The following is a 56,168-nucleotide window of genomic DNA, read 5'->3' on the forward strand; positions in this document are numbered from 1 at the left end:
ACCTTATTTTTAGGCCCGCGAAATATGCGCGTAAGCGAGGACGGGGAATTTTCCTGGATAGATGTTACCCCGGAACCGGAAGCCTTTGATAATTTGTGGGCTTACCGGTTATTCCCTGCAGAAAAAAAATTAACCGGCAAAGGTGTAACCGTGGCCGTGGCGGACAGCGGCATTATGTCCCACCCCGAATTTAACGGTAAAAATATTCAAGGACAAGATTTTACCATGTCCGGTTTTATTACGGATATCAAAAATCACGGTACCGGTGTGGCGGGGGTTATCGGTGCGCGCGGACTTCGTTTTACCGGGATAGCCCCAAACGCGGCAATTCTTGTTTATAAAATCGACGACGGGAGCCGTTTGGTCGGCCCGCAGGCGTCCGCTTCGGCACTCAACGCTATTTTCGACTACAACCAACAAAACCCGAATCAAAAAATTGCCGTGGTTAATTTAAGTTATGGTGCTTCGGGCGGGGGGAGTGTTCCGCTTACAAATGCCATCAACCGTTTGCACGATTCGGGCGTTGTGATTGTCTGCCCGGCGGGAAACGACGGTTTCCCGGGAGTACATTATCCCGCTATCTGGATACCACTTTGGCAGTCGGTGCTTTGGCGAGCGATCAACGCAATGTATATTCCCACTCCTCCTTCGGCCCGCAACTTGACTTTATTGCTCCCGGGGATCGTGTGTACACCACTTCTAATGACGGCGGCTACACTTTGATGAGCGGTTCTTCTGTGGCGGCGGGTTTTGTCAGCGCGGCGGCGGCCTTGGCGGTGGAAGGTTTCAAAAATAAACACGGACGCTACCCCACGGTAAGCGAAGTGAAAGAAGTGTTAAAATCCGTTAGCGAAAAATTAGCCGGTGTGCCCGACCTTAAACAAGGAAACGGAATCATCAATGTAAGAAAGTTGGAAGAAAAGTTTAGGTAGTTAAAAAGTCCCAACGGTTGATAGGCCTTTAGACCCTGTTTTTTAAGAAAAAAGTTTTTTACAATACTCAATAGATTCTAATTTGGAGAAATTATGAACAAAAAAATTTTATGTGCTGTGTTGTTTTGCTTAACTGCCCCGTTGTGGGGGGCGCAAACCGAATCTCTTTCCTGCGCGGTAGAACGGGCTGCCTTCCAAGCCAAGCAGGAAAAAATTTCCCTCAAACAGGAAGCTCATGCCCATTTTGCGACGGCCGCGGATTTTTATTCCCAAACGCGTGTGGGGGAATATGTAGATTCTCTCGTTTCGGAACAGGTTTTCAAATCTGTCGGCCCGGAAAACAGCGATTTGGTTTGGCAGGTGGTATCCGTCCATGTCCCGCAAGAAGCTTATGAAGCATGTTGGACGGCTCTTGATAAAATGGGAAAATTAAATTTTTCTGCCAACCGTCGTGCCGTAAACGGCAAGATAAAAGAAAGCCATAACTTGGATACTCATACCTTCCGTTGGAAAGAAATTGTTTATCGGTTGGAAGGGACAGGTTCCCATCTTTTTTCCATAAAAGCCCCGTTGGACGGTAATGTGTTGCATGGGGCTCACTCCGCCGATAAATGGGCGAAGTCTTTTCAAATTACTTTTTGTGCCGATGTAAAAGGGAAGCCCCGCGGTGAAATGTTCCAAACCTTAAAAAAGGTTTCTCCGCCGTTGCTGACCTTGGAAGAAAAATCTGTTTCCGGCTCTTTTGAAAAGCACGAAACCATTGTGAAAGAAATTTCCTTGGCTTGGCCTTTTTAGTTTTTCTCGCAACGGGTTAGAAAAAGATTTCCCTTTTTGGTAAAATAATAATATGAACGAAAATTCTATGTATCACGATTATGATGTGCCGCAGGATTTACAATTTAAGACGGCCGATATTATCCGCATGGGCGGATTGGATTGTTCTGCCAAACTAAGCACAAAATATTTCGAAGATATCTTTGCCGCGCCGAATAAAATTACCCAAGTATCGGTGGAACTTTCGTTTTCTGTTGCCAGCAAAGAAATACTGGTTCGCGGCAAAATAAACGGCGAGCGCGAAGTGGAATGTGCCCGTTGTTTACAGAGGGAAACCCAGCCTTTTGGCGAAGAATTTTTGGAAACCTATAGCATCAAGGGCGAAATAATTGATATAATGTTACTTGTGCGGCAAACGCTTGCGTTGACCGAAGATATCCGTTTTCTGTGTAAGCCCGATTGCAAAGGTTTATGTTCTCTTTGCGGGCAAAATTTGAATATCGCTTCGTGCGATTGCAAGCCGGAAAACTTGTCGCCCTTTGCAGCATTAAAAGGAAAATTTAAGTAATTAATCTAGCACTTTACTAGAGTAGAATAGGAGTATTACCAATGCCGAATCCGAAGAAAAAACACACTCGCTCCCGCCGGGACATGAGAAGATCTCACAACTCTGGGGTAGAACTTCCCCAACTCGTGGCCTGCCCGAACTGCAAATCTCCCAGACTGCCTCACAACGTCTGCCCGACCTGCGGTTTTTATAAGGACAGAGTGGTAGTGGCCCCTAAAGCCAAAACCGAAACCCCCGAAGCCAAATAACACCTGTTATGAAAATAGCCTTGGACGCCTTAGGCGGAGATTACGGCGCAAAACCCAATGTTGAGGGAGCTTTGAAAGCTGCCAAGAACCTCGGTTTAGAGATTATCTTGGTAGGGGACGAAGCCGTCTTGCGTCGTGAACTTCGCGAACATGGGTATGCGGATATGCCGAAAAATATTTCCATTGTCCACGCCCCCGACACCATTGATATGGGTGCAGAACCCGCCAAAGAGTGTCGCAATAAAAAAGGCGCCAGCATTGTGGTATGCGCTAACCTGGTCCGCAAGGGCCAGGCGGACGCGTTTGTATCCGCCGGGCATTCCGGTGCGGCCATGGTGGCTGCTTTGTTTGGTATGGGGCGCATCAAAGGCGTACAACGCCCTGCTATTGCCTCTCCCATGCCCACATATAAAGGGGTAAGTTTGTTGTTAGACGCCGGCGCCAATGCCGATTGCAAACCTATTCACCTTTTGCAATTTGCCGTCATGGGTTCTGCTTATATGCAGAAAGTTTTTGATATCCCCGCTCCGTCGGTGGGCATTTTGTCTATCGGTGAAGAAGAAACCAAAGGGAACTTTTTAGTAAAAAACACGATTCCGCATATGCGCGAAATCGGGGTAAACTTTAGAGGTACTTTGGAAGGCCGCGATGTGAACACCGGTGATGCGGATGTAATCGTTTGTGACGGTTTCGTCGGCAACATCGTTCTAAAAATGGCGGAAGGGTTAGCCAAAACCATGATTAACATGATTAAGCGCGAAGTGAAAAAACGCCCGCTTGCCATTTTGGGCGCCCTTCTTTCCAAAGGTGCTTTTAAGGCTGTTAAAAATCACACCAACCCCGATTGCTACGGCGGGGCTCCCTTAGTGGGGGTCAACGGCGTGGCGATTATCGCTCACGGAAAATCTAACGATTTCGCTATTTATAACGCATTGAAAACGGCCGCTCGCTTGGTGGAAAAAGATTTCATCGGCGATGTATCCGCTAAAATGGAAGCCCTTAAACCTACTTTCGATGCGATTGAACAAGAAATTCACCAGGAGGAAAACTAATGGCGGATTTCAAAGGGAAAAATGTAATGATTACCGGCGCCACGCGCGGAATCGGCTATGCTTTGGCTGAAGAGTTTGCCAAAGCCGGGGCCAATTTGGCGGTGTGCGGCACAAGTGAAACTGCCCTTAAAGAAGCGGCCGAAAAACTTTCGGCTTTCGGCGGCAAAGTATATGTGCAAAAGGTAAATGTTGCCAGCAGTGAAGATTGCGATTCTTTTGTGGAAAACACTTTTAAGACTTTCGGTTCTTTAGATGTGCTCGTCAACAATGCTGGTATCACGAAAGACAATTTAACCGTCCGCATGAGCGAACAAGATTGGGACGATGTAATTGCCGTGAATTTGAAAGGAACGTTTTTAATGTCCAAAGCCGCGCTTAAAGTGATGTTCAAAAAAAGATGCGGCAATGTGGTTAACATTTCTTCCGTTGTGGGGGAAATGGGTAACCCCGGCCAGGCTAACTATGTGGCCAGTAAAGCGGGCATTATCGGGCTTACCAAAACGCTTGCCAAGGAATTCGGTTCCCGCGGCGTGCGTGTAAATGCGGTGGCCCCGGGTTTTGTGCAAACCGCTATGACGGACGCCTTACCCGAAGATGTAAAGGCAAAGGCTTTGGAAGCTGTGCCTCTTAAACGATTTGCAACAACGCAGGATATCGCCAAAGCAGTTATGTTTTTGGCCAGCGAAGACGCCTCGTATATTACGGGGCATGTTCTCGCCGTCAACGGCGGGCTTTATATTTAGATTTACATATTGTAAACAAGGGTAAGCCCCTTAAAAATTACGGAGGACTAAAATGTCTGTAGAAAACGTGCAAGAAAGAGTAAAAAATATTATCGTAGAACAGTTGGGTGTTGAAGCCGACCAAGTGAAACCGGAAGCCCAGTTCGTAAACGATTTGGGTGCCGACTCCTTGGACACGGTAGAACTCATCATGGCTTTGGAAGAAGAATTTGATGTTGAAATTCCCGATGAAAAAGCCGAAAAAATCAAAACGGTAGGCGAAGCCATCAGCTATATCGAAGAAAACGCCAAAAAATAAAGTGTATACCGGTATTGAAAAAATTATCGGTTACCGCTTTACAAATAAGGATATTTTAAAGGAAGCACTCACTCACAAATCCTACGCCGGGGAACGCCGCAGCGCCAAACATAACGAGCGCTTGGAGTTTTTGGGAGACAGTATTTTAGGTGCAATCGTTGCCGATTACATCTATAACCAATGCCCTCATGTAGAAGAGGGAGTGCTTTCTAAAATAAAATCTAACCTTGTTTCCAGGCGGAACCTGTATCTTTGGGGTAAGCAACTGGGCTTGGGGCAGTATATGCTCCTGGGCCACGGGGAATTGGCTACCGGCGGGAGAGAGCGCGACAGTATTATCTCTAACGCGGTGGAAGCCGTTTTGGGTGCTATTTATTTAGATGGCGGTTATCCGGCGGCGGAGTCCGTGGTGTTGCCGTGGGTTAAAACCCAAGCGCTTACGCAAGATACACGCGATTTTAAGAGTTTGTTGCAAGAGTATTTACAAAAAAGAGGGCAACAAACTCCTACTTATGAAGTAATTCAAACCGTTGGGCCGGAACACGACAAAGTGTTTACCGTTCGAGTGAGCCTGGCGGATAAAGAACTGGGGGTTGGCAAAGGGCATAACAAAAAAATGGCCGAACAAGCCGCCGCCCAAGATGCTTTTGAACGCATGAAAAAATAGAAGAGGACGATTTATGCTCCCTACCAAAAAACCTTCTTCCCGTGTTTCCTTGCAATCGGAAAAGAAAGTGCCGGTTAAGGGTTCCTCTTTGATGGCCAAACCGTGGCTCGTTTTGGCCTTTATTGCTGCTCTTCCTGTCTTTTTGTTACTCGCTTTTACCTTCAAAAGCGGTTATTCTCCCAGCAGTCGTAAGCCCGGCAAATACGATAAAATTGTTTCCGTCAAAACTTCCACCGAAATTGCCGACCAAGCCACCGCGGCCTTGCAACGCAAAGATACCCAAACTTTTCTGGATATTCTCCAACAACAAGTAGGGGCCAATATCAATATGGTAAATGGAAAAGGGGATACCTTGTTGTTGGCAGCAGTATCTATGGGAAATTTAGAAGCCGTACAACAGTTGATTCTCGCCGGGGCTGATGTAAATAAAAGAAATGCCTTTACAAAAGATACCCCTATCCTCCGCAGCTTATACGGGGATAATGCCGAAATTACGCGCCTCTTGGTTTATTCCGGTGCGGATATCAATGTGAAGAATAACTATAATCACTCTCCCATGTTTTTGGCTTTGGAAAAACAAAAAGGGGAGTTTATCGATTTGTTCCTTTCCAGCGGTGTAAAAGAAGGGTTGAATACGGACTATCTTTTCCGTGCCGTTGCCAAGAAAAATTATATGGGTGTACTCGCCATGCTTAAGGGGGGGGTGAAACCCAATGTTAAAAATACAAAAGGCAATACTCCTTTGATTATTGCCGCATCGCTTGGAGATGTGCCGACGGTTCAATCTTTAATGGCCTACGGAGCTGATGTAAATGCGGCCAATAACGATGGAAATACGCCCCTTATCTATGCTGCTCGTTACAATCACCCCGGTGTTATTCGCGAGTTATTAAAACCTCAAATGATGCAAGTTCCGTTAGATGTAAACATGCAAAATAAGTTAGGGCAAACCGCGCTTTATTGGGGGGCGGCTAAAGGGTATGAAGAGGTTGTTCGCCGTTTGCTCGCGGCCGATGCCGACCCGACCATTTCTGCTAACGACGGGCTAGTGCCTTACATGGTGGCACAAAAAAATAAGCGCGTGCAGGTTTTGCCGTGGTTTGAAAAGAATTTGGTAGAAGTAAAGAACAGCGTAATTGAGCAGGATAATGCCGCTTTGGCTGCCCAAGCCAAAGCCGAAGGGCGCGAACTGCCCACTCAAACCGAAACCGCTCCCGAAAAACCCGTTACGGACGACGATATCTTTAAGGCCGCCGCGGAAGGGGACGAAGAACTTGCCGAACGCGTGCTGGATCAAAATAAAGCCGTTGTGTTTAATAAGAACAAAGCAGGCGATACGCCCCTGTTGGTTGCCGTATTAAACGGAAAAACGAATATGGTAGATTTTTTGTTGGATAACGGTTCTCGCTTATTTGATGCTTCGGGCAGAGGAAATGTTTTCCATATTGCGGTTACCAATAACGATATGGTTATGTTGAAACATTTGGTGGCCCAAGCCCGTCGGGAAGGGCGCTTGGCCATGATGCTTGAATATAAGGCTCGCCGCCCCGGTCAAAAACAAACTTTTACTCCTCTCGGTTTTGCCGCTTTAGATTGCAACCGGGAAATGTATAAGTACTTGGTTTCCATGGGTGCCAAACCGGGAACTCTTACCAACGGACAAAACTTGCTGGGCTTTGAATCTCCCGCTGATTTAATGGCCAAATGTAAGGCAAAACCGACAGCGGCCAAGACGCTTAAAAAATAACCGATTTTAGATAAAAAAAGGACATAAGAAAATTTCTTATGTCCTTTTTTTTACAATCTTTTTTTATGCTTCCAGGCGGATAATGATGTAAATAATCAGCGTAAGGGCGGTTGTAATTCCCGTCAGCCACCAAGTCAGTTTCCAAGTAAATCCTGCACAAAGCAAAATAATAAAAGAGATAAACCCTACTAACAGGCCGCCTAATAAGGCTATCAAAATCAAAAAGGGAATTGTCAGCCCGGGGCCCATTTCTCCGCTGCCGATCGTCATGGTTACCAAGGAATAAATCATCGCCAGCAGGCAGGTGGTACATACGCCCAAAGCCGGGAAACACGCCCCACCGAGGGCTTGTAGTAGTCTCGTAATAAAAGTCATTTCCTTCTCCAAATAAAAATGCCCTATGCCGAAGCATAGGGCATTTTTATGAGATTACATTGTAATGCGTCTGGTTACATTATCCTTGCGGAAGCACTCAATGGTGTCGCCTTCGGCAACGCCTTTGAAGCCTTCAATCAGGATACCGCACTCATAGCCTTTTTCCACTTCTTTTACATCGTCTTTGAAGCGTTTAAGGCCCCCGATTTTACCATGGCCCACTTCGGTACCGTTGCGTTTAATGCGCACTTCGTACCCGCGAATCATGGTACCCGATTCTACAAACGAACCGGAAATCAAACCGGAACTGAGTTTCATTACTTTGCGAATTGTTGCCGTGCCCACGACTGTTTCCACCACATCGGGTTCCAACAACCCTTCCATGGCGGCTTTGATATCTTCCAATAATTCAAAGATAATCGTGTAGCGGCGGATTTCGATGCCTTCGCGTTCGGCTTCGGCTTGCGCTTTGTGTTCCACATCTACATGGAAACCGATAACAACCGCGTTAGAGGCTTTGGCGAGCAAAATGTCGGACTCGTTGACATTACCGGGAGCGGAAAGGATAATATCCACTTCCACTTCGTCGGACGGAATACGCAAGAGCGCATCTTTAATGGCTTCGATAGAACCTTGCACGTCGGCCTTCAAGATAAGGCTGAGTTTTTTGACAGTGTTTCCGTTTTCGTCGTTTTTAGCCAGGTTCATCAAAGACACTTGCTTGCGGTGGGCCTGCGAGTCTTCTTTTTGGGCCAATTTGCGTTTTTCGGCCGCGTAGCGGGCTTCTTTTTCACTCGGCATAATGTAGAGAGTATCCCCTACTTGCGGCGGTTCGCCGTTGATACCTAAAATTTCAGCCGGAACGCTGGGGCCGATTTTTTGATAGCGTTGGGAATTTTCATCAATAAGCGCGCGGATACGGCCGGAGTTTGTGCCTACGATAAAAGGATCGCCCACTTTCATGGTGCCTTTTTGTACCAGTACTGTAGCCACTACACCGCGTTTGTTATCGCGTTTACTTTCCAAAATAACACCCACGCCGGGTCTGTCCGGGTTGGCTTTCAGTTCCATCATTTCGGCTTGCAGCGCAATCATTTCCAAAAGTTTATCAATGTTGATATTCTTTTTGGCGGAAATTTCTACGAAAATGGTGGTACCTTGCCACTCTTCGGGCACAAGTCCGCGGGCGGCTAAATCTTGTTTAACGCGGTCTACATTGGCGCCGGGCAAGTCGATTTTATTAACGGCCACGATAATCGGGGCACCGGCAGCCTTAGCGTGTTCCATGGCTTCTACCGTTTGGGGCATGATGCCGTCCGTAGCGGAGACAACAAGCACTACAATATCGGTAGCTTGGGCACCGCGGGCACGCATAGCGGTAAAGGCTTCGTGACCGGGGGTATCCAAGAAGGTAAGGGTGCCGCGCGGAGTTTTTACGCGGTACGCACCAATGTGCTGGGTAATAGCGCCCGCTTCTCCGGCTACTACATTAGATTTGCGGATAGCGTCGAGCAAACTGGTTTTACCATGGTCCACGTGACCCATAATGGTGATGACAGGGCTTCTGGGTTGCAAGGAGGCCGGGTCGTCTTGGGTATCCATAAGGGCCAAGGTTTCTTGGTTCAAATCTTCTTCTACAAGTTCTGCCTTAAAACCGCAATCGTCCACGATTAGTTCAATCATGTCTTTTTCCAACCGTTGGTTAATGGTAGCGAAAATGCCCATCATCATCAATTTTTTAATAAAGTCATTGGTTTTGATGTTCATTTTTTCAGCCAATTCTTTTACGGTCGGTTGCCCCACAATGCGAATTACTTTTTCGTCTTTTTTGGGGGCCTGCGGTTGAACGGGCTTTTGCTGGCCGTGACGGTTGGTGTTAGCCGGGTGTTGCGGCCGATTTTCCTGCGGTTGAGCCGCGGGCTTGGGCGCAGGTTGCGGGGCCGGGGCCGGTTTCGGTTCGTTGACGGGAGCCGGTTGCGGCTTGGGTGCAGGTTGTTGGGCCGGGGCCGGTTTTACTTCCGGCTTCGGCGCTTCTTGCACCGCAGGGGCGGCTTGTTGCACCGGCTGAACGGATTGTTGTTCCGTTTTTTCTTCTACAACTGGACTCTCTGCTTTTTTAGTAGCCGCTTTTTTGGTAGCGGTTACTTTTTTGGCCGTGGTCTTTTTGGCGGCGGTTTTGGTAGCCGTCGTTTTTTTAGCGGTTGTTTTTTTAGTCGCGGCGGTTTTGGCCGTGGCTTTTTTGGCAGCCGGCTTTTTCTTGGCAGTAGATTCTTCTTCGGTATTAGTTGTTTTCTTGGTTGTCGTCATTCACTGCCTCCTGCGGCTGGGCAGATTTTTCTGCCAAATACTTTTTGGCGCCTTCAATAATTTTAGCGGCGGTTTTATCCCCAATGCCTTGCACGGTGGACAAATGTTCCGGTTCTAATTCGGCAATTTGTTCCACAGTAGTAAAGCCGGATTTTTGCAACACTTCCGCCATTTTGGGGCCGATGCCTTCTACATCAGCCAAAACGGCTTGCACGGCGGCAGTGGCTTCTTTTCCTTCTTGGGCTTTTTGAGATTCGCTCTTTACTTCCAAGTTCCAGCCGGTGAGTTTAGAGGCGAGTTTAATATTTTGCCAATCTTTACCGATAGCAATAGCCAATTGATCGTCCGGTACGATTACCGTGGCGCGTTTTTCGGCGAGGCTGTCGATTTTTACAAAGTCCGCTTTTGCCGGGGCTAAGGCGTTCATGATAACGGTGGACACATCATCGGAATAGTTGATAAGGTCGATGCGTTCGCCGGAGAGTTCGTTCATAACGGCACGAATACGAATCCCGCGCATACCTACACAAGTACCGATAGGGTCGATTTTGTTATCAATGCTTTTTACCATTACTTTGGCGCGGAAGCCGGGGTCGCGTTGGATATTTTTAATTTCCACGATACCTTCGTTGATTTCCGGCACTTCCACTTTGAAAAGTTCTTCCAAGAATTTGCCGTTGGCGCGGGACAAAATGACATACGGCCCGCGTTGGCCTTTATCCATTTTGAAAGCGGCCGATTTGTAGCGGGCGAGAACCGGGTCATCACCGATGTTGGCCAAGTCGTTTTGGTTGAGTACTTTGGTGATGATGGCTTTTACGCGGGAACCGTTAGCATAGCGTTCTTTTTTGATTTGTTCGCAGTAGGGCAAGATGGCTTCCACTTTCCCTAAGTCCACGATAATATCGCGGTCGGAAAAGCGACGCACGGAACCCGTGATTACTTCGCCTTCGCGGGGTTTAAATTCTTTGTAAAAGTTGTCACGTTCAATACCGCGTACTTTTTGGATAAGCACTTGTTTGGCAATTTGCGCGGCAATACGGGAGAAATCTTCCACTTCCAAGGTGTGGGTTACCACATCGCCGGCTTTGGGGTCTTTCAAATAGGCTTTGGCGCCTTCCACATCAATTTCGGTTTCCGGGTTGGTAACAAGTTCCACTACATTGAGGGTTTGAAAGGCTTTGATAGAGCCGTTTTCTACATCGATTTTCGCACTGATTTGGGCGGTTTTACCCAAGTTTTTGCGAAGTGCGGAAACGAGGGCGTCTTCAATCGTTTTCAAGATATCGGCGCGTTTAATATTTTTTTCTCTTTCCAAGCCTTCTAAGGCGAGGACTAAATCTTTTGCAGTTCCTTCCATTTTTGTTGTTCTCCTTTTGTGTCTGGTTAAAATTTAAGGACAGGGTCCAAATTTGCTTTTTTAATATTGTCGTAGGCGAAGCGGAATTGGTTTGTTCCGTCGTCTAATGTAAATTCGGTGTCGCCCGCTTCGGCGATGACACCCGTGAAAAACCCACGGCCTTCCAACGGTACTTTCAGCACCAATTTCACGCGGTGAGTTACAAATTGCTTAAAGTGAGCCGGTTTTTTAAGTACGCGGTGCACTCCGGGGGAAGACACTTCCAAAATATAAGCGCCGTCAATCAGGTTTTCCATTTCCAAAATGGAATCGATTTTATCGGTCAGTTCGCCGCAATCGTCCAGCGTTACGCCGCCTACTTTATCCACGAAAAATTGGAGCAGTTTTTTCTTGCCTTGATTTTGAATGACAAGATCCACCAATTCCACTTGTTCGTTTTCCAAGGCTTTCGCCACGGTTTGTTCAATGGTTTTCGGGTCTCTCATAATTACTCCTTGTTAAAACCTTATTAAGGAAAGAGCGACTTGTTACCAAGTCGCTCTTTCTAATACACTAATATACTACCATTTGGGGGGTACAATGTCAAATTTCTTTTACGCGTACGGAAGAAAAACTAATCAGTTTTTTGCGTTGACCAATAAAAACAGGCTGGCTAAAATGAAAATGTAGTAAGTAACTGTATTATCAGTTAGGGGGATAACATGAATAAAAAATGGATGTTTATTGCCGGGGCCGTTTTATTTTGTACGGCTCTTGCTTTTGCCCAAGAGGGCAGTATAACCTATGGCGAAGCAGCCGTAGTGAGCGGGCCTGACGGTGTTGCGGTAGTGGGGGAAGAAGTAACCTACCCGACGCAGGCTTCCCAAAATGTAAAAAAAGCCGCCGATGCTAAAAAAGCCGCGGCTAAAAAAACCATAGCCAATTCCAAGGCTTATCAAGAAAAACTGGGCGCCCAAGCCACCCAAAAGGCCAACGCCGCCGCCCTTAAAAAAGGCGAACCTGCTTTGAAAGTAAACAAAACGACGACCACCACCAATGTCTATGATGTAAGTGTAACCGATAAAAAAGGTACCACCGATTACGGTATTGTGGAAGAAACCGTTACCAACGCACAAGGCAGCAAAACCACCGGCGGGGTAATTTACAGCAACTATACGCCCAGTAAAGTGGCGCGCGCTAACGAAAAAGGCATGGAAGTTTCCTTCGCGGCCGGTATGGGGCTTAGCATGAATGAAGATCGCCTGGGCGACCGTTACAGTACCAACGGTTTAGCCGCCGGAGCCAGTGTGTTGAAGGAAGTTTCTCCGCACTTTTCGTGGGGGCTTGATTATATGATGCTTCACCCGCATGGCAGAACGTACCACGAATCTATGGCCGAACGCCATTATGAAGATATTTACGCCCATAATATTGCCTTAGCCGGTAAATATACTTTCAACGCTTGGGATAGTCTGCAAGTATATATGCCTATGGGCGTTGGTATGATGAATGCGCGCATGAAAACCCACCACTCCGGTACAGGTAGCAGTGATAAGGATAAATGGGGGGCTTCCGCCTATATCGGCTTAGGTTTGCAGTACGACTTAACTTCCAGCGTATTTATGGGGTTGGAATACCGTTATGCCTATGCTTTTATTAACGACAAAGACCTTACCTTCTTTGATCGCGATAAACGCTTGCAATTCCATTCCGCCGCCTTGCGGTTAGGTATGCGCTTTTAATAATCTGCACAGCCAAACAATTACTCATAGGGGGCTGGGGGGGAACGAAACCTTCGTTCCCCTTTTTATGTTGTTTTTCTAGATGTAAAAAACCCCTGCGTGAGTAGCAGGGGGTGATAGTATGTTTGCTATGCAAAACGCGTATATACGCGGGCGGCTTCTTTGCCGTCACTTTCCCGCACGAGTACATGCCAAAAAGAGGTTTCACTTTCCGGGTACACTTCCACGCGGAGCGTTTCTTTTTCTTTACATTCCGTCTTGAAGGAAAGCAAAATCTGTTCCAATCTTTTACCTTTTTTTATTTCGGCCGGTACGCTTTCCAGGGCCCACGCGGCATAGTGAGTGTTGTTAACATGCGTGTTAATATCTAAATCTTCCTCGCGTGTGATGATTTGCAAAGCAGCAGTAGGCGTTTTGCACGGAAGGGCCGCCTTAAAATTACCTTCGGGTTCCAGTTCTTCGCGCTCGGCAGGGTTCATATCCAGCAAGTGTTGCGGGGTGCGCACCGGGCGGCGGCGTGTGATGTCAATAATTACCCACCACGACGATCCTTCCATAATTTTATTTCCGTCTTGGCCGTAAATAATAAATTGGCGGCGGCTTAGTAATTTGTCCGAATAAGCGTGCCAAGTTTCCACCGTAACATCTTGTTGCGCAATATCGGCTTGTAAGGCGCGGGCTTGCATGTGGGTTAACACCCAAGCGGTGTTGGCTTGTTGCATATCGGCAAAACCGAAATTAAGTTGTTGGCTGTCTAATGCGGCACATTCCTGAAAGTATTTCAGCAAGGTTTGTGTGGGGATATTCCCTTGGGCGTTTAATTCATCAAAGCGTACTTGGAAAGTTTTTTTAATCATAAAATCTCCTTTTTTATATTTTATCTGTTTTTTGAAAAGCCTTGACCCGTTTTTTTTTTTTCTTACAATGTACCTAATCGGTAGGCAGGAAGAATTAAAATGTTGTTTGCTCGCCGAAAACTTATTTATAAGAGGTTTTGTATGAAAAAGGGTTTTACTTTGATAGAACTTTTGGTCGTAGTGTTAATTATTGGTATCTTATCTGCAACGGCTTTGCCGCAATATACAAAAGCGGTGGAAAAGTCTCGCGCTACGGAAGCCATTACCAACCTGCAGACTATTGTAAAAAATGTGGAAATGGCTATTCTTGCCGGAAATACCGATTCTTATGCAAACCCGGAAAATTGGGATATACAACTTGCAGGCGGAACTTGGAAAACCGGCGGTTGTTGTGGCCCGGAATTTACCACAAAAAATTTTACATATCTTCCTGCTGATGATAATACGGGAGTAAGTGCTTATCGTTGTCAAGGTAATTGTAGTACAAGCTCCTCTGGATACAGTAACACAGAATATGAATTATTCCAAACTTATCCTAGTATAGACGGAGAAAATATTAAATTTTGTGTTGGAACAACAGATTTAGGCAAAAGTGTTTGTAAGTCTTTAGTTTCACAAGGATTTCAAAATCGTAGTTAGTAAATATGAATTTTTTGTAACATAAAACCCCCGCTGAAAAGCGGGGGTTTTTATCGTCAGAAAAATGCATCAATTAATGGATTTTTTTGAGTGTCAAAATGCCGTCTTCAAAAAACCACTCTTCAATCAGTTCGCCGGTCTCGTTGAACTTTTTGGTTACGCCGTTGGGTTTCCCGTCCTTGTGGGGGGAGATAAGCGCAATCGTTCCGTTGGGGTGATAAATAATTTTATCGCCGATGATTTTATCGTTTTTATAGGTGCATTCGGAGCGCAAATCGCCGTCGGGCGTATAGACTTTACAAACACCGTTTAAGTACCCTTTGTGGTATTCGGCGGTTTCCAACACTTTTCCGTCGGGGTAGTATTTTACTTGTTTGCCGTCTTGGATATCATCTACATAAGAAAATTCTTTATACAAACGGCCGGTGGGGTGGTACACGCGGGCTTTTCCTTGCAACATACCTTTTTCGTAGTATTTTTCAATGCTTACTTTGCCGTTGTCAAAGTAGATTTTGCACGCGCCGTTGCGTTCGCCGTTTCTAAATTCACATTCAAAATAGGTTTTGCCGTTTTCAAAATATTCTTTTACGGTACCGTCGGGCATGGTGCCGGTGTGTTTTTCAATATCTAAGTTTTTGTCCAGCGTTTCGCTGTAAACTTCTTTTCCGTCAATATAATAAGTGCGGATAAACCCCACATGCAAGGGGTCGTTGTTACTGGTAGTTTTTCTGACGATTTCTGCCATAGTTATTTCTCCTTCATAAGTTCTGTGCCGCGATAAATCCGCTGGCCCAGGCAAAATGTAAATTAAATCCGCCGCTTTGGGCATCTACATCTAACAATTCGCCCGTAACAAACAACCCCGGGCATTTAAGGGACTCAAATGTATTATAGTTTATTTCCCGCAAATTTACACCCCCGGCCGCAACCATAGCCTCTTGCCAAGGGCGTAAAGATACGGCGGTAACGGGCCATGCGGTAAGGGTTTCAAAGATGCGTTTTAAGGTGTTGGGAAATTGCTCTTTCATGGGGATATTTTTTCTTATCCCCAAAAAATCTATCAGTAAATTGCTGATGCTTTCGTGTAGCATACCGGCAAAAAAATCTTTCGGTTTTCGGTGACCGAAACGGTTTAGACGGTCTTGAAAAAAAGCATTAAAATCTGTTTGCGGAAAAAGGTTTACGGTCAGTTTGGCGGGGCCTTTTGTAAGCAATCGGGAAATTTCCCCGCTTGCGTTAATAGCCGCCGGGCCGCTGATGCCGTAGTTGGTAAATAACAGTTCCCCTTCTGTTTCACAAACAGAGGAGTCGCCCTTCCACACTTGCAAACGCACCTGTTGACGAATACCCGAAAGACGCGCAAGGGCCGTTTCTTTTAAGCAAACGGCGCTCAACACCGGGCGGGGGGATAAAATGGTATGTCCCAAGTTTTTGGCTAAATTATATCCGCTTTGCGTTCCGCTTACTTGCGGATACGCGCACGAACCGCAGGCCAACACGACCCGTTTGGCTTGGTAGGTGGTTTGTGCGGTGGATACGGAAAAAGTTTTCCCTTTTTTTACGCGCACCACTTCCGCCCCGGTTATAATTTCCGCCCCGGCTTCCTGCACGGCTATTTTTAAGGCGTCCGTTACGGCGGTGGCTTTGCCGGTAAGGGGAAAAATGCGTCCTAGGGCTTCTTCGGTAAGAATAATGCCCAAATCTTCAAAATAGGCATGGCATTTCTCGTAGGAAAATTGTTCCAATGTTTTGGCGATAAGGGTTTTGTCGGCTTGATAAAAACCGGGCGAAACACGGGTGTTTGTCAGGTTACAACGCCCGTTTCCGGTAACCAGAATTTTCCGCCCGACGGTTTGTTCCTTTTCCAGTAAAAGGGTTTTCCGTCCGCGCAAAGCAATCTCCCGCGCGCATAGCAGCCCGCTGGCTCCGGCCCCGATAATAATTGCGTCGTAAACAGAAGATTTCATTGTTTACAGTTTAGCATAAAAAGAACCGAAAGAAAAAGGCACTTTTCCCCTTGACACTTATCCCTAGAAGTATATACTATTAAAGAAGTACTTTTCAGGAGGAACTATATGAAATTTTTAATGCTTTTAATGTCCTTTTTTCTGGTAGGGGGAGCGGTGGAATTGCAGGCTTATCAGGCGGGCACGCCTAACCGTCCCCAATTCGGTGCCCAACGGGCAGAAAGTGAAGATGACGGGGAAAATTCTTCCGTTCCGGGGGCCCGTTCCCGCGTAAAAACGCGCACTTTCAGTAATTACGGCTCTCGGCAACAATGGGGTAAAGGTGTAGAAACCAAAGCCGTTCAAACAAACCCTGCGGCCATTGTGCAAAAAGGCGAACAAACTCAAACGGGTGCCACGGATAAATTTTCCAAATCTAAACCCGATGCCAAGGCCGACAAAGCTAAAGATAAATTGAAATCCGGCAAAAAAGCCCCCAAACAAGAAGAAAAGAAAGACAATGCCAAAGGGGCGGCCGATGCTGCTAAAGCGGTCCAACCCGCCGAAGCGGCTATGCCTGCCGAAATGGCTAATGTAATGCAACAAATGCAAGGTATGCAAGAAATGATGAAAATGATGGGTGGCGGAGCCGGGGCTCCTGCCGGTGGTGCCAAGGGCGGTGCCGCTGCGGGTATGCCTGCAGGTATGAATATCCCGGGTATGCCGGATATGTCTGCGCTTATGAACGCGGCCGCTGCCGGGCAACAACCTGCTCAAAAATAACCCAAAGAGGGCTCTTTTATGTATATAAATAAGGGATTTCTGTTAGTGGGAAGTTTGGTATTGGTGGGGTTAACTGCACAGGCGCATCCCACCACGCAAACGGTTGTTTCCAGGCCGAAAACGGATACTTCGGTTTCGCGTCCTACCACTAATGTCTCATCTTCCCGTCCTGTTACTACGGTAAAGGTTTCCCGCCCGGAAACAAAAACGGCTGTTTCCCGTCCCACTACGACGGTAAAAAATTCCCGTCCCGAAACCGAGGTGGAAGTTTCCCGCCCCAAGACGGAAGTTTCCGTTTCGCGCCCGACGACCGAGGTTTCTGTTTCCCGCCCGGGGGCAGTAGAACTTGCCGACGGGAAAGGCGCGGATAAAAAGGGTAAATCTAAAAATAAAAAAACCGCAGTTTCTTCGGCCGAAACCAAAACCTCTATGAGCGGATACCAACCGCCCAAGGCCAAAGATTTTTCTGCCTCTCCTAACAACTTGGGTACTGCCAGTGCCGAGGAGCAAGCCGCCAAAGATGCCGCCGCAGCGGCCTTCAAAGTACCCAAAGCGCAAGATCCTTCTGCCGCTAATGCGGGATTGGGCGATCCTATTTCCAAGGATTCTATTATGCAAAAGGTTAAACAGAAAGCCGCTAACCGAAGGAAGAAATAGCATTCCCCTTTTAGGGAAAAAGGAGTTATTATGAAACAAGGTTTTACATTAATAGAGTTATTGGTTGTTGTATTGATTATCGGGATATTGGCTTCCGTGGCCTTACCGCAATATAATATGGCGGTGGCCAAGGCGGAATTTTCTGAATATGTGACTATCGGAAACACGCTATTTAGAGCAGAGCAACTCTATTATATGGCCAATGGTAAATACACAAAAGATCTGACGGAATTGGATATACAAATTCCTGCAAGTATTAATATTTCGTTTTTTGGTGATGTAAATAGTGCTACTAACTGGTTTGGTGGGGCCGATGTTGGAAAAACAAAAAGATGGAATGAATACAGATACAGAGTCTTTTTTACACTTGAGAGAAGTGGAACTCGGTGGTGCTTGTCCTACAAGGCAACCGATTTTACAAGAAAATTTTGTGATAGTGTAGCCGGCAAAAAAGGGACTCAGGCGTCGTATTATTATTCCGAATTTTCATCAAAACTTTAGAACTATCTGTAAGGAAGGGGGGAAACCAAAAAAAGGTTTCTCCCCCTTTTTTGTCCTTTCTAGCCAAAGAGGGGGGCTTGTCCCTTTTAAGATAGAGCGATTTTCCTTTTCTCTGCCTGTTTTGTAACTCCTATATAAAAGGTAATAGAATTTCCCCTCTAAAAAATTTTCCATACTTCATCAAAATCATCTTGATATCCCCTTTGTTTCTCCAATTCCCCCCGGATAAAATGCTCTCTCCGGAAAGACGCTATAGACCTCTTATTAAGTTTCCGCATGGCCGTGTAATCTCCAAGGGCGCAGGGTAAGGGAAGTGTCTGTTTTTACCTGTGCCCGCGCGCAACTGGCCCCAAGGTTCTTTGAAAAGGTCTTGGAAGATTACTAACAAGCCTAAAAATATAAAAAGTTAATAAAGTAAGGAGCAAATACCAAAAACCCCTAAAAGCCCATCCTCGCTATTTCGTTTTGCCCCATACCCCAGGTACCCCCAAATCGTTCTGGGGCGTTTTATAAAAATGCAAAAAAATGGGTTATTTTGATAATTTAAGAAAACAAGATCTGTTTTTTTGTTTGCAAAATAAAATGCAATTTTGCATAAATAAACAAGGGGGGAAGGGGGTAGAAAATATAAAAAAATGGAAAAAACGAAGTAAATTTTGCTTTTTTGAAAACGCAAAACAGGTGGTTTTTGTAAAGAGTACTTTTTGAAAATTAAGCGTTGAACCGCAAAAAAACAGAGTTTTTTGCGATTATTTTTTTGAACAAAGAGTGCTAATAAAATAAATCTATATTACTTGTTAGAATATAAAAAAAAATATATAAAAAATAATAGAAATTAAAATAAAAATAATAATGTTTATAGAGTTGTTTTTTTGTTTGTTTTTTGTATATTAGTTAACATAATAAAAATTATCATTAGTAAAATATTGCGGACATATAACCCCCCGTTTACCAAAAAGGAAACCTGATTTATGCCGGATTTCTGCCTGTCTTATCCACAAGGTTTTTAAGTAATGTAAAAATCTTTTTTATGCAATTTTGCAAAGAAAAACAAGATAAATAATCTTATTCTGTGTATTAGATTTTAGGGGGAGCAAAATTTGGAGTGATTTTGAATTAAGAGATGTTCTAAAAATGCGATTTAAGGAGTTTTAGGGTATCTATCCCCCACCGGTTTCTAATTTGCGCGGATATTGTATAAAAAATAAAGTTAGTAAAGTAAATGAAAAGTAAGCAGAAGTAAAAAAAGGGTCTTTGGGTAGAGACAGAACGCCTAAAACGGGCCGTTTTGAAATAAAAAAGACCAATTAACTTGGGTGGCCCCGCAAAGGCATAAGGAAAACCTTTACCAGTATCGCCCCACCATAAGCCAATCATTGGCCAGCATCCGAGCGGGAAAGTTTATGCGTGTCAAGTTAATTAGTCATTAATATTTTAGCGAACAAAGAGCCTTTTTTCAATTTTAGGCCCTTTCCCCGGCCAATCGTTCCGCCAGCACAAAAGCGCGGGCAAAGCCCTCATTAGTGGCTTGGTAACTTCGGCTGCGCTTACTGCCGCTGGATATAAGGTAACCGTTTTTTATTTCCCCGGCCAAAATTCTGTCCAGTCTCCCCTCTGCAAAGCCGGACTTGCGCATGGCTTGGGCTAATAATAATGCGCTAAATTGCGGTTTTTGTAACAAGGCGCGGGTCCCGGCAACAAGCAGTAAGGCCGCCTCTTGGGGAGAAAGGCGCATTTTTTTGCGCAAAATGACCAAATCCCCCTCCTCTTTTAAGAGAATTTCCCAAGCCCTTGCCGTATTGTGGGGTTTATCTGCCAGTACGGCCGGAATACGGGGGCTTGTGGCAATAAGGGGTTCCTGCGAATAAGCCGGGCGCGGAAGGGCTAATTCGGTCGCAAATGGTTCTTGCGGAGGTGTTAGTGTTTCGGATTGGGTGGCTTGCGGGGCTGTAAGCGGGTAGGTTGTCCGCTTTATAGGCTTGTTTGCGGGTATGGAAGAGGCCTTTTTACCTATCAAAGCCAGGAATTGTTGGCGTTGTTCTTCAATAAACTCTGCCGATCCTTCTGCTTCAAACTCTTCTCCCCCTGCAAAACGAAAGCGAATTTTAAGGTTTTGCTTATTTTCTTCCACCATATACATAAGCCTCGCATTAAAAGTTATCCACCGGGGTTATCCCCCGATATAGACATATAATAAATTAAATTTTGGCATATGTCAATATTAAACTTTTTAATGTCTTTATATGTCAAAACCTGTTGGCAACTCTGTTTCTACGACGAGAAATAGGCGAAAAATGAATAAAAATATAAGCAAAAAGCAGGCAAAAAATGCTATTTGAACATATAAAAAATCTAACATAAGTCTTATAATTAGATTTTCTTGGCCGGGGTTGAAGTAAAATGTGCCCAAAAACATACTTTTGAAAAAGCAAAAAGAAAGACAGTTTTGAAAAGAAAGATTTTTCCCCTTGTTGAAAACAAGGCAATAAAAAACCAAAATAAACCACAAATTTGCGAATAAAAAGTTTCCCAATCTCGTAAAAACATAAAAAGCAAAAACGAGGTTGAATTTGCAAGCCCTCTAATTTCCTATTATCCCTAAAAAGGGATAGTAGCGGTATCCCTTAAAATGTTTTAGCGCGTTTGGCTAAATTTTTTAGGTCTTTGGGAAAGTGCGTTTTCTATAAAAATAGTAAAATAGGGATATGAAAAATTTTTCCGCCACCTTGCTGAAATGGTATCAAACCCACAAGCGCGATTTGCCTTGGCGTCGCACCCGGGAGCCGTACCATATTTGGATTTGTGAAATCATCATGCAGCAAACCCGTATTTCACAGGGGTTGGAGTATTACTTGCGTTTTATAGACCGTTTCCCTTCCCCCCAAGTTTTGGCGGAGGCCACGGAAGACGAAGTGTTGAAATACTGGCAAGGGCTCGGCTACTATTCCCGCGCGCGAAACTTGCACGCGGCCGCCAAAAGCATGAACGGAGTTTTCCCCGAAACCTACGAGGAAGTCCGCTCGTTAAAAGGGGTGGGCGACTACACCGCCGCGGCCATTTGCTCTATTTCCTATAATATGCCTTATGCGGTGGTGGACGGAAATGTCTATCGGGTGCTTTCGCGTGTGTTTGGCATAAACACTCCCATAGATTCCCCCTCCGGGAAAAAGGAGTTTACCGCTTTGGCCCAAAAACTACTGGATAAAAAACATCCGGGCGATTTTAACGAAGCGCTTATGGATTTTGGGGCCACCTGTTGCACGCCGCAAGCCCCGCTTTGTGCGGAGTGCCCGTATAATAAGAAATGTGTGGCCTATTTAGAAGGGAAAGTGGATAGCCTGCCCGTAAAAACACAAAAGACAAAAGTGACGGAACGCTTTTTTCACTATATATATGTAGAGCAAGGGGGCAAGACTTGGTTACATAAGCGCGGGGCGGGTGATGTGTGGCAGAATTTGTACGAGCCACCCCTTGTAGAAACGCCGCGGGCTTTGCCGGAAAAAAAATGGATTGCTTCGACTTCTTATACAGAATTATTTTCCATACATACCCCCCAACTCCTTGCCGGGCCTCTAAAGCACGTTCTTTCGCACCGGGTTATCCATGCGGACTTATATAAGGTTGTTCTTCCCCCCTCCGCCAAAGTACCCGAAGGGTTTATCCGTATAGCGACAAAAGATTTACCCAAGTATGCCGTTTCCCGCCTGGTGCAGAAACTTTTGGAAAAGGGCGGTGTGTTGTAAGAAAAGTTTTAAGAATAAAAAAGAGCCCGCCGAAAGGCGGGCTTTTAATAACTATGAGATAGTAGTTTAATTAAGAAGTCCGGTTTCCATAAGTGCTTTTTCAACTTTTGCCTGGAAGGAGGGATAGAGGACGCCTAATTCAATGGGTTCTAATGGTGTTCCTTTTGCCTTTAGTTCGTTCAAAAAAAGTTCAAAATTTTTTACGTCATAAAAATTCAAAGGTTCCCCTATCGGAGATACCGGATCCCACTTCCATGAGAAGTTATTATCTAACGAAAAGAAAGTAATCGTGGTCCCTTCTCCATATTTAAAGCTGGCTCCGACTCTTATAAACTTAGTAAGTTCATTCCATTTTTCTAAAGAAATTGGTTCATTTAGGAAGGGTTTTCCATCAATTTGCAAAATCGGAGAGTTAGCATCGGGACGGAATGCTAATTCAATCGGAATAGAGGAGCCCGAGTTAATAGTTAAAATGCCTTCTTGCGGGTTGAAATTAAATCTTTGGAACCTATCTTTAAAACCCTGAACCAAGTACGGAAGGTATTCTTCGGGCATAATAACAGTGAAAGGTTCTTCTGCATTGGGGGTAGTTAATTCAGTAAAAAGGACTCCCCCACTTAATTCCATGCTAGTAAATAAGATCCCTTTCCTGGATAAAAATTTATCAGCAGGAAAATCTTTAGGAATAAAAATATCTCTAAGAGACTCAATGGCTAATAAATCTTTTGTGGTATTTTTTGCTAAGGCGTCTGCTACGGATTTTTCCAGTAAATCTATGGAAGGAATAGAGACTCTTCCGGCAGAAAGCGGTGTGCGCGTGTTAGAAAAATTAATAACATTCGTAATTTTACCGGCAGAAACGACTGGATTGCTGGGGGTTTTAACGACGGGCGAAACTTGAATGTATCCCCCAGCTCCTATGGCCCAAGGATTTACGGAAACAGGAGTAGTGGGCATGGGTACCGGTTTTATTCTAACAGGTTTTACTCTAATGGGAACTTTTTGTGCATTCACTTCAAAAGAGACGGTGCAAAACAATGTAGCCAACAAACTTGTTATTAACAGATGTTGCATCTTTTTCTTCTTAAACATAAGGTTTTATCTCCTTGAGGAATGTATTGTATACCGTTCCTCTATACTTAATATACTTAAAGATTAATTTTTTTCAAAAAACTCAACAAGGGCCAAAAGACCTAGAGAAATATAGGTCTTAATTAAGAAAGCTTGAAATAATTATAAAAGAAAAGCCCGCCTTTCGGCGGGCTTTTTGTTACTGTAAAACTTCCTTTTAGAATTTATACCCAACGGTGATGCCGTACAAATCGCTATGACCGTGGCTGTATTTAACGGTTTCTCCTCTAGTGGACACCCCGCTGAGGTCTTCCCCAAAGATGCGACCGTAATAGGCATCGATCGTCCAGTTATCGGTTGCATATCCGGCCCCGATGCTGGCAATGTGACGGTCATCCACAGGAACCATGGTATCCATGGCTTTTTCGTTGATGGGGGATTTATCAAACACATACCCGGCGCGAACGGCCCAAGTATCATTGATTTTGTATTCGGTACCGAAGTTCAAACGGTAGGTATCCTTATATTTTTTTAGGTTGCGGATAACCGGACGATTGGCATCTTCACCCGTATATTGGATAAGGATTTGGTCGTAAGAGCTCCAGAAGGTACCCACGATGCCGGCTTCCATAGTCCATTTATCGGTCGGTTTGAAAGATAACCCGGCGGTAATGCTATCCGGTAAAACAATAGAACCGATAACATCAGCATTGATGAGGTTGTAAGAGGCTAATCCCGGGAATCCACCCGTACGAATACGACCAGTCAAATCCGTTTTTACTTTGGTACGGTACATAGCACCCAAAGCCCATTTTTCAGCCCATTCAGGCTTATATAAGAAAGAGAAATTTCCCCCCCAGTTTACACCGGAACCACTAAGTTTATAATTGGAGTTTTGATATAAAGGAGAGAGCATAGCTTCTTGTTCAAATCCAATAATCATGGCTTCTAATCCCATAGCCATGGAGAATTCATCATTGGCTTTGATGGCGATGGTCGGGGTCAAGGAGAAGGTTTCCAAATTCATTTTGTAGGCTAAAGTGCTACCTGCCCAGGTAGAATAATCTTGGTATTCTCCACCCAAACCAAAGCGGGTAAATCCGCCTAAACCTAAACTAATATCATCACTCCATTTGTGGGTGATGTAGAAATTCGGTACAGGGATAATGTTATCCTTTAAGGAGCGGCTATCGCCATTTACCGTGGTGGTGGCATCCGCTACTACTGCCGTCGCGCCGACTTGGATTTGGGTTCCTTCCAATTCGGTGATGAGGGCAGGGTTGTTGGCCAAGGAGGCGGCTTCCGCCCCGTTGGCTACCGTGGCTCCGCCCATGGCGGTCCCTTTGGCGCTGTATTCGTACAACGCGAATCCGGCACCGTAAACAGTGCTGGAGAAGACAAACGGCAATAATACTACTAATGTCGTTATTATGTTTTTCATAGTGTTTTTCCTTAATATAAGCACAACAAACCCCTACTCCACCTGTGCAGAGTAGGGGTTTGGTCGGTTTATTATTTATTTAATTGTTCAATTTTTTCTTTAGCTACCGTGCCAAAATAAGATTTGGTGTAGTTTTCCAATAAATACTTATAGGCTTCCAAGGCTTCGGCTTTTTGGCCGGCTAATTCCTGGCTGAGGGCTAAAGTCAAATAGGCTTGCGGGATAGCAAAACTATTCGGGTTGTTTTTAATAAATTCGTTCATGCCGTCGGCGGCGGCTTGATATTCCCCCGCGGCTTGTAAAGCGGCAGAGCGGGACAAACTGGCTACCGTATAAACAGTTTCATTTTTGGAATCGGCGAGCAGTTTGTAAACTTCCGCGGCTTGGGCAAAATTTTCGTTGGCATACAGTACATCAGCCTTTAACAACTGGGCATACTGGGCGGCATGGGTGCCGGGATATTTGGCGGAAAGATCGTCCAAGTGCTTGAAACCGGCCTGTTCGCCTTCTTTGGCCATGGCAATTTGGGCGGTGTAATAAGCGGCCCAAGAGTTTTCGGCAATTTTCTGTTGGTGGGCATTATAGGCAGAGCCGATAATAGCGGCCAACACCAAAATTACGGCGGCGGTAATAACGCCTTGTTTATTCTTTTTGCAAAAATTAACGATGCCCATTAAAAAAGAGGCAATGAAATCTTGATTCTCAGGTTGAGTAGTGTTTTGTTTTTTAGTCATATATCTATTATATTAAAATTAGAGCGTTTGGTAAAATGCACTACTTGGCCGGGGCGATATCCTCTTCCGTTAATTGGCGGCACTCAATGCCGTTTTTCATCAGGAACACAATGCCTTCCTGGCTGCGGTCGTACATATTTTTATAGAACACTTTTTTGATGCCTGCGCTGACAATTACCTTAGCACAATGCACGCAAGGAGACCAGGTAACGTACACCGTTGCCCCTTGGGTGGCAATGCCGTTTTTGGCGGCAAAAGCGATGGCGTTTTGTTCGGCATGGAGTTCGTTTTCAATAGACCATTTACCGTGCAAATCGTAGAAAGTGCGGCTGGCGGTAAAATCTTCGTAAGTGGCAAACTGGTCTTTGTATTCGGCTTCGTAAATATCGCGGAAGTTGTCTTCACAATGCAGTTGGCCCGTAGGGGTACCGTTAAACCCAATGCTGATGACACGGTTATCCTTCACAAGTACCGCCCCTACCTGCAAACGGCAACAGGTAGATTGATCGGCCACCAATTCGGCCATTTTAATAAAAAGTCTGTGTTTATTTTTCATAGTTTTCCCTTGTTAAAAAATTAAATTTCAAGAGGGCCTTTAGGGCCTTTGCGCCAAATTTGGTTAAACTTGCCGGAAAGAGTCATGTTATAAGTTTTGGCGGCAGAAAGTTGGCGATATGCGGCAAATGTTCTGCTAAAAACCGCGTTTTCTTCCGAGGCCATAAATTGCAAAAGTTGACCTGCCGTCAAGGCAGCGTTGGCTGCCGAGATTTGATAATTTTGGCGTACCAAACGGGTTTGTTTTGATTCCTGAAACAACCAATTGCGGGTAGGCTTAATGGAAAGGAAAGCATCGTTGGCGGCTTCCAATTCGCTGAAGGCGGCTTCAAAATTTTCTCTTAAATAGGTAAAAATAGCCAGTTTTTCGGGGGTTTGTGCCCAGAAGATTTCCAATGTTTCCACCGGCAAAACGGAAAGTACTTTTTGCAAGGAGGAAGTGTAGGTGAAAATTTCCAACGGAGAAAGATTTTTTGTATCAATAGATAACGGGGGCTCTATCCAAAACAGTTGGTTGTTGGCCTTCAGCATTACTACTCCTAACTCTTCTGTAATTTTGGAAGGCGTAACGGCGGAAACAGCTCCGTTTTGCACAAGAAACCTCCCCCAACTGTACAAAATACTTGTTTTTTGGAAATTTTGCATTTTCAATTCTACTTGTGCCTGTAAGGCGCTGTGTTCCCCGGAAGAAAAACCCTCCGCTCCTTTCGTAAGGGAGTTTATATCGGGTGTTTTTACCGCGGAAGGCGTAAGTTCCACCGGGCGGGCCAGGGGCTTAAGTTGTTCAATGCGGGCCAAATGATGTGTGTATTGAGATAAAAAGCGGGCGGAAGAATTTGCCATAATGGCCTGGCTTGCAGGGATCGTTATATGCGTTTTCGGCAAAACTTCTACGGCGGTTTTCCCGCCGCGTATGGCTTGTATTGTCGAGGGAAGGACTTTCCATTTTTGGGCAGCCCCGGGAAGGGCAAAACAACAAATAATAAAAAGAGAAATAATAGATTTGTTCATACTCGTATTGTAAATCTTTTTACCGGGAGGAACAAGGGACAAAAGACCTATATTCCCGGGGCCTTTCGGCCTAGGCGGGTTACCATTTCTTAAAAATAAAAAAGACGGCTCCCACCAAAAACAAAAAACCCACCAAGTGGTTCCACTTAAAAGTTTCCTTAAAATACAAAGCTGAAAACCCGGCAAAAACGGCTAGGGTAATAACTTCTTGCATTACTTTTAATTGCGTAACGGAAAAGTACTCGTTTCCCATACGGTTAGCGGGAACTTGCAAGCAATACTCAAAAAAAGCAATTCCCCAACTGATTAAGATAACTGCCCATAAAGCACGGCTCTTAAATTTTAAGTGTCCGTACCAGGCAATTGTCATAAACAGGTTGGAGGCGCACAACAGTACAATAGGTTTCCACATATTCATATTATATATAATCCGTACGGTCGGCTGAGAAAATTATTATAATAAAAAAGTATTTTACAGGAGGTTTTTATGAATAAGCGCGGTAGTTTTATAATGGGGTTGGCCGTGGTTGTGATAGGTGCTATGTTTTTGGCCACCTTGGTGACTTTCGGTTTTTATTTATTCTTGGGAGAAGGCCAAAAAACCACCCCGGCAGAGGTAGCCCAAACCGAAGAGGCGTCAACTCCTTTTGGACAAGATTTTTCTTCTTCTTCTTCTTCTTCTTCTCAACAGGAAGAGTTTGTTTCCCAAGGCACACCTCAGGGGCTTGCGGAACTCGCGCTTTCCCCCCGTTTGCGTTTTGAGCGTTCTGATACCGCATGCTATATTAGTATCAGCAAGGGTGAAGGAAACTTTCCTTGTAAAATGGAACGGCGCTCCGACGGGAGAGTGGAGGAATATAAACTGTTTCCCACCGGGGCGCTAAACCGCACCACCTACAACCCGGCCGGTGAAATGTTGGAAGTAGTCGGTCTTAACCCGGACGATACCGTTTCTTTTCGTCATGATAAGAAAACTTTTTTCTTTTATGACGGCCCGGAGGGTACCGTTTCTCAAATAACTTTTGTTTTAGGCCCGGGGCCCGAGGGTACACATCGCCAAGCGGTAGATGTCATTTATTACAACCCGGACGGGACCGTGCGCGAATGTAACTGTTATTCCGGCGATTGTTGCTCTAACCCCATGTATAGTTTGGAGGGAAAACCCAACACCTATTGTAAAATGTATCCGCTGGATGAGGATATTTGTATGTTTGAAAAGACTTCTTTCCCGCCGGTTTCCGCAAAAAATTTACCTGCTAAGCAATAAAAAACTCCCCGGTTTAAGCCGGGGCGTTTTTTTACCTTAAAAATTGCAATAAAAAATCTACCGGAAGTGTTTGATAATAAGCGGCTATTGTTTCGCTTTATTTTTATTTCCACCCCTATGGGGCAAATTATATAATATGAATATGAATTATCAAAAATTGTTTCCGCTTTTTTTACTTTTATTGCCGCTCTGTTTGCAAGCAGAACCGGACGATTTGCTCCGCTCCTCGGGATTAGTGCCGCAGACCGAAGTTTTATCGCCTGAAGACAAACATACCCCCCCGTTGGACGAGCAGGCTACCCCCCTGCCGGACATCAACGGTATTCTTACTTTGGAAGATTGTATTAAAATTGCTCTTTCCAACAGCCCTAAAGCCGTTAGTGCCCAAATAGCGGCTGAAGAAGCGCAAATCAGCGTTAATTTGGCCAAGGGCGAATTTTTGCCCACGCTGACCGCCGGAGCCAGCCAAGGCTATAATGTAACCAAGGCCGACACTTTACCCACTAGCGACCACGGCTCCAGCCAACTTTATGCCCAGGCGCAACTGGCTATCAGCGGTATTACGGATAAAGTGCGTAGCGTAAAAATCCGCAATTTGGAATTGGAACAAGCCAAACTGAATTTAACCAATACCACTAACGACATCAGCCGCACGATTAAAAAATACTACTATGCGTTGCTTTCTGCCAAAAGGGCGGTGGCTATCCGTACCCAATCGCGCGATTTGTACCAAGACCAATACGAACGCGCCGCAGAATACTACCGCTTGGGGTTGCGCCCGAAGGTAGATGTTACCACGGCCGAGGTAAACTTGAACAACGAAGATTTGCGTTTAATTCGCGCAAAGAACTTGGTGAAAACCGCTTCGGCCAATTTGGCCAATGCCATGGGGATAACCACTTCTAACACCCTAAACATTACCGAAATTGCCGATATTGCCCCTTTTGAAACTCCTTTTAATGTGGCGGTGGAAATTGCCTATGCCAACCGTCCCGATGTGCAATCGGCCCAAACCAATTTGAAAATCAGCCAAATAAAAGTAAACCAAGCCAAAGCGGGGTTTTTCCCCACTTTCTCTTTCTCGGCAGGTTTTTCCAAAAGCGGAGAAGATTTTTACTTGGATAACGAACAAACCAAGTTAATGGCTTCGGTGGAAATTCCTATTTTCAGTGCTTTCAAAACATATAACGGTTATAAACAAGCCAAGTTGTCCTTCCAAAAAACGCTGAATAATAACCGCAGTTTGTTAAACGATGTATTTTTGGAAGTGCAAAGTGCATATATTAAAATGCAGGAAGCGGCGGAAAGTATCCCGATAGCGGAACTTAATGTGGAAAAAGCCAAAGAAAATTTGGATCTTTCCCGCGGGAGATACAACGAAGGTATCGGCGATATTATTGAACTGAAAGATGCCGAAGTAGCCTATACGGACGCCGAACTGAGCCTGGTAACCGCCCGGTACGATTATGCTTCTGCCGTGGCCGATTTGAAACAAGCAATGGGGACGAACTAATCTATGAAAAACTTACTTAATAAAATTAAAAATTTTTGCGGCCGCTTGTGGCGCAAATTCAAACAACTGGGGTTTTGGAAAAAAGCCTTGGTTATCGTGGGGCTTTTGCTTTTAGCCTGGGGTGTTAAATCTATCCTTTTCCGCCAACCGTCTGTTCCTCTTTTTAAGACGGTGCGGGTAAGAACGGGCGATATTATGGATATTGTGGAAGCTTCCGGGCCGATTAACCCTGTTAATACCACTCAGATCGGGGCTTTGGTATCCGGCGAGATTTTGAAAATCTATGTAGATTACAACAGCGAAGTGAAAAAAGGCGATTTGATGGCTGTTATCGACCAAACCCAAATTTTAGCCTCTTTGGAAGAAGCCAAAGCCAGCCTTTCTTCCGCTAAAGAAAGTTTGGCCTCTGCCGAGGTTTCGTACCGCTTAGCAAGTAAAAACTACGAGCGTTACCAAGCCTTGTACGAAAAAGACTATGTTTCCAAAGTAAACTTGGAAGAGTATGAACTTGCTTATGTAAATGCCAAAAGTAACTTAAATTCTGCCCAAGCCCGTGTGGTGCAAGCCCAATCTAATTTAGACACAGCCGAAAAGGATCTTTCTAACACCAAAATCGTTTCCCCGATTGACGGCATGGTACTGACCCGTAAAGTAAGCGAAGGGCAAACCATTACGGCGGGTTTCTCCACTCCGGAACTGTTTGTGGTGGCGCAAGATTTAACCAAAATGCAAATTGAGGCCAAAGTATCCGAAGCCGATATTGTTAAAATCGCTCCCGGTCAATCGGCCGATTTTACCTTGGACGGTTATGTGGGAGAAGCGTTTCACGGAACGGTACGCCAAGTTCGCACGAACTATGTAGATTCTTCTGGTTCCTCGGCGGGTTCTTCCAGCACTACTTATACGGTAATTATAGATGTGGATAACCAAGATTTGCGCTTAAAACCCGGTATGACCGCCACCCTTACGATTCGTACGCAAGACAAAAAAGGGGTACTGGTGGTACCTAACGAAGCCTTGCGTTTCTCCCCCTCTACCAATCTTGGGAAGTTTGAAAAGACGGGCGTTTGGACTTTAGAGCCCGGTAAAGAACCTAAACGGGTAGATGTAACCATTGGGATTATTGCCACCAAACAAACGGAAATCACCGGTGGCGAAATTAAGGAAGGCGATGTCGTTATCGTAGGCGAAAATAACTTAAAAGCCATGCCCACACAAGCTATGGGTATGGGCCGCCCCGGACGCCGCCGCCGCTAGGAGGTAACGCTATGGCGCTTATTGATACGCGGGATTTGTATAAGATTTATCAATTAGGTGATGTGGAAGTGCGCGCCCTAAACGGGGTGAGTGTTTCCATTGAGCAAGGCGAGTTTGTAGCGGTCATGGGGCCTTCCGGCTCGGGTAAATCTACTTTTATGAACATTTTGGGGTGTTTGGATAAACCCACTCGCGGGACTTATATGTTGGACGGGATTGATGTAACCTCCACCGATTTGGCCCAGTTGGCAGGTGTGCGGAACCGAAAAATCGGTTTTGTGTTCCAAGGGTTTAACCTCATTAAGCGTACCACTGCTTTAGAAAATGTGGAACTTCCTATGATTTACAACAAAACGCCCGCTCATTTGCGCCGAGAAAAAGCCATGGCCGCCTTAAAAGCGGTAGGGCTTGAACAGCGCGCCGATCATTTGCCTAATCAACTGTCCGGCGGGCAACAGCAGCGGGTTGCCATTGCGCGCAGTTTGGTGTGCGACGCTCCCATTATTTTTGCCGACGAGCCTACCGGAAATTTAGATACCAAAATGAGTATTGAAGTGATGGAACTCTTTACGCGCTTAAATAAAGAAATGGGTAAAACCATTATTCTTATTACGCACGAGCCGGATATCGCGGAATATGCGTCCCGCTTAATCAAGTTCAAAGACGGTAAGAAAGTGAGCGATGAGGTGAAATAATATGTGGGATAGTTTTTTAGCCATTTTCAAAATTTCCTTAAAAGCTATTTTTGCCAACAAAATGCGCGCGGCGCTGACCAGTTTGGGAATTATCATCGGTGTGGCGGCGGTAATAACGGTGTTGGCCGTGGGTTCTGCCACCAAAAAAAGTATTGCGGATCGATTTTCCAACATGGGGACAAACATTATTTTCTTGCGCCAGCCGTGGGATTTAGATGAAAGTATTTCCTCTCCCAAAGATGTTACGATGGAAGATGTCCTTGCTATTCGGAAAGTAGGCGGGGTGTCGGCTGCGGCCCCTTATATCCAAACCAGTTTTGATGTTAAATACAAAAATACGAGTGTCGGGTTAAGTGTGTTGGCCACCGATACGGATATTTTAAAAGCGTATGATTGGTCTGTGGAAAACGGTCGCGCTTTTACGGAGCGGGAAATTTCTTCTTATGCTCAGGTGATGATTATTGGGGCGACTTCCGCACAAACGATTTTTGGAGATGTTGACCCGCTCAATAAGACGGTCGTTTTAGATGGTATCCCCTTCAAAGTAGTGGGCGTAACCAAAAAAACGGGTTCCAGCGGGTTTGGGTTTAACATTGACGAGGGGGCTCTGATCCCTTATACAACCGGAAAAGTAAAAATGAATGCCGGCTGGAATAGTTCCAATCGTCGCGCGCTAGACCGGGTGGTTATTAAAGTAGATGATTTTAATGCCATTGAGAACACAAAAGTAGATATCGCTAATACTGTACGCAATACTCACCGTATTCACCCCCTGGGAAAAGATGATTTCCAGTTAGATGACATGGCCTCCTTCGTGGAGCAGGCAAAAAGCACTGCCACTACGATGAGTTTGTTCCTGGGAATTATCGGGGCGGTTTCGTTGATTGTAGGCGGGATTGGGGTTATGAACATTATGTTGGTGTCCGTAACGGAAAGAACCCGCGAAATCGGTATCCGTATGGCTATCGGGGCTACCAGTTGGAACATCCGTATGCAATTTTTGGGCGAGGCGGTTACCTTATCTTGTATGGGTGGCTTGGTAGGTATTATTTTGGGTGTAATATTTACCGTATTTGTGGCAAAATATATGTCCTTACAGGCAGAATTGAGCGTTTGGGCGGTGTTGGTTTCGGCGGGATTTTCTGCAGCGACAGGCGTATTTTTTGGCTTTTATCCGGCTTATAAAGCCTCCAAACTTACCCCCATCGACGCCTTGCGTTACGAATAATTTGGGAACTATACAAAAAAGGCTCGGTATTTTTACCGAGCCTTTTTTTATTTCTTAAAGAAGTTTCGTACTTTTTGCCATAAAGTCGGGTTCTTCTCTATGGGCTGGGGTTGCACATGGAGCGGATTTTGGGCCGCCTTGTCTGCCCGCTTAAAGAGCAGGGCCGAAATACTGGCTAATGCCGCCGGGATACCTAACAAGGCCGCCGCAGTAGCCCCTTGAGTAGAGAGCAGGCCGGCATCAATAAAGCGTTGGGCCAAATCGGTAAGCAACATGGGGCCGAAGGCGCAACTGATGGCGCTTGCTACAATAAGCGAGATAATACGGTCTTGCGTTTTGGGGTTTTTGGCCGTGCGGGAGAAAGCCAAGGTAAACGCGGTGGAAATACCCAGTTCAGCAGCAAATAACGAGGCCGTCAATAAATATACATTACTTTGGGCCGCCGTCAGCGAAGCAAACCCGCCTAACGCACCCAAAGCGGTGGCAATAGCCATATTGTTTTTGGGGAACCATTTCAAAAAGTGTCCCGCCAAGTAGCGCCCCAAAAGGAACGGTACGGCAAATTGAGCAATCCCGAATAAGTACTGCATGGACGGATTTTGCGTAAGAGAGGGTAAAAGAAGCAGAAATCCGCTGTTAAAAGAAACCTCTACCGCGTTCATGATAAGTAACCCGGTCAAAAGCGGAGCTACCCCTTTTTCTTCTTTGAATAAGCGCAGGTATTCGCTGTTTTTGGTTTTTTCCCACAGGCTTGCCTTGGTTTTTTCGGCTAAAGACGGGGCCTTAACAGGTTTTGTGTTGGGGAGTCTGCCGCTATTGATACCGATGGCCGCCGCCGCCACTAACGGGATAGGTAAGGCAAAGGTTAAACTCCAATCTAAACCCAAAACCGCCGTGGAAACAAACGGGAACGCAAACGAGGCCGCCATACCTGCCGCACGGGCAAGTTCGGTATAGGAGTTGCGCTTTTGGAGAACTAAATCGCTTTCGCCTTTGCTGATTTCCGTAATCATCGGGCCCACGGAGTTATGTACAAGCACCCCCCCTACGCTGGCAATGGTAATGCAAGCCAAAGTTTTATAGAAGTGGAGCATGGCATTGGCTTCGGCCACAAAGGAACCGTCCAGGCCGCACAGGGTTACCCCGCCTAAAAAACCCAGACCCATTAACCCAAGTCCTAAATTTAAGGCCGCTTTTCTGCCGATTTTTTGTTTTAAGTAGTTAGCGAAGAAAGCCCCCACGGAATACGGGAAATAGGTGGCCACGGCTACCAAAATGTTATCTTCCAGGGAAAGGCCGAAACTTGTGCCGAAGTTGGAAATAACCGGGGTGGCTACTTCCAAACCCATCACGGCAGAGGCCAAATACAGGCTGGCGCGTTGCAAAGCGGAATTTACTTTTACGGGTTCTTCGATAGCAGGTGCGGCTTGTTTCTTTTTGCCAAGGCCTAACCAGTTGCGTACTTTTTGCACCAAAGAAGTCTTTTGGGCGGGAGTATCCAAAACAGGGGCAATATCTCCCTCGGGCAGTCTAACCGAGGGCGCGGCTTCAACCGTGGTTTCCGTGCCGGCAGTCGGGTGCGAAACGGCACCTGTATTTAACTGTTCGGGAGAGGTTTTTAACGGATCCAGGGTTAAGGTCAGTTCGGATAAAACGGCCGGTTTGGAGGCTTGTTTCGCGGGCGCGGTGAAGGACGGCAAGCGTACGGATACCGGGGCAGTCAGGTTCATCCATAATACGGTGGCACTATGGCTGCTGTCAGCACTTAAAGCAGAATGTTCGCCATAAGTGGACAGATAACTGCGCAGGGCCTCATTTAAGAAGGGTTCCTTGCCCGGCGTTACGGGCAGGGAAAGCGGCAATTTGTGTAATACGGCGTATTGCGCGATTCCTTGAAAAAGAGCGGCATATTTGCCTTTTGTTTCGCGGGAAAAAGCCGTTAAGCGGTCGTACTCAGCCAAGCGCAAGCAGGCGCGGGCATAGTTGGTGGCGGCTGATAACGCGAGCGGCGTGCCGATTGCTTTGTGATAGAAATCTTCCAGTACGGATAAATCTTCCCGGGTGCCGAAAAGGGCCAAGGCGGAGGCGTCCGTCAAACCTTCGGCTGCTTGGGCAAGAACGTCGGGGTGGTTTTGGAAAACATGGGAAAAAGAAAGATCCTTAAGCAGTTCCACCGCCGGGAGTTTAGCCGTTAAGTCTTGTTTCCAGTAAGAGGAAGCTTGGATATTTTGTTCGGCGGTAGTATAACCGTGCAAGGCCAGCGTAACATATTCCGTTCTCAACCAATTATGATGCCCGGGTAAGTGTTTTGCTTTTAAGATACCTTCGGCTAACGATTTGAAGTCCGGTAAATCTAACGCTTGGCGGACTTGTTGCAATCCCGTGTTTTGTTTGAGAACTGCTCGGCTGATATTTCTTTCCAGTTGGGTGTAAATAGCGGGAGAAAAGTTCGGCGCAAGGTGTAAACCATTGGTATTGATGGTTGTAGGCAGTTTGACGGGGCGCAGAGGTGCCTTGCCGAGGGTTACGGCGGCCGACACTCCTTTTGCCGTATTTTTTAATACTTGTGCCTGCGCGGGGGTAAGTTGCCCAGCCAGTAAAGCGAAAACTAAAACGAACGATATAACTTTTTTCATCTCTATCAAATTCCTAAATTAAAATGTCCACAAAAAACCCCGCTCTTTTATTTCGAGCGGGGTGGTTTTTAATAATCTCAAATTTACATTACATTACGCAAACCACGCCCCGCCGTCTAAACATAATAATAGACACCATGCTAATTTGTAGCATGGAACGTACTTGGCTAATAAGACGGATAGCGTGTTTTTGCATAAAAGTTCAGTTAAAAAGTGTTATTAAAAAAACGACCCAATTATTATAGCAATTTTTTTTAAGAAAATGAAAAATTTTTCTAACCTATTTTAAGATTTTCTTTTTACACGCAAGTTTGTTACAGTATAAAAAAGTGATTTTTCACGAGAAAAAAATAAAATGCAATAAAAAATAAAAGGTTGGGGTTATACAGATATGGAAGATAAATTTACCGAACGGACGGACGACCAGTTGGTAGAACTTTTCCGTGCAGGAAACGAAAAAGCCTTTGAAGAATTGGTGTACCGTTACAAAAACCCGTTGTATCAGTATATTATGTCCCTCGTGCAAGACGAGGGTGCGGCGGGAGATTTGTTCCAAGAAGTGTTTATTTCGTTCTTTAAAAATGTGGGTAAGTATGAGGCTCGCGGGAAGTTTAAGTCGTGGTTGTTTTTAACGGCCCGAAACAGAGTGTTTAATTTCTTTCGGGATCGATATAAACTTTCCTCGCTGGATCAAACCGATGAAGAAGGGAACTCCGTTTTTCACGAAACATTGGAAGACGGCCAATTGGCCCCTTTAGAGGAATTATCCGGCAAAGAGGCGGAAGAAATGATTCGCCGCGCTTCTTTACAACTTCCCCCCCGTCAACGGGAAATGATTTACTTGCGGCAGTATTTATCCTTTAAGGAAATTGCCGAATTATTAGGGCGCCCGCTGGGCACCGTACTGGCCGATTGCCACCGCGCCGTAAAAAAAATGCGCCAGTTGCTGGAAAAGCAAAATCACCGAGAGGTAACTTTATGAAATTATGTGAAAACTTGATGCTTTACGCGCAAGGAGAGTTGGAAGGAGCGGAGAAAGCCCGTTTTGAAGAGCACTTGAAAGATTGTGCTTCCTGCCAAAAAGAACTGGCCTTTCTTACTCAAATGGACGAAGCTCTTTCCGCCCCGGCGGCCCCTGCCGGTGTGGTAGAGGAGTTGTTTTCCAAAACGACGCGTAAAAAATCGTTTTTAGCCGGTTGGAAACCGGTATTTGCAAGCACGGCTCTGTTGGGAGTAGCACTTTTCGTTACTTTTATGGGCCTGCAACCGGACAAAGCCGCTTTTGACGCAAATGAAGTGATTGCGTACATGAGCGAAAATTTGGACGCCGAATATCAATCTTTCGCGGAAGATTTGGCCGCGTTTGAAGAAGAATTCTAGGAGGGTAAATTATATGAAGAAACTGTTAGTTGTTATGATGATGAGCGCCTTGTGCCTGCCTGTGTTTGCCAAGGACGATTGTGCTGGGGATAAACATCCCTTTAAAGACGGCCGTACACACTTTGCGGTTCGCTGTAAAAAAGTCGCTCAAGAAAGCGAGTTTAAAAAAGCCCACAGAGAGCATAAAGCCAAAATGGAAGCCACCGAAGAAAAAGTGGAAAAATTGGTAGAAGAATACAATAAACTCAAACCGGGTAAGAAAAAAGACGCTAAAAAAGCCGAAATCGCCGCCATTGTGGCCGGTATCCGTGACGAGCAAATCAAATTCAAAGAACAACAAATCGTCAAATTCCAAGAACGCCTGGAAGTAATGAAAAAGGGTTTGGAAGAACAAAAAACGGAAGAATCCAAACAAGCCTGGGTGGAAAAAAAGACGGACGCCGTTATTGCCGACGAAGGGGACTTAGATGTGCTTTTTAAGGGCGAAATGGGCCCCGCCCCTCACAAAGACGGGAAATTTGACCATAAAGGCAAAAGAGGCCACGGCCCCAAAGGCCCCCGCGGCCCGAAAGGCCCGAGAAAAGAAGGCCCCCGTAACGACGATAAAAAATAATCTAAACCAAAGAAAAAATCCCGCTTGATGAAAGCGGGATTTTTTATGTAAAGGGACAAACAATTAGTTGGTGCCCAAGAGTTCCGCCCAAGCGGCTTTTTCATCAGCCAATTGTTGTTTGGCCGATTCAATTTTTTCTTCAATCGCTTCCTTGGCTACATCAGCGGCCGTTTTGGTGCCGGCGGCAATGGCAGCGGCGTTTTGGGCGTTTTGATAGGCTTGTTTGGCTTCCAACAATTTTTGGCGGGTTTCAGCCGATTTTTGCAAAGCCTGTTCCAAGGTAATGGTTTGCTGGGTGGTGGAAGTGGCACCGGTGGTCGTGCCGGTGGTGGCGCAGCCGGCCGTCAATACGGCGGCGGCCAAAAGGGTAAATACGGTTTTTTTCATGTTGTTAACTCCTTAATAATCTTTCTATATCCTATAACATATTCTATAAAAAATAAAAGGAAAATTTTATTTTCTTCTAAATACTACAAATTTATTTAAGAAAAAACTAACCAGTGCCACCAAAAACGAACTGATAAGCCCCGCCAAATACAGGTTTTGCATACCCGCTCCCGTCAGTAATTTCAAAATTCCCACATTGACGAAATAGCACACAACATAGACGGAAAAGAATTTGAAAATAAGGCGGTTGTCGGGGTTATCAAAAACAAAAGCGCCTAATGTTTTGAAACTAAAACAAATGCCGATTACCGTGGACAAAAACACGGCTAATGCATAATGGCAACCCGCAAAGATAAACAGCGCATAAAGCCCGTAGGCAAAAGCGGTGTTGAGCGTGCCGATAATTAAAAAGCGGATAAATTGCTCGGGCACTTTGGTAAGACGGGAAAGGCAAACGGAAATTTTTTGAAGCATTTTTCTTCCTAATTCATAAAAAAGCGGTCATGGGCGTCTGTATCGTCGTTATAGTTATGCTTGTCGGGGTTGTTCCAAGCCCAAAAATGCGTGGCAGATAAATACACCCCCAATACGGTTAAAAAGGCACTCAACCCGTAAAAAGCATGGCGGATATGCCACTCGTACCCTTCGGTGCCGAACCATTTATGCATGTAATCCCAGTCGGGTACGGCTTCCGGTCCCGTGGCATTAAGCAGAACGATAACCGGATCCAAACTACAACCCGCGTAGTGGCCTACACTATAGCAGGCAATAGCAAGTAACAGGAGGCAAATATCGGCTTGAATTTCTTTTCCCCGACGGAGAAAAATAAAAAATGCCAGTAGAGGAACGCCCAGTTCCATAATGGTTCCCCCTAAAATGGTCATTTTGAAATTTCCTAAAAAAGCCATTCTAAACAAGGGGTGTCCCGCTTCGTGAATACCAATAGTAAAGAGTTGTAAAACTCCTGCCAAACCGAAAGTCTTGGGGCCGATCAAATACTCGTACATCCCCCAAGTTCCTAAGATGATAAACAAAATTCCTTTCCACCCGTATTTCCAAAATAAAGGGCCTTTGCGGTACGGGTCTAAAAAATCCCAAAAAGTGTTCCAGATATTTTTCATTTTATTCAATCCGTTTAACCTTCTTATATTGTACCGAAAAAAGAACGCAACGAAAAAACATTTTTTCTCCTGCTTAAAAAAGGGTTAGTTTTTTATTTCCCCCTCTCTATGGGTTATTGCGTTTCTAAAAAACTAATCCAAATTTTGCCTTGCTCGTTTTTGAAGGCCTTTGTATTTTTTTAGTACAGCCGACTTACAACCGGTTGCAACAAGCAGTAAAGCAGTAAAAATCCAGTTCAGAAACTGTTTACGGGGGTAAACATGAACATAACAAAAACAATGCTTGCGGCAGTGATGGCCTTTGCCTGTTCTGCCGTTTCCGCCCAAGGGTTTTATATGGCGGAAGATATAGAAGAAGAACTCGTCTTAACTCCGGTCAAGCACGAACAGCGCTTGGCCTCACGCAAAAAAGTGGAGAAACATCCCTTCAACGATGCCGGGCAAGCCTATTTTGATGCTAAAAAAGAATTGGCTGAAAAAACCGGATTACAAATCGGTATGGATATTTCCTACACGGCCCAACGCTCTACACCAAACGGCAAACAAACTTCTATTCAGGGTATTTACTACCCGTATTTGACTTGGAATTTGTTCAAAAACACGGCCTTTGGTTCCGGTCAGTTAAATGTTAACTACAATTTGGTGCGTTACTGGGGAGCCTCCGCGGCTACCTTGGCAGACCGCTCCAACTTTGCCGTTCCGATTAACGACTATCCCGCCAACCAAGAGATTTTCTCCCAGTTTTCCTATACGCATACTTTGCCGGGAGAAATGGATTGGTTGTCGGTAACGGTGGGGCAATTCCCGCTTTATAACTTCGACGGTACCGAATACTTAGATAACCAACAAACGGGGTTGATGAACTATGCCATGTCGCAAAATGCGTCCGCGGCGTACACCTCGGCCTCTTTCGGCGGTTACTTGCAAGCGCAAAACGATTTAATCAGTTTTGCGGCCGGGTATCAAGATGCTACCAATGTAAGCGGTGAAACCATTGAACTTAAAGACGCCTTCAGCGGTAAATATACGCTGTTCGGTTCGTTGTCTTTAACGCCCGAATTTGATATGGGCCAAGGGCAATACAGTTTCATGTACTACTATCAGCCGTCCGTGCACGAACAACCCGAAAATGTAAACGGCTGGTCGTTTAATATGCAACAGAATATGGGCGATAAGTGGGTCATGTTCGGGCGTATAAACGGTTCCAGCAATGGTGCAACGGCAGTAAGAAACTCGTTTGTATTGGGCGGTGCTTATTTGGATCCGTTTGAAAGAAATCCGCTCGATTCTATTGTGGCGGGTATTGCCTACAATCGTTTGAGCGGTAAAGGGCTCGGTTATCCGACCGACCGCCGCAACACCGAAATGGCAATGGAATTTCAATGGAACATCGGTGTAGGTAAATTTATGACCATTACGCCGGACTTGCAACTCTATCCCAACCCGGGTTTAGATGAAGACGGAAAAATGGGGTTGGCTGTCGGGTTGCGTACGACGATTATGTTGTAGTGGGGTAAAAAAGCAGTAAAAGGAGAATAATTATGGAAAAATGTGATTTAACTTTAGGAACAAGATATCCAACCTTGGCTTTTATCAGCGGAGGTGCCGGGCAAGCGGCGGACGGAATCCCGCCTCAGCCCTTTGAAACTTTCTGTTACGACTCTGCTTTGTTGGAAGCCAAAATAGAAAATTTCAATGTAGTTCCTTATACCTCGGTTTTGCCGAAGGAATTATACGGCAATATCGTGCCTGTAGATAAAGTGGTGAAGGACTTTCATCACGGAGCGGTGTTGGAAGTAATCATGGCCGGTAACGGGGCCCGCATCGAAGAACATAAGGCTATTGCCACGGGGGTAGGCATCTGCTGGGGTAAAGATAAGGAAGGCAAGTTAATCGGCGGTTGGGCGGCTGAATATGTGGAATATTTTGACACGCCCATTGATGATGAAATTGCTTCTGGTCATGCCAAAATGTGGCTGAATAAATCGTTAAACCACGAATTGGAAATCCGCGGGGTGGAAAAACACAGCGAATTCCAAATTTGGCATAACTACATCAACATCACCCAGCCGTTTGCTTATTGTTTAACGGTCATGGGTTTCTTGAACTTCAAATTTGCCAAACCGGTAGATGTGAAGTAACGCTTGGGGTAAATAAATAGCGTTTTGGGGGATATTATGGGAGATAAAAACAATACAGCAGCCAAATTGGGTGTGATTGGCCTTGCCAGCATTGTCATTAGTTCCATGGTTGGGGGCGGGGTATTCTCCCTCCCCCAAAACATGGCAGCCGGGGCCAGCGCGGGAGCGGTGCTTTTGGCTTGGGTGATTACCGGTATCGGCATGTATTTTATTGCCAATACATTTAGCGTGCTTTCCCGCGTGAAACCGGATCTGACGGCCGGTATCTATATGTACGCTCGGGAAGGTTTCGGCCCTTATGTGGGCTTTACAATCGGGTGGGGTTATTGGCTCTGCCAGATTTTCGGTAATGTGGGGTATGCCGTTATTACCATGGACGCGCTTAACTACTTTTTCCCCCCTTATTTTGCGGGCGGGAATAATTTATTGTCCATTGTATGCGGTTCCTTTTTGATTTGGGGTTTTAACTTTGTGGTTTTGCGAGGTGTAAAGCAAGCGGCGGTGTTAAATGTTATCGGTACCATTGGCAAACTTGTTCCGCTTTTACTGTTCTGCTTGATTTTACTGTTTACTTTCCACTTGGATAAGTTTGATTCCAACTTCTGGGGTCAGCTGGCGGAAAACGGTAAATCGTTGGGAGATTTGCCCTCTCAACTTAAAAGCACCATGCTCGTAACCTTATGGGCTTTTATCGGTATTGAAGGTGCTGTGGTGCTTTCCAACCGTGCAAAAAGCCAATCTGCCGTCAGCAAAGCCACCCTGCTCGGGTTTTTAGGGTGTTTGGTAATTTATATGGGGCTTTCGCTTTTGCCGTTTGGTTTCTTATCGCAAGCGGAAATTGCGGCTGTTGCCAACCCTTCTACGGCGGGCGTCTTGGAAAAAGTAGTCGGCCCTTGGGGTGCGTGGATGATGAATATCGGGTTATTGGTAGCGGTTTTATCCTCTTGGCTCGCTTGGACGATGATTACGGCCGAAATCCCGGCTGCGGCGGCGGAAAACGGAACTTTTCCCAAGCAATTCGCCACGCAAAACAAAAACGGTTCACCCAGCGTATCTTTGTGGGTAACGAGTGCGCTAATGCAACTGGCCATTTTGATGGTGTATTTTTCCAACAATGCGTGGAATACCATGCTTTCCATTACGGGGGTAATGGTGCTTCCGGCCTACTTGGCCAGTACCGCTTATTTGTGGAAACTGACCGAAGACGGCGAGTATGCTCAAATTACGCCTAAAGGGCGTGCGGCGGCTTTGTTGACCTCCGTGTTGGGCACGGTGTACGGCGTGTGGCTTGTGTATGCGGCGGGGCTTAAGTATTTGTTCTTAGCCGTTATTTTCTTAGCACTCGGTTTACCCGTGTTTATTTGGGCCCGCAAGCAAAAACAGGACGGTAACCCCGTCTTTAAGCGGGGAGAAGGTTGGGTGGCATCTCTGCTGGTTATTTGTGCGTTGGTGGCTATCTATGTCTTTACAAGGGGGCTTGTTTCCCTTTAATCGGAAAGAGAGGGAGCAAGTTCAGCCGGGCCTCTTAACGAGGCCCGGCTTTTTTAGGGGGAATCTTGAATTCTAATTTATTAACCACTAAACTAAATAGTAGAGAATCAATATTTTGGAGGAGGAAAAGTTATGAACAAAGGGTTTACTTTAATAGAATTGTTAGTAGTTGTTTTAATTATTGGTATTTTGTCGGCGGTGGCTTTGCCCCAATACACGGCGGCGGTGGAAAAATCTCGCTCTGCTGAGGCTCTTTCTGCCATGAACACGATCGAAAAGGCCCTCCAATTAAGGATTTTGCAAGGGGGTGAAATGATTAAAAATTTATCGGATTTACACGATATGTTAACGGAGGGCGATATCGGTTTGCAAGGGGAGTGGCCTTCCACCAGCAAATGGGTGGGTAAACACTTTAATATTTCTTCCAACTGGTGTTCGAGTAACTCGGTAGAAGGGCGTTGTATGTATTCTATTTACCGAAACGGAACAAATCTTTTAACGGAAGATTATCATATGTCGTTTAAGATTAGTACTACGGAACCCATAGAACGTTCGTGTGTATGGCGTACCCAGGTAGGAAAAGTTGTTTGTACTTCTTTGCCGGGGGAATGGACGGTTTCCAAAAGTGCCTTGGGAGGTTCTTGATTTCTGCAGTATTACTTATTTTTTAGAAGGAGCGGAATTGTAAAAATTCCGTGCTTTCTTTTTTTGCTGAAAAATACTACACTATTAAGGTAATTTTATAATTTCGTTTTAAGGAGAAAGCATGAAACAGGGTTTTACGCTTATTGAACTGATGGTAGTAGTGCTTATTATTGGTATTTTGTCCTCGGTGGCATTACCCCAATATCAAAAATCAGTGGAAAAAGCACGCGCGGCGGAAGCTCTTTCTACTTTGGGGAGTTTGTACCGACAATATGAATCTTGCCGTCTTGAACATCGCGATAAAAGACAGTGCGATCAAGCCGGGGATTTTAAGAATTTTACAATTCGCCCTCCGGGTACTAAAGTTGCCGATGAATGTTATGAAACAAAAGAATGGCGCTATTGCCCGCCTGGTCAATCTGATATTAGAGCCTATCGCATTTCTTCCGGTGGTATTAAAGGTGTTTTGACTATTTGGGGATATGGGTATGGCTCTTCAGGCAAGGATTGCTTGGGTACAATTACCTGTGACAATGAGGACGATGCTTCTTTCTGCAAAACTTTAGGGTTTACTGCCAAACAAACAGGCTGCTCCGGTTTTGTGAAACCTTAAAATTTTAAGGGACTGATTAAAAAAGGGAAACTTATAAAAAGTTTCCCTTTTTTGTTATACCTGCGGCTTATTTTTTTTATGTTCGAACTTTTTAAATTCCTGGATAATTCCGGCCGTCAGCACCGCCGTAATAATGGCAAATAGCACTAACCCCAAAGCCACGGTTACCCCTGTTATCAGGCGGCCTTCCAAGGTAATGGGGATTAAATCTCCGTAGCCAATTGTGGTAAAGGTTTCCAAAGACCACCACATGGCATCTATCATATTTCGAAAAACTTCCGGTTGTGCCGGGTGTTCTACCCGATAAATCATAAAGGCACTCCATACCCATAGCATAAGTACAAATGCACTGCAAACAGAAAGTTCCCCCTTCTTTTCCGCTACAACGGTATTCATCAGTTGGATAGCATTTGTGTAGCGCATCAGCATTAAAATACGAAAGACACGCATCAACCGTATGGCCCCATAACCGAAAATAAATAAAGGGGAAATGGCAAATAAATCTATTAACATAAGCGGAGTCAGCATATATTTTATGCGCCCGATTATGGGGCGGGAGAAATGTGGGTCTTCCGTGCAGACGATTAAGCGCAAGGCATATTCCAAACCAAAAACAAATGTCATCGCTAAGTCCAGATGATAAGCCCAGCGTTTTAACCAAGGGTGGATATCGGGCACGCTTTCTATCATATCAATCGGTACAGTTAATAAAATGAGGGTGATGATAAGGGCATTAACCCCCCATGTAACCTTGCTTGAATTATTAAATTGCAAGGTGTTGTAGAGATAATTTTTTAAGGTTTGATGCGCGTGTTGTTTGGGCATAAATATCCCCCCTACAGAAGTATAGGGAATGTGAAATGTTACGGGCCACCTTGTTTTTAGATTAGAAAAGGATATCCAAAGGAAAGCCGAAAGGCCTTGGAAATGTTACAATAGCCTTATGAACGAATTCATAGAAGCCGTTAAACTAATCAAACAAGCCGAATATGGGGTTGTTTTTACGGGGGCAGGTGTCAGCGTGGAAAGCGGCATCGCGCCGTTTACGGGCCAAGGAGGTCTGTGGAACCAATACGACCCAAAATTTATTGAAATCAATTTTTTCTACAGTAATCCCACCCAAAGTTGGGAAGAAATGAAAAAGATTTTCTTTACGGATATGGAAGAATCTTCCCCCAACAAAGCACACGAGGTTATTGCCAAATTGGAAAAGAAAAAAATGGTGCGCGGGGTGATTACACAAAATATAGACGGGCTTCACCAAAAAGCCGGCAGTAAAAATGTGCAAGAATTTCACGGTACGATTCATACCCTTTCCTGTACTTGTTGCGGGAAAAAATACGGACTAAAAGAGATAAATTTACAAACGGTTCCCCCCCGTTGTTCCTGCGGGGGCGTGCTAAAGCCGGATTTTGTTTTCTATGGGGAAGGTATCCCCGCAGGGGCCTATGAGAAATCTTTGGAAATGGCCCAAAACGCCGATGTGATGATTATTGTGGGTACGGCAGGGCAGGTAATGCCTGCTTGCAGTTTGCCCATAACAGCCAAGGAGTGGGGTGCCAAAATAATTGAGGTCAACCCGCAACCTTCCGCTTTTACGGATACAATTACCGATTATTACTTTGCCGAAAAAGCCGGTGAGTTTTTTGATAAGTTGGAAAAAGAAATGAAATTATGAAAAAACGGGCAGCCCGAAAGGCTGCCCGTACTGTTTAGAGGGGCGGTAGTCCAAATCGGTTTTCTCCCTTAGTTCCGGGAAAAAGCATTAAAATACCTATGATGAAGAGCCCTAAATAGGGAAGCAGTAAGAGAAGTAACCACCAGGCACTTGTGTTTTGGTCATGCAGGCGGCGCGCAGAAATCGCTAAAAAAAGCCCCAAGCCGACTAACAACATCAAAGGCGTTAGAATAAACAGCAACAACCAGCCCAAGCTTTGTTGGGCATCGGACGAAAGGTTGTCCCCAAAGGTTGCTATTCCCCCCGCAAATAATACAAAAAATAAAATATACCACAGGGGGATGGCCCAAATCGTATATAACCAAAATTCCTTACGGTTGCTTCTTCCTCTAAAATCGAGCAGGCGCTGAAGGGGGCCGGTTAAATAAGAAAGTGCTTTTTTTATCATTTCAATAACTCCGTTTCGTGGCGGACTTTCTCTTCCGTTTCGCGCATGGCTTGTAAAGTTAAGTCCAATAGTTTATCCAACTCCCAACCCAACATTTCGGCCCCTTGCCTGATAACCTCACGCGAGCAACCCGCCGCAAATTTTTTATCCTTAAATTTCTTTTTCAGGCTGGAAAGTTCCATGTCTTGCGTACTTTTAGACGGCCGCATACGTGCAGCCGCCCCGATAAGCCCTGTCAGTTCGTCGGTAGCGAAAAGGAGTTTTTCCATTTCGTGTTCGGGTTTTATGTCCGTCATAATGCCGTACGCATGGCAACAAATGGCACGTACCAGTTCGGGCTCGGCATTTATTTCGGCCAGTAATTCGGGGGCTTTTTGGCAGTGTTCTTGCGGGAACTGTTCAAAGTCCACATCGTGTAAAAGGCCGCAAACGGCCCAAAAGTCGGCCTGTTCTAAGTAGCCGAGGTTCCCTGCAAACCAACGCAAAACGGCCTCTACCGTCAGCGCATGGAGCAGATGAAACGGCTCCTTGTTATATTTTTGCAAGAGGGAAAGGGCTTGCTCCCGTGTAATAGTTGTTTTCATTTTTATATAAAAAGGCAAAAAAATACCGCCCTGTTAACAGAGCGGTATTTTACGCAATTAGTTAAAGCGGTTTTTCCCTTCGGTACCGGGGAGAAGCCAGAAGACAAACAAGACCAACGAACCTACAAAGGGAACCAGGTTCAAAAGAACCCACCACCCTCTCAGGTTAATGTCGTGCAAGCGGCGCACAATAATACCCAAAGAGGGCAAGAAAAGGGCCAATGTAATCAACAATTTGACGACAACTCCGGCTTTTTCACCCAAAGGAATTACGAGAAGGTTGACACAAACAAACGCGATAAAATAGAACAGTTGGTAGAGCCAAAACTGTTTGCGGTCGGCACGGCCGTTGAAATCAAAATAGTGTTTGGTAATAACATCTAAGAAATAAGTTTTCACTGCGTTCATACTTCCTCCTAAAATATAGTACGTCCTGTAAAAAAAGAATACAATAAATGTTTGCTCCTATGCAAGTTAGTTGTAAAACTTGGCAAATGTTTTGAAAGCTTCCGCCATGGCTGCCGGGTCGGCCCCGTCCGGGATAGGGTTAAATTCATCGTCGTAATGTTCCAAATTCCCATACGCATCTATAACGGTTATTTTATTCCCGGTTCGCACGGCTTTCTTGGTGTAACTGGAAATAATTGAAAAGGGGCGCGGGGTATTATCAAACAAATCTATGCCGATAGAATAGTCTTGCGGCGGGTTTGTGCAACCGTAAATTTGCGAAATAATTGTCGGGGCAATATCGTAATGGTTGGTGGTATATTCTTTGATACTGCCCTTGCGGGAAGAATCCCATACCAAAAGAGGTACTTCTGTTTGGTATTTGGCAAAGTTACTGTTATGCCCCCAAAAGTTATTGCGTGTATCGTTGATTTCTTGCCCGTGGTCTCCCGTCAAAAGGATAACCGTATTTTCCAACAGGTTGTTTTTCTTCAAAGAGTCAAATACGCGGGCAAGTTGGCGGTCTATAAAATGCACAGAATTTTTATAGCGGTTGAGATAAGGGGTCGGGTCGGTATTTTTAGAAAGCAGCAGATAGTTCATTTGTTCGCCGGCAGGCGTGAAAACGGTATCTTCTGCCGGATAGTCGCTCCCATGCGGGGCATCTAAAAACAAGAAACCGAAAAAGGGCTTGTCGGCAGGCTTTTTGTCTAAGAAGTCCGTTAATCCGTTTACGGCGTCAATGTCGCGTTCCCATTTTGTGTCGCCTTGAGAGGATATTCGCAAATTGGGAATTTCAACAAAAACATTTTGGTGAAAAGTAGGGCTATTTAATTTGGCACTGCTGTAAACTGCGGGCGTGTAGCCTTGCTTTAAGGCTTGCGAAACTAAAGCCGGGCCTAATTGGCCGGTAGTAAAATCGTTCCAATAGGAAGAAGGTAAGGAATAGAAAAGAGAAAAAACACCCGCTTCGGTGGCGTTTCCGCCGCTTAAATGGTGCTGAAACTGAGTGACCTTTGGATTTTGTGCCCAGGCATAAAGGTTGGGCATTACTTGCAAGTTAAAAGAATCCTTCCGCCAAGAATCTACCAAAATAATCAATATGTTTTTGGGCGTAGATGCAGACGAACAGGTAAGAGGGTGAATCGGGTAGTTTAATTTCCCTTGGGCTGGCATGGTGTAGGCTTTGCGTTTGGGTTCAAAACCCCATTTGCGAAGGCGTCTGTTGGCCGAAAGCGGATTGGCAAACGGAAGCACCCCCCTCTGCGCCATGACCGAGGGAACCATCATAAATTTTCCCCAAGCATACATGCAGTTATACCCTGCACAAACAAGAAATAAAAGGGTCGTTATGATAATGGCGCATTTTCCCGAAAAAGGCCATCTTTTGGAAAGGGCCCAAATCCCCCATTCCACTCCCGCCAGTAGTGCTATCACGCCAGCCACAATAAACCAAGTGGACGGCGGAAAGATAAAAATTTCTTTCCCGGCGGGGCCGAAGAACAGTTGCAACATAGCCAAATTGATGTGAAATCTGTATTGAGAAAATACCAAAACGTCTACTGCTAAAGAAAGAGTAATGAATGAGGCCAAAATAATGGAAACAGTTTTAAAGGTTTTCTCCCCTACCAAGAGCCAAGGAATCGTTAAGAGAAATAAACAAATCGCAAACAAAAACAAATGCCCCGGAATGAATAAAGAGGTAAAAACAATGCCTAAGGTATCGGTATAAAACCCATTGGTTTTAAAATACGCCAGAGAGAGAACACACCAAATCAGTAAATTAAAAAATATAAATGAAGAAAGTCTGCGAATGTTCATGAGAAACTCCAAAAAATATTGAAAAATACCCCTAAATTATATCTTTTTTTTATTCATTTCGAGTAGATAGACCCGATTGATTTCTTCTGTTTCTTGGGAAGTGAAGCCCAGTATTTGGCAAACTAACAGGTTGGTCTTTTCTTGCAGAGAAGAAGTGTCTGCCTGAGAATTTTGCTTTTTAAGTTTAAAAATTTTCTTGGCTATTTTTTCCAGTTTGCTTCGCTGAGAAGCCGTAGCGTACGGGACGGGCATTTCGCTTAGCGGTTGGCTGTAAAGTTCCAATAAATGTCCTTTTCTTTTCCCCCGGTAGAAAAGCCACGCATAGTAGGGGGCCGAGTTAAAAAGCCCCAGCAGGTACCACAAACTTACTGAGTTCGTCGGGTTGGAAATGAAATATACATCTGAGCTGGCATACCAAGGGCCGGGGGCAAAAGCAAAGGTGTTAACGGGTGAACGGTGCGGAACCACCAGTTTTTCTTCTTCAAAATTCATTTTCCGCCGTACGGAGCCTAACCAATACACTCCCTTTTTTAACTCTTTATCAATCCCGTTATTGTTTTGTTTACGCGCCAAAAGAACGGGCTTAAAACGGCTTAAATGCTTGATAAGGGTCGGATAATCGGCTGGGTTTAAAGAGCGGTCTTGCGGACAGAAAAAGTCTATTAAGAAAAACCGTGGGGTAAGAGACGGAACATAGGAGCGGATATCCGAATTTTTAAAAAAGGGTTTTATTTTCTTCTCTTCTTGCGCACAAAGAGGCAAGGATTCTTTTTCTTTTCGAGAAAGAATAAAAACACCGTCTCCTTTTTGTACTCCCGGTAAGGCAAAGCGCTGTAAATGGGCGGAAGAAATTTTGTCGCAACCCGTCATGAGTCCGTTGGAAATGCGGGCGCAATCTTTTAGGCGCAGGGGAGCGGCGGCCATTTTGCAAAGGGCTGTTTGTAGTGATGGCTCTTTGCCTGCGCAGATTTGTAAAAAGTGATTTTCTCCCGAGAATAAATCGTCTTGGGGGCAGCGTTTTCCCCCCACTTGGCAGAAGGGGCGCAGGGAAGGGAATTTTTGAAAAACGGTCATTAAATTATGTTGCCCTTGGGCTTGTTTAAAAACTCGCTCTTCCCCAAAATCCGTTAGGTGCAAGAGGGCGGTTTCGTGCCGAAGCCTGTTGCGTAAATCTTCCGCGCCTGCGGCCTGCGCATAGTAAGAAGTGGTCAAAAAGCCTCCAATTCCTTGCGGTCGTAACAGGTCTAAGCCCAAATGGAAAAACAGATAAAGTAAATCTCCTTTAGGTGTCAGGCGTGTTTTCCAGTAAGGGTTTTTGCGTAAGTGCTTAAAAATTTCGGCATTATTTTTTTGTCCTACATACGGCGGGTTGGCTAAGATAATATCAAAGCCGCCTTCATGAAACACTTGCGGGCATAACGCAAACCAATCGAGTTTTCCTTGTTCGTCAGTGGAAAGGGAATCTTTGCAGAAAAGATGCGTACCTATTTCTTCCGGCGGACAGAAAACTCCTTCTTGCAGTAAAGTAAGCCCGGCCCGCAACCGCAAGGTGTGCAGGGCTTGCGGGTCTTTATCCCCCCCGAAAAGGTTATGCTTTAAGATGAATAAAAGGAGTTCCCCATAACTAAGTGCAGGGTTTAGTGTGTGGCGCAAGTGTGCCAATGTAAGCCAAAAGGGAATTAACAATCCCCCCGCCCCGACCGCCGGGTCAAGCACGCGTAACCGGGCGAGTTGATTATCCAAATGCTGGCTTTTTTCCGTTGAAAAGGGATTTTTCCCATTTAATAGGGAGGCCGTATCTTGAGAGGAAATTCCTGATGAGTGTTTCAAAAATGCACTTAAAGTTTGTTGTACTAAAAGAGAGGCCGTTTCCCAGGGAGTGTAATAAAGGCCCTTTTCCCTGCGGGAAATGCTTTGCGTTTCATGCACGAGGGCTAAAGTTTCCGGGGTTAGGTCTGCGTGGGTTCCTTCCGCTCCGCAAGAAAAGTCGACGGGCAGGGGTGTATGTTTAATGTAAACTCCTTGTTTTTCATCAAACAAAAATGCCAGCCAATCGGCGGGGATATCGGCCGTGTTTGAAAGGGTGCGCAAAACCCACTCCTTCGCGAGCAGAAAAAGCCGTTTTTCGGGCGGAATCTCTTTTAATAAACGCAGGAGTGTGGGTTTCATCAGTAATTTCTTAAAAATAAGCGATTACGAATCAGTAAAGTTTCATACACGCTTAATTGGTGCTTTAGGCGGAAATAGCGAGCATAGAAATTTAAGTCCGTAGGTTCTTGAGCCAACATAACAAGCAGTTGGTTCCGTATGTCCGCAATAAGCGGTTCTACTTGCAGAGAAATATCCGTGGTTGAAATATATTCTTCCCATTTTGTCCCGTTGGGAATATAGAGAGGAGACCAAGATGTTCCACGGGCAAAAACAGTTTCGTAAGGAAGATTGAAAGCCTCTGCTACGGCAAAGTGGTTGTAGAGTTTTTCCTGTTGGGCAAGAACGGTTTTTATCTCCAAAAGTTCCCTGTCGGGAGCCGTTCCGCCGGAAAGAGAGGTTTGGAATTTGTCGTGGTAAAAATGAAGAAATCCCAAGCGTTGGGCATCCGTCATAAAAGTTTGCCCTTCTTTTAGAAAACTGATTCCCGGGATTTTTCGTACGCGGATAATAATGGTTTTGCGCGGGACGGTAGCTTTTTCCAAGGCTTGCAAAAGCAAGGAAAAGTATTTCAAGCGAAGTTTTTGGAAATAATAATTTTGGAATTCTTCTTCCGGCAAAAGTTCCACGGGGGTTTTCAGGATTTTTTGCATTTTAGGGGTAAGCGTTTGAATAATGCTTTGGGCATATGCTTTTTGCTCCTCTAAGGAAAGCGTCGGGAATTTGTCTATCTCCCCCCTGTTTAATATAAAAATCGACGGTTGCGACGGGTCTAGCAATAAAAGTTTCACTTGTTCTTTCGGAAATAAATGACTAAAACGGGAGACAAGTGAAGGAAGATAAAAGTTTTCCAATTCGACGTAGGCATTTTTTAAGAGTTCGCTTCTTTTGGTGTAAGCCTGCGTATTTAACGGAACAAATTGGTATTGTAAAAAGGAAAATAAATCGGCGTCTCTGTCGTGCAGGACTTCTAATTTCCCAAGGATATTGGGGGCGGAAGTAAAATCTGCCTTTAAGAGGCGTTCTTTTTCCGCATCGTTTAATAGTCCGCTATGGGAAAAACGGTGATACATCCAATTTTTGGGGGTACTTATTACTTCGTATTTGGCCGTGGATATGCGTAGAGAAGCCTGCAGAATTGTCGGGGAAACCGGAACGGAAAAGGACTCTTTGGTTAAGGTTTTCCAGAGCGTTTGTTCACCCCAAAACCAAGGAACCGGTTTTTGAGCAAAGGAAAAACCGGAAAGAACAGTAAGTAAAAGAAACGAAAACGAGAAGCGTTTTATCTGTTTTAAGTTCATAAACTGTCCCTCTTATTTCTTATTATAAAAGAAAAAAATTATCTTCTCAATGGGCAAAAAGACCCATTTGAACAGGCTTTTTAGACCTAATTTTTTTCCTTGAAATGCAGGTTTACCTGTTGGAAGATACTTCCAATAGACACATCATAGGGTTAAAGCCGTTAAAGGCCGAACGGTTTGTTATAATGGGAAGGCATTTTTTGGCGTGTAAAGTCCAACCGGGCAGTTCTATTTCCGGCAAAGTAATTTCGGGGGTAGAATAGCGAGACAAGAGGGGCCCTTCTAATTTTTCCCTGGAAGGGTGCAAGGGAGCGATTAGGTATAGATTCCCATGTTTTTTAGGCAAAGAATAATCGGGTGTTTGGGATAAATTGATAACAGTTGTTTCTTTCGGGATAAAAGATACCAGATAATCGTGGGCTCTTGTTTCCAGGAAAACAGAATCTTTTTGCGTAACTTGAAAAGGAAATCGTACATGCATAAAGGAATCTGTTTCTATTCTGGAAGGTGTGTGCGGGGCAAAACAAAAGCAAATTCCTAACAGCAGTCCGCCCAGAAATGAGAAATTTTTATTTTTGGTTTGGGTTGCCAGTCCCGCCCAAACAGGCAAAGCGGCCGCTTGGAGAACAAAAAATAAATCACAAGGAAAAAAGAAGGTATGCCCGCGGGAAATAAACAGCGAAAAAACGCACCCGAATATCCACATAACGCTTACAGAAAAAGAGTAACGGTACAGAAGATTGGAAGGTGTTTTTCCTTGCGGGCGGAACAGCCACACCCCCATTAACGGGCCGACTAAACAAAAGAGGTTGATTAACCCGTCTTTTAAGTAAGAAGAAAAGGAATAAAGCGGTAAAACTTCCCCCAAATCGCTAAAGGAAAGTGAATATCCGTGTTGAAAAAGAGCAACTCCCCAAGGTAAAAATGCTGCACAAAATCCAAAGAGGCCTCCCAGCAAGAAAAAGAAAGTATTTTTGATGTTTTTTTCGCTGGCAATAAACAAAAGGGTGCCCAAAAAAGCCGTAACAAACGGGACATTAAGCCCGACTCCGATTCCTAATAAAAATCCCCCTCCTAAAATGGCTTTTACCGTGTTTTTTCGTAAAATCAAGCCCAAGCCTCCCAAAGAAACTAAAAAGGGAAACCATAAGGCATTTAGGGAGCCCAGTTGTTCGTAGAACAAAGGAAGTGCCGCTAAAAAGAGAGCCGAGAGCAGGCAAGCAAAATTCTTTTGTTTACTGGAAAACAAAGGCTCAAATGTTTTGTAAAACCCCCATAAACAGAACCCGGCCAAAAATCCCAAACCTATCCATAATAGAATAAGGTGGTTGTTAACCTGTTGGGCCCATAAATAAGCCGGGATATCTTTTAGCGGGTTATAAGCCGGCCAAATAAGCCCTGTTTGCGGAAGCGGTAATCCCGCCAGGAAAGTTCCTGTTTGATAAAAAGAGGTGTTAAGCAAAAAGGCGGAAGAGTCCACCTTCCACGCAAATAGAGTGTAGGCAACCCCCGCCAATAAAAAAGCGGTTAGAAGAAATAAAGATTGTCTAAAAGCGGACACTTTCATAATTTGTCTGCCTCGCATAAAATGGAACTGTAAATATACGGCGTGCTCAGCCAACGGCAAGAGTCCGGGCGTACCTGTACCCCGTAGTGCGTCAGCGGGGCATGAAAAAAGATTTGAGGCGATACATCTTGCATCAACACATATACATGTTTGGCTTCTTTAATGGCTTGGTGTACTTGCGGAGCAAAACGATGGCGGAAAAAATCAGGCCCGACGGAAAAAGTACTTATAATCTCCAAGCGGGATAAAACATCGGGGTAGTGGTAAAGATTGGGTTGCAATCCCCCCACATATCGCGCCGAAGGCGAGAGAAAAGGAATATAATAAGAAAGCATCCAACCTTGTAAAATAACGACGGAATTTTTATGGATTGCAGGCGGATTTTCGCGCATTAACTCGGGCCTTTTTTCCCGGGTTCCCTTTGCCGTTAAAATTCTATTCATTTTAGGGAAAAATTTAACTTGAGGCAAAATAGAACCGTAAAAGCAGAAAAGTCCGCACAGTAGCCCACTGAAAAACAACGGATATTTTCGTCTGGGTAGAACAGACAGAAGAACCGTAATTAAAATCGCTCCTACGGCTTCTAAAGGCATGGCATAGCGGAAAATAGAAAAGAGCAGTAACCAAAGGATATAACCGCTTAAGAAGAAAATACACAAAAGCCCTATTCCCGATCTAAGTTCGGCAGAGAAATATTTCTTTTGTTTACCGAGTAAAAGTTTCCCCCAGCAGCAAATCGCGGCGAAATACATAAGCCAACTGATACCCCGAAATCTAAACTCAATGGTATTCATGGGTTGGTTAAAAAGAAAGGTAAAAGGCAAAAGCATAATTTCCCAAAGGCTTTTCCCGATAAAAAAGCGTTTATCTACCAACGCTATAGGTTCAAAAAGAGGAGAGTGGAAAAGATTATTATAAAACGGAAACAGAGGACTGCCAAACATGGCGTACATTTTATAGCACCAGTATCCGCCGATAAGGGCAAAACTTCCCAGGGCCCCCACCGTAAAAAAGATTCCATACTTAAAAAAATCTTTTATAGAAGAAAAGCAAAACATAAACATAATTACATATCCCGCAAGCAGCGGAGCGTTGGTATATTTGAAGGCAAAGGTGATGCCATATAAAATACCGGCTAATATAAAAAATGCGTTTTTACGGGGGCTTGCGGGTAATTTGCGTGATGAAAGCGTAAGGTAAAGAGAGGCCAAAAGAGGGGCCGTACTGCTCATATCCGTGGTGTTATACCCTCCGTGGGTAAGAATTGCCGGCGCGAAGAAAAACAAAAGAGTGGGGATTGCCGTTGTAAAGAGGAAATTTTTTTCCTTGGGTAAAAACCAACGCACAATTTTAAGAACAAAAAAGAGGGATACTGCATACCATACAGCCGATACAAACGCCAACATATACGGCCATTTGGCCAAGAGTTGAAAAGCAATGAAATAAAAAAAGTCTGCCGTCGGGCTGAAGTAAGAGTGTACCCCTGCCGGAGCAATATCCGTCCCTATCCTTCCCCCCAATACCGCATACGGGTTATAGAAGTGATAGTTAAGCATATCAAAGAAATAATCGGGCCCCGAACATAAAATATGAAAAAACCCGACTGCCCAACAGAAAAGAAAAAGTGCCATGTTGGGACGGTGCTTGAAATAAGCGGAAAAAAGACGGACAAAGGAAGACATAACAGTTATTTCCTCTGGTTTGTTTGCTGTAGATAGGCAATCCTGCGCGTTTCTTGTACGGCTTGGCGCAAATTATCCAAAATCAGGCCGGCAATAAAGAAGAGAAGCGCCCAAATCATAAGCCCCGTGGCAAGAACTGCCGACGGAAGGCGCGGTACCAAACCGGTCTGGGCAAAAGTGATAAACACAGGCGTAGCAATTATCAAAGATAAAACGGCCAGTAACGCGGCCAGTACCGTGCAAAACAAAAAAGGGCGTTCTTCTTTGATAAGCAGAAAAATGGTATGCAGAATTTTGATGCCGTCTTTGTAAGTGGAAAGTTTACTGTGCGAGCCTTCAGGGCGGGGATAGTAGGCCGTTTTTTCTTCCGCCAGCGGCATTCGGCAAGATAAGGCAAAAACGGTCAGCTCCGTTTCGATTTCAAACCCGCGGGAGCGCGCCGGAAAGGTTTTAACAAACCGTCTGGAAAAAATCTTATATCCGGAAAGAAGATCTTTTATTTTATCCCCAAAGAAAAAGCGGACAGCAGCAGTCAGTAAGCGGTTTCCCCATTGGTGTCCCGTGCGGTAGGCGTTAGGGTCCCGGTGTTGACGGGCCACATTTAGAAAATCTAATTTTTCATCCTGCATTTTTTGCAGAAATTCGGGCGCGGAGGAAAGTTCGTAGGTTTCGTCTCCGTCCGTCATCAGGTAATAGTCGGCTTCTATTTCAGCAAATAATCGTCGCACGGCGCTGCCCTTCCCGGGGATTGTTTCGTGCAATACCACAGCCCCGT

The 56,168-nt window shown here is 45.1% G+C and carries 56 protein-coding genes and 2 pseudogenes (1 of these 58 running past the window's edge); 30 read left to right on the top strand and 28 right to left on the bottom strand.

The genetic code is table 11. The annotated features are described in order from the left end of the window. The first annotated feature begins 24 nt into the window (after positions 1-24). From E7027_06515 to E7027_06560, 10 genes are all read left to right on the top strand, one after another. Positions 25-723: a hypothetical protein gene (locus E7027_06515; GenBank protein ID MBE6421756.1), complete on the top strand. Its 699-nt coding sequence runs from the start codon at positions 25-27 to the stop codon at positions 721-723. Then, entirely contained in the window at positions 534-932 is a 399-nt protein-coding gene (locus E7027_06520) for a hypothetical protein (protein ID MBE6421757.1), read from the top strand. Before E7027_06515 ends, E7027_06520 begins: the two co-directional genes overlap by 190 nt. A gap of 93 nt (positions 933-1,025) precedes the next feature. Next, positions 1,026-1,727, top strand: coding sequence for a hypothetical protein (locus E7027_06525; GenBank protein ID MBE6421758.1), 702 nt, complete (start codon positions 1,026-1,028; stop codon positions 1,725-1,727). 67 nt (positions 1,728-1,794) lie between these two features. Next, positions 1,795-2,274 carry a DUF177 domain-containing protein gene (locus E7027_06530; GenBank protein MBE6421759.1) on the top strand — a complete coding sequence of 160 codons (480 nt, stop codon included), beginning with the start codon at positions 1,795-1,797 and terminating at the stop codon, positions 2,272-2,274. A gap of 41 nt (positions 2,275-2,315) precedes the next feature. After that, positions 2,316-2,522, top strand: a complete 207-nt coding sequence (locus tag E7027_06535) for a 50S ribosomal protein L32 (protein MBE6421760.1) — start codon at positions 2,316-2,318, stop codon at positions 2,520-2,522. A gap of 8 nt (positions 2,523-2,530) precedes the next feature. After that, entirely contained in the window at positions 2,531-3,574 is a 1,044-nt protein-coding gene (gene plsX / locus E7027_06540; protein ID MBE6421761.1) for a phosphate acyltransferase PlsX, read from the top strand. Beyond that, complete coding sequence (fabG, locus tag E7027_06545) at positions 3,574-4,317, top strand: 3-oxoacyl-[acyl-carrier-protein] reductase (GenBank protein MBE6421762.1); 744 nt, start codon at positions 3,574-3,576, stop codon at positions 4,315-4,317. The genes plsX and fabG overlap by 1 nt, the downstream gene beginning before the upstream one ends. A 52-nt stretch (positions 4,318-4,369) precedes the next feature. Next, entirely contained in the window at positions 4,370-4,615 is a 246-nt protein-coding gene (acpP, locus tag E7027_06550) for an acyl carrier protein (GenBank protein MBE6421763.1), read from the top strand. Between the two features lie 13 nt (positions 4,616-4,628). Continuing rightward, positions 4,629-5,282, top strand: a complete 654-nt coding sequence (gene rnc / locus E7027_06555) for a ribonuclease III (GenBank protein MBE6421764.1) — start codon at positions 4,629-4,631, stop codon at positions 5,280-5,282. A 13-nt stretch (positions 5,283-5,295) separates the two neighbouring features. Beyond that, a complete protein-coding gene (locus tag E7027_06560) occupies positions 5,296-7,029 on the top strand; it encodes a hypothetical protein (GenBank protein ID MBE6421765.1) in 1,734 nt (577 codons plus the stop codon). A gap of 63 nt (positions 7,030-7,092) precedes the next feature. Here E7027_06560 and E7027_06565 read toward each other — a convergent pair whose 3' ends face one another. Genes E7027_06565 through E7027_06580 form a run of 4 tightly spaced genes read right to left on the bottom strand, consistent with a single transcriptional unit; the run spans position 7,093 to position 11,556 of the window. Further along, complete coding sequence (locus E7027_06565; GenBank protein ID MBE6421766.1) at positions 7,093-7,404, bottom strand: hypothetical protein; 312 nt, start codon at positions 7,402-7,404, stop codon at positions 7,093-7,095. A gap of 54 nt (positions 7,405-7,458) precedes the next feature. Next, positions 7,459-9,711, bottom strand: a complete 2,253-nt coding sequence (gene infB, locus E7027_06570) for a translation initiation factor IF-2 (GenBank protein MBE6421767.1) — start codon at positions 9,709-9,711, stop codon at positions 7,459-7,461. Continuing rightward, a complete protein-coding gene (locus tag E7027_06575; protein MBE6421768.1) occupies positions 9,686-11,071 on the bottom strand; it encodes a transcription termination/antitermination protein NusA in 1,386 nt (461 codons plus the stop codon). Before E7027_06575 ends, infB begins: the two co-directional genes overlap by 26 nt. Positions 11,072-11,097: 26 nt before the next feature. Beyond that, complete coding sequence (locus tag E7027_06580; protein MBE6421769.1) at positions 11,098-11,556, bottom strand: ribosome maturation factor RimP; 459 nt, start codon at positions 11,554-11,556, stop codon at positions 11,098-11,100. Positions 11,557-11,772: 216 nt separating this feature from the next. Here E7027_06580 and E7027_06585 point away from each other — a divergent pair, with 216 nt between their 5' ends. Next, positions 11,773-12,792 carry a porin family protein gene (locus tag E7027_06585; protein MBE6421770.1) on the top strand — a complete coding sequence of 340 codons (1,020 nt, stop codon included), beginning with the start codon at positions 11,773-11,775 and terminating at the stop codon, positions 12,790-12,792. Between the two features lie 128 nt (positions 12,793-12,920). On the opposite strand, the gene E7027_06590 is transcribed toward E7027_06585, so the two are convergent. After that, positions 12,921-13,649: a hypothetical protein gene (locus E7027_06590; protein ID MBE6421771.1), complete on the bottom strand. Its 729-nt coding sequence runs from the start codon at positions 13,647-13,649 to the stop codon at positions 12,921-12,923. Positions 13,650-13,790: 141 nt separating this feature from the next. Here E7027_06590 and E7027_06595 point away from each other — a divergent pair. Beyond that, positions 13,791-13,910 (top strand): annotated as a pseudogene (locus tag E7027_06595) (prepilin-type N-terminal cleavage/methylation domain-containing protein). A gap of 451 nt (positions 13,911-14,361) precedes the next feature. On the opposite strand, the gene E7027_06600 reads toward E7027_06595, so the two are convergent. Together E7027_06600 and E7027_06605 are read right to left on the bottom strand one after the other, a co-directional pair. Continuing rightward, a complete protein-coding gene (locus E7027_06600; GenBank protein MBE6421772.1) occupies positions 14,362-15,117 on the bottom strand; it encodes a toxin-antitoxin system YwqK family antitoxin in 756 nt (251 codons plus the stop codon). After that, positions 15,047-16,255 carry an aminoacetone oxidase family FAD-binding enzyme gene (locus tag E7027_06605; protein ID MBE6421773.1) on the bottom strand — a complete coding sequence of 403 codons (1,209 nt, stop codon included), beginning with the start codon at positions 16,253-16,255 and terminating at the stop codon, positions 15,047-15,049. The genes E7027_06600 and E7027_06605 overlap by 71 nt, the downstream gene beginning before the upstream one ends. A gap of 108 nt (positions 16,256-16,363) precedes the next feature. Between E7027_06605 and E7027_06610 the strand changes: the two genes are divergently transcribed. Genes E7027_06610 through E7027_06620 form a run of 3 tightly spaced genes read left to right on the top strand, consistent with a single transcriptional unit; the run spans position 16,364 to position 18,175 of the window. Next, positions 16,364-17,017, top strand: coding sequence for a hypothetical protein (locus E7027_06610; protein MBE6421774.1), 654 nt, complete (start codon positions 16,364-16,366; stop codon positions 17,015-17,017). Positions 17,018-17,035: 18 nt separating this feature from the next. Further along, positions 17,036-17,674: a hypothetical protein gene (locus tag E7027_06615; protein MBE6421775.1), complete on the top strand. Its 639-nt coding sequence runs from the start codon at positions 17,036-17,038 to the stop codon at positions 17,672-17,674. A gap of 30 nt (positions 17,675-17,704) precedes the next feature. Further along, on the top strand, positions 17,705-18,175 hold the full coding sequence (locus E7027_06620) for a type II secretion system protein (protein MBE6421776.1): 471 nt from the start codon (positions 17,705-17,707) through the stop codon (positions 18,173-18,175). A 1,462-nt stretch (positions 18,176-19,637) separates the two neighbouring features. Here the strand turns inward: E7027_06620 and E7027_06625 are convergent. Beyond that, positions 19,638-20,309: a hypothetical protein gene (locus E7027_06625; protein ID MBE6421777.1), complete on the bottom strand. Its 672-nt coding sequence runs from the start codon at positions 20,307-20,309 to the stop codon at positions 19,638-19,640. A 571-nt stretch (positions 20,310-20,880) separates the two neighbouring features. Between E7027_06625 and mutY the strand changes: the two genes are divergently transcribed. Beyond that, a complete protein-coding gene (gene mutY / locus E7027_06630) occupies positions 20,881-21,918 on the top strand; it encodes an A/G-specific adenine glycosylase (GenBank protein ID MBE6421778.1) in 1,038 nt (345 codons plus the stop codon). A gap of 66 nt (positions 21,919-21,984) precedes the next feature. On the opposite strand, the gene E7027_06635 is transcribed toward mutY, so the two are convergent. From E7027_06635 to E7027_06660, 6 genes are all read right to left on the bottom strand, one after another. Then, positions 21,985-23,010 (bottom strand): hypothetical protein, encoded by a 1,026-nt coding sequence (locus tag E7027_06635; protein ID MBE6421779.1) that lies wholly within the window; start codon positions 23,008-23,010, stop codon positions 21,985-21,987. A 196-nt stretch (positions 23,011-23,206) separates the two neighbouring features. Then, positions 23,207-24,430, bottom strand: a complete 1,224-nt coding sequence (locus tag E7027_06640; GenBank protein ID MBE6421780.1) for a long-chain fatty acid transporter — start codon at positions 24,428-24,430, stop codon at positions 23,207-23,209. Positions 24,431-24,501: 71 nt separating this feature from the next. Beyond that, on the bottom strand, positions 24,502-25,164 hold the full coding sequence (locus tag E7027_06645) for a tetratricopeptide repeat protein (GenBank protein ID MBE6421781.1): 663 nt from the start codon (positions 25,162-25,164) through the stop codon (positions 24,502-24,504). 40 nt (positions 25,165-25,204) lie between these two features. Beyond that, a complete protein-coding gene (locus E7027_06650; protein ID MBE6421782.1) occupies positions 25,205-25,720 on the bottom strand; it encodes a hypothetical protein in 516 nt (171 codons plus the stop codon). A 20-nt stretch (positions 25,721-25,740) separates the two neighbouring features. Continuing rightward, positions 25,741-26,730 (bottom strand): hypothetical protein, encoded by a 990-nt coding sequence (locus tag E7027_06655; protein MBE6421783.1) that lies wholly within the window; start codon positions 26,728-26,730, stop codon positions 25,741-25,743. 79 nt (positions 26,731-26,809) lie between these two features. Then, positions 26,810-27,148, bottom strand: a complete 339-nt coding sequence (locus E7027_06660; GenBank protein MBE6421784.1) for a hypothetical protein — start codon at positions 27,146-27,148, stop codon at positions 26,810-26,812. A gap of 69 nt (positions 27,149-27,217) precedes the next feature. Between E7027_06660 and E7027_06665 the strand changes: the two genes are divergently transcribed. The 5 genes from E7027_06665 (at position 27,218) to E7027_06685 (ending at position 32,690) form a co-directional block, all read left to right on the top strand. Next, positions 27,218-27,997 (top strand): hypothetical protein, encoded by a 780-nt coding sequence (locus E7027_06665; protein ID MBE6421785.1) that lies wholly within the window; start codon positions 27,218-27,220, stop codon positions 27,995-27,997. A gap of 136 nt (positions 27,998-28,133) precedes the next feature. Continuing rightward, complete coding sequence (locus tag E7027_06670) at positions 28,134-29,510, top strand: TolC family protein (GenBank protein ID MBE6421786.1); 1,377 nt, start codon at positions 28,134-28,136, stop codon at positions 29,508-29,510. Positions 29,511-29,513: 3 nt separating this feature from the next. After that, a complete protein-coding gene (locus E7027_06675) occupies positions 29,514-30,767 on the top strand; it encodes an efflux RND transporter periplasmic adaptor subunit (GenBank protein ID MBE6421787.1) in 1,254 nt (417 codons plus the stop codon). A gap of 11 nt (positions 30,768-30,778) precedes the next feature. Then, on the top strand, positions 30,779-31,462 hold the full coding sequence (locus E7027_06680) for an ABC transporter ATP-binding protein (protein MBE6421788.1): 684 nt from the start codon (positions 30,779-30,781) through the stop codon (positions 31,460-31,462). 1 nt (position 31,463) lies between these two features. Continuing rightward, positions 31,464-32,690, top strand: a complete 1,227-nt coding sequence (locus E7027_06685; protein ID MBE6421789.1) for an FtsX-like permease family protein — start codon at positions 31,464-31,466, stop codon at positions 32,688-32,690. Between the two features lie 47 nt (positions 32,691-32,737). On the opposite strand, the gene E7027_06690 is transcribed toward E7027_06685, so the two are convergent. Then, entirely contained in the window at positions 32,738-35,326 is a 2,589-nt protein-coding gene (locus E7027_06690; protein MBE6421790.1) for an MFS transporter, read from the bottom strand. 391 nt (positions 35,327-35,717) lie between these two features. Here E7027_06690 and E7027_06695 point away from each other — a divergent pair, with 391 nt between their 5' ends. The 3 genes from E7027_06695 to E7027_06705 are packed head-to-tail and all read left to right on the top strand — an operon-like array spanning position 35,718 to position 37,319. Continuing rightward, positions 35,718-36,308, top strand: coding sequence for a sigma-70 family RNA polymerase sigma factor (locus tag E7027_06695; protein ID MBE6421791.1), 591 nt, complete (start codon positions 35,718-35,720; stop codon positions 36,306-36,308). Then, complete coding sequence (locus E7027_06700) at positions 36,305-36,706, top strand: hypothetical protein (protein MBE6421792.1); 402 nt, start codon at positions 36,305-36,307, stop codon at positions 36,704-36,706. Before E7027_06695 ends, E7027_06700 begins: the two co-directional genes overlap by 4 nt. A gap of 13 nt (positions 36,707-36,719) precedes the next feature. After that, complete coding sequence (locus E7027_06705) at positions 36,720-37,319, top strand: hypothetical protein (GenBank protein MBE6421793.1); 600 nt, start codon at positions 36,720-36,722, stop codon at positions 37,317-37,319. Positions 37,320-37,382: 63 nt separating this feature from the next. On the opposite strand, the gene E7027_06710 is transcribed toward E7027_06705, so the two are convergent. The 3 genes from E7027_06710 to E7027_06720 form a co-directional block, all read right to left on the bottom strand. Then, positions 37,383-37,706, bottom strand: coding sequence for a hypothetical protein (locus E7027_06710; protein ID MBE6421794.1), 324 nt, complete (start codon positions 37,704-37,706; stop codon positions 37,383-37,385). A 66-nt stretch (positions 37,707-37,772) separates the two neighbouring features. Continuing rightward, a complete protein-coding gene (locus tag E7027_06715; GenBank protein MBE6421795.1) occupies positions 37,773-38,180 on the bottom strand; it encodes a GtrA family protein in 408 nt (135 codons plus the stop codon). 8 nt (positions 38,181-38,188) lie between these two features. After that, positions 38,189-38,827 carry a hypothetical protein gene (locus E7027_06720; GenBank protein MBE6421796.1) on the bottom strand — a complete coding sequence of 213 codons (639 nt, stop codon included), beginning with the start codon at positions 38,825-38,827 and terminating at the stop codon, positions 38,189-38,191. Between the two features lie 261 nt (positions 38,828-39,088). Here E7027_06720 and E7027_06725 point away from each other — a divergent pair, with 261 nt between their 5' ends. The 5 genes and pseudogenes from E7027_06725 (at position 39,089) to E7027_06745 (ending at position 43,717) form a co-directional block, all read left to right on the top strand. Continuing rightward, entirely contained in the window at positions 39,089-40,336 is a 1,248-nt protein-coding gene (locus tag E7027_06725) for a carbohydrate porin (GenBank protein MBE6421797.1), read from the top strand. Positions 40,337-40,368: 32 nt separating this feature from the next. After that, the gene (locus E7027_06730; GenBank protein ID MBE6421798.1) at positions 40,369-40,968 is read left to right on the top strand and encodes a pyruvoyl-dependent arginine decarboxylase; all 600 of its coding nucleotides are present in this window, start codon (positions 40,369-40,371) and stop codon (positions 40,966-40,968) included. A gap of 36 nt (positions 40,969-41,004) precedes the next feature. Then, entirely contained in the window at positions 41,005-42,459 is a 1,455-nt protein-coding gene (locus E7027_06735; protein ID MBE6421799.1) for an amino acid permease, read from the top strand. Positions 42,460-42,591: 132 nt separating this feature from the next. Further along, positions 42,592-42,714 (top strand): annotated as a pseudogene (locus E7027_06740) (prepilin-type N-terminal cleavage/methylation domain-containing protein). A 511-nt stretch (positions 42,715-43,225) separates the two neighbouring features. Further along, the gene (locus E7027_06745) at positions 43,226-43,717 is read left to right on the top strand and encodes a pilin (GenBank protein MBE6421800.1); all 492 of its coding nucleotides are present in this window, start codon (positions 43,226-43,228) and stop codon (positions 43,715-43,717) included. Positions 43,718-43,771: 54 nt separating this feature from the next. Here the strand turns inward: E7027_06745 and E7027_06750 are convergent, their stop codons facing one another. Continuing rightward, positions 43,772-44,542 carry a potassium channel family protein gene (locus E7027_06750; protein ID MBE6421801.1) on the bottom strand — a complete coding sequence of 257 codons (771 nt, stop codon included), beginning with the start codon at positions 44,540-44,542 and terminating at the stop codon, positions 43,772-43,774. Between the two features lie 118 nt (positions 44,543-44,660). On the opposite strand from E7027_06750, the gene E7027_06755 reads away from it, so the two are divergent. Then, entirely contained in the window at positions 44,661-45,395 is a 735-nt protein-coding gene (locus E7027_06755; protein MBE6421802.1) for an NAD-dependent deacylase, read from the top strand. A gap of 34 nt (positions 45,396-45,429) precedes the next feature. Here E7027_06755 and E7027_06760 read toward each other — a convergent pair whose 3' ends face one another. From E7027_06760 to E7027_06800, 9 genes are all read right to left on the bottom strand, one after another. Next, positions 45,430-45,843, bottom strand: coding sequence for a DUF805 domain-containing protein (locus tag E7027_06760; GenBank protein MBE6421803.1), 414 nt, complete (start codon positions 45,841-45,843; stop codon positions 45,430-45,432). Further along, complete coding sequence (locus tag E7027_06765) at positions 45,840-46,427, bottom strand: hydrolase (protein ID MBE6421804.1); 588 nt, start codon at positions 46,425-46,427, stop codon at positions 45,840-45,842. Before E7027_06765 ends, E7027_06760 begins: the two co-directional genes overlap by 4 nt. A gap of 57 nt (positions 46,428-46,484) precedes the next feature. Continuing rightward, complete coding sequence (locus tag E7027_06770; GenBank protein MBE6421805.1) at positions 46,485-46,835, bottom strand: DUF805 domain-containing protein; 351 nt, start codon at positions 46,833-46,835, stop codon at positions 46,485-46,487. Between the two features lie 66 nt (positions 46,836-46,901). Further along, the gene (locus E7027_06775; GenBank protein ID MBE6421806.1) at positions 46,902-48,695 is read right to left on the bottom strand and encodes a DUF3413 domain-containing protein; all 1,794 of its coding nucleotides are present in this window, start codon (positions 48,693-48,695) and stop codon (positions 46,902-46,904) included. A gap of 36 nt (positions 48,696-48,731) precedes the next feature. Next, positions 48,732-50,864, bottom strand: a complete 2,133-nt coding sequence (locus E7027_06780) for an SAM-dependent DNA methyltransferase (protein ID MBE6421807.1) — start codon at positions 50,862-50,864, stop codon at positions 48,732-48,734. Further along, entirely contained in the window at positions 50,864-52,144 is a 1,281-nt protein-coding gene (locus tag E7027_06785; protein ID MBE6421808.1) for a hypothetical protein, read from the bottom strand. Before E7027_06785 ends, E7027_06780 begins: the two co-directional genes overlap by 1 nt. A 112-nt stretch (positions 52,145-52,256) precedes the next feature. Then, a complete protein-coding gene (locus tag E7027_06790; protein ID MBE6421809.1) occupies positions 52,257-53,729 on the bottom strand; it encodes a hypothetical protein in 1,473 nt (490 codons plus the stop codon). Further along, positions 53,708-55,393, bottom strand: coding sequence for a hypothetical protein (locus E7027_06795; protein ID MBE6421810.1), 1,686 nt, complete (start codon positions 55,391-55,393; stop codon positions 53,708-53,710). Before E7027_06795 ends, E7027_06790 begins: the two co-directional genes overlap by 22 nt. A 5-nt stretch (positions 55,394-55,398) precedes the next feature. Then, positions 55,399-56,168, bottom strand: the 3' portion of a protein-coding gene (locus tag E7027_06800; GenBank protein MBE6421811.1) for a glycosyltransferase. The gene runs 160 nt beyond the window's last position; only the last 770 of its 930 coding nucleotides appear in the window; the start codon falls outside the window, past its right edge; the stop codon is at positions 55,399-55,401.

Source organism: Elusimicrobium sp. (assembly GCA_015062115.1).
Taxonomy (GTDB): Bacteria; Elusimicrobiota; Elusimicrobia; order Elusimicrobiales; family Elusimicrobiaceae; genus Avelusimicrobium.

Excerpts from the sequence above, each read along its gene's own strand:
- E7027_06575 (MBE6421768.1), bottom strand. The coding sequence starts at position 11,071 with ATGGAAGGAACTGCAAAAGATTTAGTCCTCGCCTTAGAAGGCTTGGAA.
- E7027_06590 (MBE6421771.1), bottom strand. The coding sequence starts at position 13,649 with ATGATTAAAAAAACTTTCCAAGTACGCTTTGATGAATTAAACGCCCAA.
- E7027_06765 (MBE6421804.1), bottom strand. The coding sequence starts at position 46,427 with ATGAAAACAACTATTACACGGGAGCAAGCCCTTTCCCTCTTGCAAAAA.
- E7027_06560 (MBE6421765.1), top strand. The coding sequence starts at position 5,296 with ATGCTCCCTACCAAAAAACCTTCTTCCCGTGTTTCCTTGCAATCGGAA.
- E7027_06580 (MBE6421769.1), bottom strand. The coding sequence starts at position 11,556 with ATGAGAGACCCGAAAACCATTGAACAAACCGTGGCGAAAGCCTTGGAA.
- E7027_06585 (MBE6421770.1), top strand. The coding sequence starts at position 11,773 with ATGAATAAAAAATGGATGTTTATTGCCGGGGCCGTTTTATTTTGTACG.
- E7027_06655 (MBE6421783.1), bottom strand. The coding sequence starts at position 26,730 with ATGAACAAATCTATTATTTCTCTTTTTATTATTTGTTGTTTTGCCCTT.
- E7027_06675 (MBE6421787.1), top strand. The coding sequence starts at position 29,514 with ATGAAAAACTTACTTAATAAAATTAAAAATTTTTGCGGCCGCTTGTGG.
- E7027_06640 (MBE6421780.1), bottom strand. The coding sequence starts at position 24,430 with ATGAAAAACATAATAACGACATTAGTAGTATTATTGCCGTTTGTCTTC.
- E7027_06665 (MBE6421785.1), top strand. The coding sequence starts at position 27,218 with ATGAATAAGCGCGGTAGTTTTATAATGGGGTTGGCCGTGGTTGTGATA.
- E7027_06785 (MBE6421808.1), bottom strand. The coding sequence starts at position 52,144 with ATGAACTTAAAACAGATAAAACGCTTCTCGTTTTCGTTTCTTTTACTT.
- E7027_06780 (MBE6421807.1), bottom strand. The coding sequence starts at position 50,864 with ATGAAACCCACACTCCTGCGTTTATTAAAAGAGATTCCGCCCGAAAAA.
- E7027_06565 (MBE6421766.1), bottom strand. The coding sequence starts at position 7,404 with ATGACTTTTATTACGAGACTACTACAAGCCCTCGGTGGGGCGTGTTTC.
- E7027_06650 (MBE6421782.1), bottom strand. The coding sequence starts at position 25,720 with ATGAAAAATAAACACAGACTTTTTATTAAAATGGCCGAATTGGTGGCC.
- E7027_06775 (MBE6421806.1), bottom strand. The coding sequence starts at position 48,695 with ATGAACATTCGCAGACTTTCTTCATTTATATTTTTTAATTTACTGATT.
- E7027_06690 (MBE6421790.1), bottom strand. The coding sequence starts at position 35,326 with ATGAAAAAAGTTATATCGTTCGTTTTAGTTTTCGCTTTACTGGCTGGG.
- E7027_06760 (MBE6421803.1), bottom strand. The coding sequence starts at position 45,843 with ATGATAAAAAAAGCACTTTCTTATTTAACCGGCCCCCTTCAGCGCCTG.
- E7027_06790 (MBE6421809.1), bottom strand. The coding sequence starts at position 53,729 with ATGCGAGGCAGACAAATTATGAAAGTGTCCGCTTTTAGACAATCTTTA.
- E7027_06600 (MBE6421772.1), bottom strand. The coding sequence starts at position 15,117 with ATGCCCAAAGCGGCGGATTTAATTTACATTTTGCCTGGGCCAGCGGAT.
- E7027_06605 (MBE6421773.1), bottom strand. The coding sequence starts at position 16,255 with ATGAAATCTTCTGTTTACGACGCAATTATTATCGGGGCCGGAGCCAGC.
- E7027_06755 (MBE6421802.1), top strand. The coding sequence starts at position 44,661 with ATGAACGAATTCATAGAAGCCGTTAAACTAATCAAACAAGCCGAATAT.
- E7027_06750 (MBE6421801.1), bottom strand. The coding sequence starts at position 44,542 with ATGCCCAAACAACACGCGCATCAAACCTTAAAAAATTATCTCTACAAC.
- fabG (MBE6421762.1), top strand. The coding sequence starts at position 3,574 with ATGGCGGATTTCAAAGGGAAAAATGTAATGATTACCGGCGCCACGCGC.
- E7027_06770 (MBE6421805.1), bottom strand. The coding sequence starts at position 46,835 with ATGAACGCAGTGAAAACTTATTTCTTAGATGTTATTACCAAACACTAT.
- E7027_06620 (MBE6421776.1), top strand. The coding sequence starts at position 17,705 with ATGAAACAAGGTTTTACATTAATAGAGTTATTGGTTGTTGTATTGATT.
- plsX (MBE6421761.1), top strand. The coding sequence starts at position 2,531 with ATGAAAATAGCCTTGGACGCCTTAGGCGGAGATTACGGCGCAAAACCC.
- E7027_06730 (MBE6421798.1), top strand. The coding sequence starts at position 40,369 with ATGGAAAAATGTGATTTAACTTTAGGAACAAGATATCCAACCTTGGCT.
- E7027_06795 (MBE6421810.1), bottom strand. The coding sequence starts at position 55,393 with ATGTCTTCCTTTGTCCGTCTTTTTTCCGCTTATTTCAAGCACCGTCCC.
- E7027_06625 (MBE6421777.1), bottom strand. The coding sequence starts at position 20,309 with ATGGTGGAAGAAAATAAGCAAAACCTTAAAATTCGCTTTCGTTTTGCA.
- E7027_06725 (MBE6421797.1), top strand. The coding sequence starts at position 39,089 with ATGAACATAACAAAAACAATGCTTGCGGCAGTGATGGCCTTTGCCTGT.
- E7027_06530 (MBE6421759.1), top strand. The coding sequence starts at position 1,795 with ATGTATCACGATTATGATGTGCCGCAGGATTTACAATTTAAGACGGCC.
- E7027_06515 (MBE6421756.1), top strand. The coding sequence starts at position 25 with ATGCGCGTAAGCGAGGACGGGGAATTTTCCTGGATAGATGTTACCCCG.
- E7027_06685 (MBE6421789.1), top strand. The coding sequence starts at position 31,464 with ATGTGGGATAGTTTTTTAGCCATTTTCAAAATTTCCTTAAAAGCTATT.
- mutY (MBE6421778.1), top strand. The coding sequence starts at position 20,881 with ATGAAAAATTTTTCCGCCACCTTGCTGAAATGGTATCAAACCCACAAG.
- E7027_06615 (MBE6421775.1), top strand. The coding sequence starts at position 17,036 with ATGTATATAAATAAGGGATTTCTGTTAGTGGGAAGTTTGGTATTGGTG.
- E7027_06525 (MBE6421758.1), top strand. The coding sequence starts at position 1,026 with ATGAACAAAAAAATTTTATGTGCTGTGTTGTTTTGCTTAACTGCCCCG.
- E7027_06610 (MBE6421774.1), top strand. The coding sequence starts at position 16,364 with ATGAAATTTTTAATGCTTTTAATGTCCTTTTTTCTGGTAGGGGGAGCG.
- E7027_06710 (MBE6421794.1), bottom strand. The coding sequence starts at position 37,706 with ATGAAAAAAACCGTATTTACCCTTTTGGCCGCCGCCGTATTGACGGCC.
- E7027_06705 (MBE6421793.1), top strand. The coding sequence starts at position 36,720 with ATGAAGAAACTGTTAGTTGTTATGATGATGAGCGCCTTGTGCCTGCCT.
- E7027_06745 (MBE6421800.1), top strand. The coding sequence starts at position 43,226 with ATGAAACAGGGTTTTACGCTTATTGAACTGATGGTAGTAGTGCTTATT.
- E7027_06645 (MBE6421781.1), bottom strand. The coding sequence starts at position 25,164 with ATGACTAAAAAACAAAACACTACTCAACCTGAGAATCAAGATTTCATT.
- E7027_06695 (MBE6421791.1), top strand. The coding sequence starts at position 35,718 with ATGGAAGATAAATTTACCGAACGGACGGACGACCAGTTGGTAGAACTT.
- E7027_06715 (MBE6421795.1), bottom strand. The coding sequence starts at position 38,180 with ATGCTTCAAAAAATTTCCGTTTGCCTTTCCCGTCTTACCAAAGTGCCC.
- acpP (MBE6421763.1), top strand. The coding sequence starts at position 4,370 with ATGTCTGTAGAAAACGTGCAAGAAAGAGTAAAAAATATTATCGTAGAA.
- E7027_06535 (MBE6421760.1), top strand. The coding sequence starts at position 2,316 with ATGCCGAATCCGAAGAAAAAACACACTCGCTCCCGCCGGGACATGAGA.
- E7027_06720 (MBE6421796.1), bottom strand. The coding sequence starts at position 38,827 with ATGAAAAATATCTGGAACACTTTTTGGGATTTTTTAGACCCGTACCGC.
- E7027_06670 (MBE6421786.1), top strand. The coding sequence starts at position 28,134 with ATGAATATGAATTATCAAAAATTGTTTCCGCTTTTTTTACTTTTATTG.
- E7027_06700 (MBE6421792.1), top strand. The coding sequence starts at position 36,305 with ATGAAATTATGTGAAAACTTGATGCTTTACGCGCAAGGAGAGTTGGAA.
- E7027_06735 (MBE6421799.1), top strand. The coding sequence starts at position 41,005 with ATGGGAGATAAAAACAATACAGCAGCCAAATTGGGTGTGATTGGCCTT.
- infB (MBE6421767.1), bottom strand. The coding sequence starts at position 9,711 with ATGACGACAACCAAGAAAACAACTAATACCGAAGAAGAATCTACTGCC.
- E7027_06680 (MBE6421788.1), top strand. The coding sequence starts at position 30,779 with ATGGCGCTTATTGATACGCGGGATTTGTATAAGATTTATCAATTAGGT.
- E7027_06660 (MBE6421784.1), bottom strand. The coding sequence starts at position 27,148 with ATGAATATGTGGAAACCTATTGTACTGTTGTGCGCCTCCAACCTGTTT.
- E7027_06635 (MBE6421779.1), bottom strand. The coding sequence starts at position 23,010 with ATGTTTAAGAAGAAAAAGATGCAACATCTGTTAATAACAAGTTTGTTG.